44 protein-coding genes and 3 pseudogenes (1 of these 47 running past the window's edge) are annotated in these 57,671 nt (G+C 52.5%); 5 read left to right on the forward strand and 42 right to left on the reverse strand.

Features of this window, described 5'->3' with window-relative positions; all coding sequences use genetic code 11:
• Positions 1 to 704: 704 nt before the first annotated feature.
• The 3 genes and pseudogenes from RCO25_RS26110 to RCO25_RS26120 all read right to left on the reverse strand — a co-directional run bounded on the left by RCO25_RS26110 (position 705) and on the right by RCO25_RS26120 (position 3,230).
• Positions 705 to 1,994 (reverse strand): annotated as a pseudogene (locus tag RCO25_RS26110) (IS110 family RNA-guided transposase).
• 145 nt (positions 1,995 to 2,139) lie between these two features.
• Positions 2,140 to 2,754: a Type 1 glutamine amidotransferase-like domain-containing protein gene (locus RCO25_RS26115; RefSeq protein ID WP_308999011.1), complete on the reverse strand. Its 615-nt coding sequence runs from the start codon at positions 2,752 to 2,754 to the stop codon at positions 2,140 to 2,142.
• A 146-nt stretch (positions 2,755 to 2,900) separates the two neighbouring features.
• Positions 2,901 to 3,230: a tyrosine-type recombinase/integrase gene (locus tag RCO25_RS26120; protein ID WP_308999012.1), complete on the reverse strand. Its 330-nt coding sequence runs from the start codon at positions 3,228 to 3,230 to the stop codon at positions 2,901 to 2,903.
• Positions 3,231 to 3,408: 178 nt separating this feature from the next.
• Between RCO25_RS26120 and spoVB the strand changes: the two genes are divergently transcribed.
• Positions 3,409 to 4,959: a stage V sporulation protein B gene (gene spoVB / locus RCO25_RS26125; RefSeq protein WP_308999013.1), complete on the forward strand. Its 1,551-nt coding sequence runs from the start codon at positions 3,409 to 3,411 to the stop codon at positions 4,957 to 4,959.
• 506 nt (positions 4,960 to 5,465) lie between these two features.
• Here spoVB and RCO25_RS26130 read toward each other — a convergent pair.
• The 17 genes and pseudogenes from RCO25_RS26130 to RCO25_RS26210 all read right to left on the reverse strand — a co-directional run bounded on the left by RCO25_RS26130 (position 5,466) and on the right by RCO25_RS26210 (position 24,373).
• On the reverse strand, positions 5,466 to 6,341 hold the full coding sequence (locus RCO25_RS26130; RefSeq protein ID WP_308999014.1) for a phytanoyl-CoA dioxygenase family protein: 876 nt from the start codon (positions 6,339 to 6,341) through the stop codon (positions 5,466 to 5,468).
• Positions 6,342 to 6,467: 126 nt separating this feature from the next.
• The gene (locus tag RCO25_RS26135; protein ID WP_308999015.1) at positions 6,468 to 7,307 is read right to left on the reverse strand and encodes an AraC family transcriptional regulator; all 840 of its coding nucleotides are present in this window, start codon (positions 7,305 to 7,307) and stop codon (positions 6,468 to 6,470) included.
• 263 nt (positions 7,308 to 7,570) lie between these two features.
• A complete protein-coding gene (locus tag RCO25_RS26140; protein WP_308999016.1) occupies positions 7,571 to 9,193 on the reverse strand; it encodes an ankyrin repeat domain-containing protein in 1,623 nt (540 codons plus the stop codon).
• Positions 9,194 to 9,541: 348 nt separating this feature from the next.
• A complete protein-coding gene (locus tag RCO25_RS26145; protein ID WP_308999017.1) occupies positions 9,542 to 10,342 on the reverse strand; it encodes a D-2-hydroxyacid dehydrogenase in 801 nt (266 codons plus the stop codon).
• A gap of 153 nt (positions 10,343 to 10,495) precedes the next feature.
• A complete protein-coding gene (locus RCO25_RS26150; RefSeq protein ID WP_308999018.1) occupies positions 10,496 to 11,188 on the reverse strand; it encodes a hypothetical protein in 693 nt (230 codons plus the stop codon).
• A gap of 14 nt (positions 11,189 to 11,202) precedes the next feature.
• Positions 11,203 to 11,373: a hypothetical protein gene (locus tag RCO25_RS26155; protein ID WP_308999019.1), complete on the reverse strand. Its 171-nt coding sequence runs from the start codon at positions 11,371 to 11,373 to the stop codon at positions 11,203 to 11,205.
• Positions 11,370 to 12,368 (reverse strand): sialidase family protein, encoded by a 999-nt coding sequence (locus RCO25_RS26160; protein ID WP_308999020.1) that lies wholly within the window; start codon positions 12,366 to 12,368, stop codon positions 11,370 to 11,372. Before RCO25_RS26160 ends, RCO25_RS26155 begins: the two co-directional genes overlap by 4 nt.
• A gap of 225 nt (positions 12,369 to 12,593) precedes the next feature.
• The gene (locus RCO25_RS26165; RefSeq protein WP_308999021.1) at positions 12,594 to 14,105 is read right to left on the reverse strand and encodes a hypothetical protein; all 1,512 of its coding nucleotides are present in this window, start codon (positions 14,103 to 14,105) and stop codon (positions 12,594 to 12,596) included.
• Between the two features lie 43 nt (positions 14,106 to 14,148).
• Positions 14,149 to 15,069: a pectinesterase family protein gene (locus RCO25_RS26170; RefSeq protein ID WP_308999022.1), complete on the reverse strand. Its 921-nt coding sequence runs from the start codon at positions 15,067 to 15,069 to the stop codon at positions 14,149 to 14,151.
• A 32-nt stretch (positions 15,070 to 15,101) separates the two neighbouring features.
• Complete coding sequence (locus RCO25_RS26175; protein WP_308999023.1) at positions 15,102 to 16,448, reverse strand: alpha-L-fucosidase; 1,347 nt, start codon at positions 16,446 to 16,448, stop codon at positions 15,102 to 15,104.
• A gap of 87 nt (positions 16,449 to 16,535) precedes the next feature.
• Positions 16,536 to 16,835: a dihydrodipicolinate synthase family protein gene (locus RCO25_RS26180; RefSeq protein ID WP_308999024.1), complete on the reverse strand. Its 300-nt coding sequence runs from the start codon at positions 16,833 to 16,835 to the stop codon at positions 16,536 to 16,538.
• A gap of 35 nt (positions 16,836 to 16,870) precedes the next feature.
• Entirely contained in the window at positions 16,871 to 18,865 is a 1,995-nt protein-coding gene (locus RCO25_RS26185; protein WP_308999025.1) for an alpha/beta hydrolase family protein, read from the reverse strand.
• A complete protein-coding gene (locus tag RCO25_RS26190; RefSeq protein ID WP_308999026.1) occupies positions 18,858 to 21,974 on the reverse strand; it encodes a glycosyl hydrolase 2 galactose-binding domain-containing protein in 3,117 nt (1,038 codons plus the stop codon). Before RCO25_RS26190 ends, RCO25_RS26185 begins: the two co-directional genes overlap by 8 nt.
• A gap of 34 nt (positions 21,975 to 22,008) precedes the next feature.
• A pseudogene (locus tag RCO25_RS26195) lies at positions 22,009 to 22,816 on the reverse strand (glycosyl hydrolase family 95 catalytic domain-containing protein); the annotation flags it as partial.
• On the reverse strand, positions 22,798 to 23,163 hold the full coding sequence (locus RCO25_RS26200) for a DUF5060 domain-containing protein (protein ID WP_308999056.1): 366 nt from the start codon (positions 23,161 to 23,163) through the stop codon (positions 22,798 to 22,800). The gene RCO25_RS26200 and the pseudogene RCO25_RS26195, both read right to left, overlap by 19 nt.
• Positions 23,164 to 23,595: 432 nt before the next feature.
• The gene (locus RCO25_RS26205; protein ID WP_308999027.1) at positions 23,596 to 23,901 is read right to left on the reverse strand and encodes a hypothetical protein; all 306 of its coding nucleotides are present in this window, start codon (positions 23,899 to 23,901) and stop codon (positions 23,596 to 23,598) included.
• Between the two features lie 25 nt (positions 23,902 to 23,926).
• A complete protein-coding gene (locus tag RCO25_RS26210; RefSeq protein ID WP_308999028.1) occupies positions 23,927 to 24,373 on the reverse strand; it encodes a hypothetical protein in 447 nt (148 codons plus the stop codon).
• A gap of 297 nt (positions 24,374 to 24,670) precedes the next feature.
• Here RCO25_RS26210 and RCO25_RS26215 point away from each other — a divergent pair, with 297 nt between their 5' ends.
• Together RCO25_RS26215 and RCO25_RS26220 are read left to right on the forward strand one after the other, a co-directional pair.
• Positions 24,671 to 25,156, forward strand: coding sequence for a hypothetical protein (locus RCO25_RS26215; RefSeq protein WP_308999029.1), 486 nt, complete (start codon positions 24,671 to 24,673; stop codon positions 25,154 to 25,156).
• Positions 25,157 to 25,469: 313 nt separating this feature from the next.
• Positions 25,470 to 25,571 (forward strand): annotated as a pseudogene (locus RCO25_RS26220) (DinB family protein); the annotation flags it as partial.
• 1,294 nt (positions 25,572 to 26,865) lie between these two features.
• Here the strand turns inward: RCO25_RS26220 and RCO25_RS26225 are convergent.
• Both RCO25_RS26225 and RCO25_RS26230 read right to left on the reverse strand, forming a co-directional pair.
• Positions 26,866 to 29,130, reverse strand: coding sequence for a pectate lyase family protein (locus RCO25_RS26225; RefSeq protein WP_308999030.1), 2,265 nt, complete (start codon positions 29,128 to 29,130; stop codon positions 26,866 to 26,868).
• 43 nt (positions 29,131 to 29,173) lie between these two features.
• Positions 29,174 to 30,487: an ABC transporter substrate-binding protein gene (locus tag RCO25_RS26230; RefSeq protein WP_308999031.1), complete on the reverse strand. Its 1,314-nt coding sequence runs from the start codon at positions 30,485 to 30,487 to the stop codon at positions 29,174 to 29,176.
• Between the two features lie 856 nt (positions 30,488 to 31,343).
• Here RCO25_RS26230 and RCO25_RS26235 point away from each other — a divergent pair.
• A complete protein-coding gene (locus tag RCO25_RS26235; protein WP_308999032.1) occupies positions 31,344 to 31,889 on the forward strand; it encodes an IS4 family transposase in 546 nt (181 codons plus the stop codon).
• A gap of 140 nt (positions 31,890 to 32,029) precedes the next feature.
• Here the strand turns inward: RCO25_RS26235 and RCO25_RS26240 are convergent, their stop codons facing one another.
• The 8 genes from RCO25_RS26240 to RCO25_RS26275 all read right to left on the reverse strand — a co-directional run bounded on the left by RCO25_RS26240 (position 32,030) and on the right by RCO25_RS26275 (position 40,715).
• Complete coding sequence (locus RCO25_RS26240; protein ID WP_308999033.1) at positions 32,030 to 32,245, reverse strand: glycoside hydrolase N-terminal domain-containing protein; 216 nt, start codon at positions 32,243 to 32,245, stop codon at positions 32,030 to 32,032.
• An 86-nt stretch (positions 32,246 to 32,331) separates the two neighbouring features.
• Positions 32,332 to 33,462 (reverse strand): glycoside hydrolase family 88/105 protein, encoded by a 1,131-nt coding sequence (locus RCO25_RS26245; RefSeq protein ID WP_308999034.1) that lies wholly within the window; start codon positions 33,460 to 33,462, stop codon positions 32,332 to 32,334.
• Between the two features lie 68 nt (positions 33,463 to 33,530).
• Positions 33,531 to 33,674 (reverse strand): hypothetical protein, encoded by a 144-nt coding sequence (locus tag RCO25_RS26250; protein ID WP_308999035.1) that lies wholly within the window; start codon positions 33,672 to 33,674, stop codon positions 33,531 to 33,533.
• 18 nt (positions 33,675 to 33,692) lie between these two features.
• Positions 33,693 to 33,902, reverse strand: coding sequence for a hypothetical protein (locus tag RCO25_RS26255; protein WP_308999036.1), 210 nt, complete (start codon positions 33,900 to 33,902; stop codon positions 33,693 to 33,695).
• A 3-nt stretch (positions 33,903 to 33,905) separates the two neighbouring features.
• Positions 33,906 to 34,160, reverse strand: a complete 255-nt coding sequence (locus tag RCO25_RS26260) for a hypothetical protein (RefSeq protein ID WP_308999037.1) — start codon at positions 34,158 to 34,160, stop codon at positions 33,906 to 33,908.
• A gap of 24 nt (positions 34,161 to 34,184) precedes the next feature.
• On the reverse strand, positions 34,185 to 36,893 hold the full coding sequence (locus RCO25_RS26265; protein WP_308999038.1) for a beta-N-acetylhexosaminidase family protein: 2,709 nt from the start codon (positions 36,891 to 36,893) through the stop codon (positions 34,185 to 34,187).
• A gap of 2 nt (positions 36,894 to 36,895) precedes the next feature.
• Entirely contained in the window at positions 36,896 to 39,613 is a 2,718-nt protein-coding gene (locus RCO25_RS26270) for a family 78 glycoside hydrolase catalytic domain (RefSeq protein WP_308999039.1), read from the reverse strand.
• A gap of 31 nt (positions 39,614 to 39,644) precedes the next feature.
• Positions 39,645 to 40,715, reverse strand: a complete 1,071-nt coding sequence (locus tag RCO25_RS26275) for a dienelactone hydrolase family protein (protein WP_308999040.1) — start codon at positions 40,713 to 40,715, stop codon at positions 39,645 to 39,647.
• A gap of 153 nt (positions 40,716 to 40,868) precedes the next feature.
• On the opposite strand from RCO25_RS26275, the gene RCO25_RS26280 reads away from it, so the two are divergent.
• A complete protein-coding gene (locus RCO25_RS26280) occupies positions 40,869 to 41,852 on the forward strand; it encodes a sialidase family protein (protein ID WP_308999041.1) in 984 nt (327 codons plus the stop codon).
• A gap of 28 nt (positions 41,853 to 41,880) precedes the next feature.
• On the opposite strand, the gene RCO25_RS26285 is transcribed toward RCO25_RS26280, so the two are convergent.
• The 12 genes from RCO25_RS26285 to RCO25_RS26340 form a co-directional block, all read right to left on the reverse strand.
• Positions 41,881 to 42,810, reverse strand: coding sequence for a pectinesterase family protein (locus RCO25_RS26285; protein ID WP_308999042.1), 930 nt, complete (start codon positions 42,808 to 42,810; stop codon positions 41,881 to 41,883).
• An 11-nt stretch (positions 42,811 to 42,821) separates the two neighbouring features.
• Positions 42,822 to 44,012, reverse strand: coding sequence for an iron-containing alcohol dehydrogenase (locus RCO25_RS26290; RefSeq protein WP_308999043.1), 1,191 nt, complete (start codon positions 44,010 to 44,012; stop codon positions 42,822 to 42,824).
• Between the two features lie 4 nt (positions 44,013 to 44,016).
• Positions 44,017 to 44,907, reverse strand: a complete 891-nt coding sequence (gene dapA / locus RCO25_RS26295; RefSeq protein ID WP_308999044.1) for a 4-hydroxy-tetrahydrodipicolinate synthase — start codon at positions 44,905 to 44,907, stop codon at positions 44,017 to 44,019.
• The gene (locus RCO25_RS26300) at positions 44,904 to 47,033 is read right to left on the reverse strand and encodes a hypothetical protein (protein WP_308999045.1); all 2,130 of its coding nucleotides are present in this window, start codon (positions 47,031 to 47,033) and stop codon (positions 44,904 to 44,906) included. Before RCO25_RS26300 ends, dapA begins: the two co-directional genes overlap by 4 nt.
• 84 nt (positions 47,034 to 47,117) lie before the next feature.
• Positions 47,118 to 48,602 carry a DUF5605 domain-containing protein gene (locus RCO25_RS26305; protein ID WP_308999046.1) on the reverse strand — a complete coding sequence of 495 codons (1,485 nt, stop codon included), beginning with the start codon at positions 48,600 to 48,602 and terminating at the stop codon, positions 47,118 to 47,120.
• A gap of 14 nt (positions 48,603 to 48,616) precedes the next feature.
• Positions 48,617 to 50,038, reverse strand: a complete 1,422-nt coding sequence (locus tag RCO25_RS26310) for a DUF5060 domain-containing protein (protein WP_308999047.1) — start codon at positions 50,036 to 50,038, stop codon at positions 48,617 to 48,619.
• A gap of 31 nt (positions 50,039 to 50,069) precedes the next feature.
• Positions 50,070 to 51,023, reverse strand: a complete 954-nt coding sequence (locus RCO25_RS26315) for a carbohydrate ABC transporter permease (RefSeq protein ID WP_308999048.1) — start codon at positions 51,021 to 51,023, stop codon at positions 50,070 to 50,072.
• Positions 51,024 to 51,035: 12 nt separating this feature from the next.
• The gene (locus RCO25_RS26320) at positions 51,036 to 51,902 is read right to left on the reverse strand and encodes a carbohydrate ABC transporter permease (RefSeq protein ID WP_308999049.1); all 867 of its coding nucleotides are present in this window, start codon (positions 51,900 to 51,902) and stop codon (positions 51,036 to 51,038) included.
• Positions 51,899 to 54,175, reverse strand: coding sequence for a DUF5696 domain-containing protein (locus RCO25_RS26325; protein ID WP_308999050.1), 2,277 nt, complete (start codon positions 54,173 to 54,175; stop codon positions 51,899 to 51,901). Before RCO25_RS26325 ends, RCO25_RS26320 begins: the two co-directional genes overlap by 4 nt.
• Positions 54,172 to 56,316, reverse strand: a complete 2,145-nt coding sequence (locus tag RCO25_RS26330) for a YIP1 family protein (RefSeq protein WP_308999051.1) — start codon at positions 56,314 to 56,316, stop codon at positions 54,172 to 54,174. The genes RCO25_RS26325 and RCO25_RS26330 overlap by 4 nt, the downstream gene beginning before the upstream one ends.
• A gap of 19 nt (positions 56,317 to 56,335) precedes the next feature.
• Positions 56,336 to 57,229, reverse strand: a complete 894-nt coding sequence (locus tag RCO25_RS26335; RefSeq protein ID WP_308999052.1) for a carbohydrate ABC transporter permease — start codon at positions 57,227 to 57,229, stop codon at positions 56,336 to 56,338.
• A 2-nt stretch (positions 57,230 to 57,231) separates the two neighbouring features.
• On the reverse strand, positions 57,232 to 57,671 hold the final stretch of the coding sequence (locus RCO25_RS26340) for a carbohydrate ABC transporter permease (RefSeq protein ID WP_308999057.1). Its footprint extends 481 nt past the window's final position; the window shows 440 of its 921 coding nt (coding positions 482-921); its start codon lies off the right edge, out of view — the gene reads right to left on this strand; its stop codon occupies positions 57,232 to 57,234.

Genomic DNA, 57,671 nt, shown 5'->3' on the forward strand with positions numbered 1-57,671 from the left:
TCGTTATCACCCGCGATAAGTGCAGCGGACTCACCTAAAGGAAGTAACTCAGGACCATCTTGAATAACATTTTTTTGGGTAACTTTACTCTCTTCTTTTTCTATATTAGCGCAACCTGTTTCGAAATTTCATTTCATATTCCCCTTTTTCTTAGATGCTACATAGGCGTTAGCCGTTCTGTTTGTTCTATTTGTTGCGGTTTACCTGTTTGGAAAATAGAGGGAACTCCCCTAGATGTTAAACTACCCTGTCCTTTAGCTTAATAAAAACAAGGAGCAGCTACCGTAGTAACTGCTCCTTGCTCTGTTCAACTAACGTTACCCGTCCCTCGGTTTTAAGGGTTTATCTCACATATACTCACTCATTCGCAGGATTTCGTCACCTTGGGTCAAGTCCATCTCAGATAGCAACGCAGTTGATGCCGTTTGAGGTGGTGGGCTGGGCATTCGGAAATAGAGGAACACTTAGGAAATATTCCCCAGGCTGTCTCTACTGCACGCATACTCCACATGATCCCTGGAGGTTCACCCTCCCACAACTCAACGGGTCAATGCCCTTACATTCCATCGTTATACCTGTCCAAGGTGTGGAGACCGATAGCGTTTAGCGGATGGGTCTGAGCCCTTTTGGGGAACGAACTCGGTCCTCCGTGCTTTCTTTGTGAAATCCTGCGAATGAGTCAATATACGTGATGGCTACTTAACTTAAGCTGCTTCTGCCCATGCAAGTACCGTTTTCTCTGGCGTAAACTTTTCTCCTCGTTGAACAATACCAACTAGAATTCGTGCCAGCTTTCCTATTAACTTAAATATGGATTGCTGCTTTTTCATCTTCTTTTCTTGCACATTATGCTCATGCAGATGGCGGAACACGGGGTTATTTCAAACGAGCTGAACGGTTGCAAGATAGAGATATTTTCGCAAGGCAGAGTCTCCTCGCTTCGAAAGAACAATTCGTCCTTTTCGCTTTCCAGACGTACTTTCGGCCAAATTCAGGCCAGCCTTCCGCAATACCTGACGTCCATGCGCATACTGCCTTAAATCTCCTGTGCCAGTTAAAATGGCCGCGGTGAAGATCTTCCCGAGACCTTTTATGGTGCGAAACTGCTGCGCCATAGGAATCTCAGAAAGCAGAGCTTCGATGTCCTTTTCAATCAATCTGTTCAAGCATGGTCGTAACTCGTTCATATTCTTCAAGAAGCCGTATTAAATCTGCCTTCGATTCTTCTACAGCGGTTCGATCTCCGACACTGCGTTTAGCATGTGCGATGAGCTGTGCAGCCTTCTCAATCCCCGTAGAACCCCCAGCGCGCTGCATATGGGTTCTCCAAGCCTTGATTACATCCGATACTGCATACGTCTTCAAATCTTGTGGGCAAGGGAATGTCTTGAGGGTCGCCAATGACCGCTTACAGGTCCAGTCTTTGAATACCGATGGATATTCAGGAAAACGGATGTCCAGCCAATGTACAATGCGGTTCTGCAGTCGAACACTGTTCGCGACTCAAAATTCTCGATCACTCATTATGGTCCGTAAACGTTGAAACACAAGCGATTGACGCTTGTACTCATAGTAGAAGCCCCGACTTACTGAATTTGCGATGACAAGTGCATCTTTGGGGTCGTTCTTTGATGGACTGTTATCTCGATTTTCTTTATTACGCTTCGTCGTAGCAGGGTTAACCAAGACCACGTGTAATCCCTTATCTGATAAACAGTTAGCCAGGTTAAACCAGTAATGACCGGTTGGCTCCATGCCGATGATGAGTCTCTTTAATCGATGTTTCTGCTGTAATTCGGTCATCCAGCGGCTTAATTTTTCAAAACCTTCGACAGAATTCTAAAAGAGAGATGCCGTTTTGAAATGACGATTCCTCGGAAATTTGTGGACTGTGCCACGTGAGTTTCTTTGGCCATGTCAATTCCTACGACGAGGTGCGAGGTGGTAATTTGCTCAATCCGTTGATTTTGTGCGTCTGTTTGCTTGAACTTCATAGTAAGAGCGCCTCCTTGATGTGTTGTAGGCAAACCCATCATACCGAGGCGCTCCTTTTTTGACAAAGGCTATTTCTTAGCCTTAACAGGAATGTTTAGTTGAATCACTTTCCAATGAAACAGTGATGTCCTCACTGAGAATAAGTTATGTTAATATTAGTATTGATTGGTCATCATTCAATCTTGAAACTTCACAATTTTCAAGAGTTTCAAACTCCCTTATTCTTTCTTCTATAGTTCTACCAGCATCATCCTTAAACAACTCTTCTCTATCGTAATGAGGAAAAATGAGTTTGTCAGTTAAGTCTAATGCAGTAAAGTCGTTCATATTCAATGTGTTCATCTCAGGGGTGAAGAATTTTACGATTTTAATGTTCGGTCCAAGTAGTAGTGCACCAGCACTTACTCCTACAATAACTACGTTCTGCGCTGCTAATTTTTTAATGATGTCATGGGCTCCACTTTTAATCGTATGGAATAATAAATTGAATGGATTCCCACCGCTTATATATATTACATCTTTCTGAATAAGTAATTCTGGATTCTCGAACTCTAGATCAATAAAATCAACATTCTGAATTCCCATCGCCTTAAAGTCTGCTTTGGCTTTTTGTGCGAACCTGTTATTCTCTTTTTTAGGTGAAGCAGTTGTAATGATACTAGCTTTTAAGTGATTTACTTCTCTATCCAATAAATTCAAAAAAGTGCTTTTAATTGACTCAGTATGAAATCCGCATGATGTTAGTAATAATTTAGTCACAGCAACTCCCCCTTCTACCGGTCGAATTATTTTCGTTATTTTCACTTTCCATACAATACCACATATTGGGACTATCCTGCCCTTTAGTTGAGTAACCGCTGCTATATTCTGAATAAACCACCGTTACTTAATCGGTCAGCAAGCTGCTAAAAGAAACTCCGATATAGCTCGCGTCCCCGCTCTCCACGTAGCTGAGCATATATTTGAGTTGTTGATGCTTTTTCATGACCCAGCATGCCTTGGATGAAATCCAAAGGCGCTCCGTTATCCAGCAGTTGACAAGCATAGGTGTGGCGAAAACGACGCGGGTATACATTAGCTTCAATCTCTCCCCGAAATGCAAGCCGCCTTAATGACCACCTGCGCGGATGTAATGAAGTGAAAAGACTTCGAAGGAATACTTCTAATGGAGGAGCACGGCGACTGAATCTAACGCTAAAAGCCGTTTGTTCAAAACCAGATGGGAAAAGATACATTTATTATGAACTTTATTCTTCTCTCATTGAAAGTTATCTAAGAACATAATCGTAAAGAAAGCCGCGCCGTTGCATAACATTGCTTGTTCATAAATGAGTCTAACACCAGCTCGTTCGCATGCTTTTCCAAAATGTTGAATACATATTTAAGTATTATATAAACAGGAGGAAACAAGCCATGGTGCAACACGGGCAATCGTTCATGAGAGGAACGATAGTCTTGTCTGTCGCTGCTTTCATCAACCGCATTCTCGGCTTTATCAGCGGCATGTATATTGCGCGTGTACTGGGCGCGGAGGGAATCGGCCTATTGATGATGGCGCATCCGCTCGTCCCTCTCGTCATTACGATTACGGAGCTTGGATTGCCAGTGGCAATTTCAAAGCTGGTCGCGGAGGCCCACGCCCGAGGCGAACGATTGAAAGTGAGGCGTATCCTGCACGTATCGCTAGCCGTCACCGGCATCTTGAGCATAGCGCTTACGATCATTTCACTACTAGGATCTGAATGGATCGCATCCATCCTGCTGAGCGATCAACGCGCCTATTATGCGATGCTCGCGATTACGCCGATCGCGCCGATTGTCGCTGTCTCCGCGGTGTTAAAAGGATACTTCCGCGGCATGCAGCAGATGAAGACCATCGCCACCTCCGATGTGCTCGAGCATACGGTGCAAATCGCCTGTGTCCTTGCATTGGTAAACCTATTGCTGCCTTTCGGCATCGCGTATGCGGCTGCAGGCGCAATGGCTGCATCAGTCGTCAGCGAAGCGATCAGCCTCTTATTTCTGGTGGCAAGCTACAAACTGTACGGAGAATCGAAGATGCCAGGCGAGACATGGGCGAGCCACATGAAGCAAGGAAGAAGCACACTTGGAGAGCTGCTTCAGATCGGTCTGCCGACGACCGGGCACGGCGTTATTCATTCGTTATACAGCACCTTTCAACCGCTTCTCATTACATCCAGCCTGGCGCTGGCCGGCATCGGCACAGTGTTAGCCACGAAGCAATTCGGCCTGCTGGCCGGATATGTGTTTCCACTGCTGTTCATGCCAAGCTTTATTACGCAGTCCTTGTCCACCGCTCTCATTCCTGCGATTGGTGAGGCAGCGGCGAACAAGAACAGTCTGCTTATGCATGAGAGGATGAATCAGGCGCTAAGCTTGGGACTTCTGATCGGCGCGCCGGCGACCGTCATCCTATTCGAGTGGGCAACTCCACTTACGACGCTTGTATACAACGCACCGGAAGCAGGATTGCTACTCAAAATATTGGCGCCGTTGTTTTTTTTGCATTATTTCGACGCACCGCTGCACGCGATCCTGCTCGGTCTCGGCCGAGCGAAAGCTACACTGTGGAACTACGTGGCAGCAACGATTTTCAAAGCTGTCTCGATCTTCGTGTTTGGCAGCCAATTCGGCATTATCGGCATTGCGTACGGCATCGGCATCGGAATTGTCATGCAAACACTGTTAAACTTCTTTTCGATCTCAGGGTCGATCGGGTTTTACTGGAGTATTCGTCCTTATATCAAGGTCGGGATCTGTATGATGCTGATGGCGATATGCGGGCACTGGACCTATGACTACCTTACCGTCCAAGGGCTACCGCTGTTATGGAACGTGATAGTTTCAATTGTCTGGTCCTTGCTCATCTATTTCATTACACTCGTATTGACTGGTACCTTGAATTGGAAAAGTACGCTCCAGAGGTTTTCAATTCCAAGGTAAATAATTTTTATTTTCTTACTTCACTAACACTAACGACTAACTCGACACGTTTTGAAATCAATTTGCCGTTTCAAAAATATCACAGATACCATCCCTTTTCCGGCGATGGGTTATCGCATTTAGGCTTACTCCAATACGCATGTCGGGAATGAAGCAACGTTCTTGTCACTCATCGGGAATGTTATCAAGTTCTTGTCATTGCAATTTGACAATAACTTGATAACAAAAAAAAATGCCGCATTAAATGCGGCACATCCAATGATACTATGTTCTTGTCACCCGACAATTACTTTTTTCTACACTGTATTTTATTTCTCTTATATTCATATATTGTTGTAACGTACCCGTATGAAAGATATACACATCATCTTTCTAGTCGATAAGAATGCCGTGGGTGAAACCAAACTTCCGATATCCCTCACCCTTAAGCTGCTTTCCACGTTTGTATGTTCCTCCTCAATCGAGAAAAAACAGTGAATGGGACAAGTGAATATCGAATGTAGGATTCAACATTCGGCTCCGGTCATCTCGTTAGTAAACATCTTTTTATATTCACGGGGTTTAAGTTTAACCGCTGATTCAGGCGCGTAGTGAACTTGGATCGAACGGCGACGCTTCGACGAGAAATTCGGTGGTGTGCCATGATGTAAAAGACCGGAGAATATAAGCACTCCCCCTGGTTTCAATGGAACAGCTACATCCTTTGCAACGGCCACGCTGCGATCGCAGAGTTGCCAATCGCGCTCAGCATAGTGGGGAACAGCGCCTTCCCGATGGGAATACGGAATGACATGCATGCAACCGTTGTCCAATTCAGCCGGATCCAATGCAAACCATGCGCCTATGACGGATTTATCGTATGCCAAGTTTCCGTAAGCCATATCTTGATGCCATGGTTTTTCCGATCCACCGCTTGGCGGTTTCAGAATCCCCTGATCTTGGACAACTATTGCCTGTTCTCCGAACAGCTTACCCATTGCATTCACTACATCCGGATGAAGAGCAATATCCCGCAATCGGGGTTCGTGATCCATAAAACCGTGAATTTTGCGTGCGGCGAACTCGCGCTCTTCGTCGGTATGAAGTTCATTCTCTGGTTTAACAAACTGAATACGAGAGCCTAGCGAGCGACGGAATAAAATGTCCATGATGGCTTCTAAACTCGTTTGAACATCAGACTCCGTCAATGCATTCTCTACCACCAAATATCCTCTTTCCCAAAAAAGGCGGACATGTTTATCCGTTAAATCGGCCCAGGATGGGATGCGGTCGTCCTCGATTTGATCGTAACGATATAGGGTGTTTGCGATTGTTCTAGCCAGACGTTCTTCCTCATCGGTGTCATAAGAATGCAGCGTTCGCTTCGATTTACGCTCTTCCATGTGGAATTTCTCCTCCTTAATACGATGAATGGTTTGTTAATGTCATTATCGTATCATGCAGCAAAGAGCATCGAACATGAAGCAACTCTTTGATTTTTTATCCTTTTTCCGATATCAGCAGGAAGCCTAATTATTTCCGTGCGGCACGGCTGCTACCGATGAACGCCGATATATCGAAGGGGGACCTCCAAAATGACGTTTAAACTGCCGGCTAAATAAAAACACATTGTCGTAACCGATCGCATCTGCGATTTGCGATACATTCATTGTCGTCTCGGTCAAAAGATGCATCGCTCTTTCCATACGTGCTTTCGTGAGAAAAGCCTGCAGTGACATTCCAATCGTCTTTTTAAAGAGCAAACTCAAATATTCCGCCGACAACCCCGCCAATTGCGCTGCCTCCATAACCGTCATTTTCCCTTGAGTGCTGGAACGAATGAGAGAACTAACCCTTGCCACCGTCTGACGCTGCTTTGCTGAGATGCTATCGCCAGTCAGGTTACCTTCCTGACTCCGGAGCAACTCATAAAGCACAAGTCGCATCAAGCTATCAAACTCGCCTGGGGAATAGGCATCTCCAAGCTCTAATGTTTCCAGAATACGATTTAACAACATTTCAAAGCCAAATTGTTCGTGAACGAATGTATGTCTGGCGATCGGAATGCCTTGTTCAACAACCCAATCTTCGGTAAGCTGCTTCGTTTTAAAATGGATAAAGATGACCGTGAGCCGATCTTCCAGGTTTTGATTGGCTTCAGGCCGATCCCCTGGATGAATGAGAAAGCAGCTTCCTTTCGCCAGCTTAAGCTGTTCGTCTCCAATGCGCATTGTTCCTGAACCTGACACCACATACCAGAGATCAAAGTCAGACAAAGGCAGTGGACACCAATTCCAACCGGGTTCACAACGGGCTTTACCGAAATTGTTGCCCGAACGAAAGTTAATATGAAGTAGCGGATCATACACACTGTTAACCTCCTTAGCATGGAAATCATAACGAAATTTTTCCATTAGGATGTAGCGTCTACGGGTAATCGATATCATGTTGTATACGCTGCGAATTTCGGAATAAAAGTTGTATATTCATTTTGCTCCAAGCTGAGCGAGGGCGCACCATGCGCACAAAAATAGGAAATGATCATTCGCTGCTTCACTCCTTGTCCGTATGCACGCCGGCATCCTATCTTATCCGGGTACAGCTTGTACATTTTTCATAGTATACTCCGTTTTTAAAGCATCTCCATCATTGCCACGTGGCCCCTGCGATTGGCCCAAGCTTTAGGCGATGCCCACTCGGGAACACCCGCTGGAGCACGCCGGGCACCATGCTCGAGAAGAAAAGCTGCCATCTCCGCTTGACCGTACTTGGCAGCCCATCCGAGCGGTGTCGTGCAATATACATCATCCACGGTGTCTAATTCAGCGCCGCGATCGATTAACACTTTGGCTAGTTTTGTATTCCCTTGGGCTGCCAATACGTGCAAGTAGCTGACGCCAAGCCAATTGGTCAAGTTAGGATCGGCGCCGTGATCAAGCAGGAGCCTCACCATTTCTTCCCCAGAACGAAATGCATAGCCCATATAGTTATTGACGTACCAGGGAAGATTCAGATCGGCGTTATATTTCAACAGCAGCCGTACGATAGACTTATGTCCAAATCCCGCAGCCAGCGTTAGCGGACCGAAATCATCGCCACTATTCACCGAGGAAGGATCCGCGGCTAGGATCTCGCCGACCAATTCGATTTTACCCAGCCAACAGGCGGCGGCCAGCGTTGCCGTACCTCCGTAAGCATATAGCAAATCCCGCATTTCGGTATACCCTTTACTCATTGCAATCGAGACCGGGTTGCCGGAGGATTCAACGTTGGCATGGACATCGGCACCGTGTTCAAGCAGCAGCTTCGCGCATGACAAATGATTGCCCTGTGCGGCAGCATGCAGAGCTGCTCCGCCCGGCGCGCCTACTTCCGCCAGGTTTGGGTCAGCACCGTGCTCAAGCAGAACTTGTACCGCATGTTCGTATCCGTGTTTTGACGCATAATATAATGCCGATCTTTCGGAAGAATCCTTGACGTTGACCATCTTGGGGTCTTGTGCCAAAATATCGCGTATATACGGAGTGTCTCCGACCGCTGCGGCGGTGTAGATATCATAGCGGGCCCCTTTGGCAATCAGATAACCGAGCAGAAACCATTTGTTCCTAATCGCTTCGGCCGGTAAATCACGGTTGGCGCGGTAGAAGTAATCCCCTTCCATTACCAAGTGAACGGGCCCGCAACCGTCCGCTCTCCGCGCTTCCAAATCGGCGCCTTGCTGAATGAAGTAATCAATAAGCTTCAGCTGCCTGGTTAGAACGGCCCAATGCAGCGGGGTGTTTCCGCGATCATCGCTCGAATTCACCGCATCCGGATGTTCGTCGACCCACCGCTTTATTTCACATTCATTGCGTTCTCTGATAAGCGCAGCGATGGAATCTCCTAATGAATTACTATGTAACGTACGCTCAAGATGATCCTCCAGCATCGCGGCTATGCCGGAATGGCCACGGTCTTTGGCTATTTGCAGTGGAACGTCCTGCCAGCTAACTCCTGTTGCCGTAATATCCGAGCCATGCTCGAGTAATATACGCACGATATCCGCATGACCTTCCCTTACGGCAAAATGAATCGGGGGAAAGTACGCCCAACTGCAGTTAGACAACGACGGATCTTTCTGAAGCAGCTCCCGCACTACTTCCAAATTCCCCGCCGCACATGAAGCCAACATGCTCCATACCTCGTTGCCCGCTCCTCCACTGAACGGGACTTTCTTATCCGTTTTCAGTGTTTCCGGCTGAATAAACTTCTTCATCTATTTATCTGCCTCCTCAATCGTCTCAACGGGGCTTGCACTTCGATGCGAGAAAACTACTTTTTATTGTTTCATTATCAGGAATAAAGAGTCAATGGGGCGATCATCGCATAATAGAATATCAAAGAGTTCGGCGTAACATGCACAAGCGGGATATCGTATACTAATTCGACGAGCAGCGGCACTGATACAGCAGCCTTGTTGATTTGTGCACGGCAAAAAAAACCAGCAGCCAGAGCCAAAGCGGCCTAGCTGCTGTTTTTGGTCCGGGTGAGTTGCCGGGGTCATTTTACGAGTTGGATTTGGAAGCCGGATGACTGCGCACAGTTCAACATGTTTGAACACGCATCAATATTGTTTCACTAAATCGATCCGGTTAATGAATGGCGACCTTCCCCCCAGGTATTCCTGCAAATTACTCAAAAAAATGTCCATCACACGTTCCTCGTAATTGACGGTCAATCCGGAAATGTGCGGAGTGAGGATCACATTCTCCATCTCCCACAGCGGACTTACAGCCGGCAGCGGCTCCTCCTCGAACACATCGAGGCCAGCGCCGGCAATGATCCCCTTCCGCAGTGCCTCTTCCAGCGCATCGGTATCCGTCGTACCACCCCGGCCAATATTGATAAAATAAGCCGAAGGCTTCATTGCGCGAAACTGCGCATGTCCGAACATGTGCCGCGTCTCATCCGTCAGCGGCAGTGTCACGATAACGTAATCGCTTTGCCCGAGCACCTCCATGATACGACCGATATCGTACATACGGTCCACATGAGACGACTCCGCTCCCGTTCTTCTAATGCCCAGCACCTTCATGCCGAAAGCTTTGGCGAGCCTGGCCGTCTCCTCTCCAATTGCGCCAAGGCCGATAATAGCTGCCGTTTTGCCGTGTATTTCCTGAAGAGAACCGGGACTTTGCCACTTTGCGCTCATTTGATTTCGCATTGTAACATGTAATCTCCGGGCAAAAGCCAGCATCATCGCAAAGACCGTTTCCGATACGGGAAACGCATGGACGCCGCTTGCATTGCTCAGCAGTATTCCTTTGCGCGCAAACGTCTCGAGCGGCATTTGATCGACGCCGGCTCCCCAGCATTGCACCCAGCGGAGCGGGGTGTCGTGTCCAAGAACCAGAGATTTCTGCATGGGGTAAATGCGCTCCTAACGTCTCCTTGTCTGTGTTGCATACGATCTCCCATTCCGGGGCAGTATGGCGGATTCGTTGTATGCTATTCTCGGACAATTTGTGAACACATACCATCGTTCTCGCCCGTACAGCTTGTACCTGAGCATCTTCCATCAGTGCGACAGCGCTCCCTTCTTTCTTTCGCTATCATATAACCAATCGAGCGAGCGGGAGCTTTCGCTGAACGGCGATACATCACGCTCCTTTAGCTCCTGGTCAGCAGCGATGACGCCGAGCACCGCAAAGGCGCCTTTGCCCAAGTTTAGCGCGTGACTTCCGGCCTCGTACAGAAACGCGTGAACGTTTACGCTTGGGTAAAAGGAAGCCTTGATCCCTTTGCGCAAAATCGGCGACAAACCTCCCCGGTCATCCGTATGCGTATTCTCGTCCAGTGTCGGCATTTGGAGCCACTGATCGTCAGATGAATTGAAATAGCCGACCAGCAGACGAACCGGCGTATTCGTCTCGAACTCGACGGTTATGCCGCCTTTCGCGGCTTCCGTACGGCTGAACCGGATACCGGTCAGGCCTTCGAGCTCCTCCGCGCAGCTTTGAACATATACCTCGCCGTCCGTGAAGAGCAAGCTGTCCTTCGAAAGCGTATTCGTCTCCATGCCGGGGGACGTCAGCCGGAAACCAGCCTGGCGGTACGGGTCGATCCTTTCTTCCCCGCTTACCTGAGAAGGCAGCTTTCCTGCCTTTAGGTCATTCACGCTGGCTTGAAAGCTCGCGAGCTCCTCTTCGTATACCGGATAATCGTCGAAATTCCGGCTGAACAGCACAATTGCCCCCTGCTGCGCATGCAAGTTGATGCCGCTCTTCAGCTGAATCGGTCCGGTAAGCCAGATGCCCGGAGGAATATTACCGTTGCTCCTCCCTCGGAGGAGCAGGTTTCGATCGCCAGGTTAACCGCTTCGGTATTCATCGTTAAACCGTCACCGATTGCACGCAGCTGATGCGCTTGCGGGCTGAGTCCGTACAATCGGTTCAACACAGGTCCCCCTTCTTATTGAGCAGCTGGATCCGGTAGAAAGCGATCCGCTCCCTTTTCCATGTATAAGTCACATACAGGAAATTCCCCATAGCCACAACCGACGGATAAGAATATTGTTTCTCCCCCTGATCGAGCAGCAGCTCATGATGCCATGTCTGTCCGTTGTCATCGGACAGCCGCAAGACAAGCGGAGTACGCGGGCCCTTGGTGCTGCCTGCCTCCGGACGTACGGGATTGTAAACGAGAGCCAGCAAGCCTCCATCGGTCTTAACGAGATCGAACCCGCTGTTATTGTTGGGAAGGTCCGTCACATAGGCCGGACACCAAGTCCTCCCGCCGTCTTCGGAGTCACTTCGGTAAATCGCTCCTTCCGTGCTTCTGGTCATCATATGGACGTTGCCCGGAGCCGATTCCCACAAGGCAGGCTGAATGATCCCTTTCCCGAGCAGCGCGCTGTGGTCGAGCGGAACCGTTTCGCTGCGGACCCATGTTTCTCCCCCGTCCGTGGACAGGTCCACGAATGCGTCCCAGTCGGGCTCCAAAGACGCCGGCGCCGCAATCGTGCCGTCAGACAGGACGACCGGCTTGTTTTTTACCGGACCTCTTCCCCCGATATCCCCATCTACAAGCTGTTTCGGATACGTCCAGGTCAAACCGCCGTCCGAGGAGGTCATGACCATCGTCGTCCATGAGGAAATGCGTTCACCGATTTTATAATATAACAAGAGAATTCCGTCATCTCTGCGAAACAGGACGGGATTCCAATGCGGCATGCCCTCCCGGTCCGCCAGCTTCTGCGGCTCCGTCCAGACGCCGCCAGCTCTCCGGGAAGCCCAGATCGCGACGTCTCCCGCACCTTCACGGGAACCGCCGAACCAAACCGCAACGACTGTCTCGTCAGGCAGCACGACGAGCGTGGAGGCGTGACAGCTGCGGAAAGGCCGATCTTCTTCAAAAATGTATTCCTTCGTTACTTCGCCATAAGTTATCATCGTATCTGCTCCTTTGCCCGGCTTCTTGGAGTTTGTCGGTTTTCACCCTTTGACTCGCCTTGATTACAGGAGATCGTCATGCTTCTCCCGCTTGATATTCATTATAACGTGAGGAAAATGGAGGGTTTTAGGTGAAATCCGCTATATCTATAGGGATATCCTGCACTGCTGACACACGAACGGGAAAAGCCGGCAGCAAGATGCGGCCGGCTTTTCATGGTGGGTCTAGGTTTGGAACACGCTTGGGAGGTAATGGCCTGCATTCGTTTCGGCGGAGACCAGATGAAGAAGGGCGAGCTGAGCAGGGTCATCGGTCAGCACTTTGCCGCCTGTTTCAAACCGTCCCTTGCGATAACGGGAAGCCAGCAATTCATTCGCCACCTGGTTAGCCATCCCGATAAAGGTATCCCGGCCCGTTGCTTTGTGCAGCTCAAGCATACTGAAAATGATGCGGTGATCGGCAGTCGCCGGACTCAGCAGCCTCTCTCCGGGCTTCCCTCCGTCCGGTTCGCCGATATCTCCGAAATCAAGTCCGGCCGCGATATTCTTGGCCATTGTCCAAAGCAACGGATCTCCTGACAACCGGTACCCCATAGCGTACGTCCAGAAAAACTCCGAACCTGCCGGAATTGCCTTGAAGACCGTTCCTTTCCGGCCGAAATATCCCTTCCTGTCCAGCGTCACGCCCTCCAGGCTCCATCCGTCTGTAAGCATCGGAACGAAGCTGTTGTCTGCGTTGCGGTAAGCCATCCGTCCCCAAGCGGCCATTTCCCCGCAAGCCCACTGCCGGAATTGTCCTCCCCCTTCGCCCAGCGCTTCTCCAATTGCAAGCTGGCACCGCTGAACGGCGGGACGCGGTTTAAACAGTGTGCTCTCGTATACCAGATGGCCTTCCGGAATCAATGGGGCCAGCTGATACTGCGCTCGATCGCCGCGGACCGCCGGGCCGTCGCACCATGCTGAAGCCGATTGGCTGAATTGGTAACCGCTGATTCCGACGCCGCTCCGGCGCGTCTGCACATATCGTTCCGCCAGCCGCATAGCCCATTCGAGCGGAGCGGCTTCACTTGTCAATTTCGCCAGCATCGATGCGCCGTAATACAGGTCGCTGCCCGCATTGACGAACGTAAGGCCGCTGCCCCAGAAAAAAACATCCCCTGCTTCGTAACCGTTTGCCCACAGCGCTCCGCGCGGTGCATCGTAGGGGCCGTGACGGTTGAAGTCCAGATTGGACCAGTCGATAATATGTGCGTTCCATACCGCTTCGATGTAGCGTTTCGTGCCGGTACGATCGGCGCTCCACATAAGGTCGTAATCCGGGTAATGGCATTTGAGCTCGTGCACTTGGGCTTTATCGGATGCGAACACCAAACGCTGCTCTTCCAAATCGTATGATGTATGTCCGCCCCAGTAAATAAGACCGTTCCGGTCCGTTTGCTCCTTTAGCATATACCGGTAGACGTCTTCGGCCGCTTCCCTGTACCTGGATTGTCCGGTTAAGGCGGTCAAGGCAGCAAGCGTTCGAAGCCAGTTTTGCTGGCTGGCCGGACTGGACAGCATCGACGTCTGGCCGACATGATCATAATCGTGGCACACTGGTTCCCCGCCATCCGCATCCAGGGCATTGACGAACAACGGCGTCTTTCCGGTACGGTCTGCCGCATGTTTCAGCACATAATCCGTATGATTGATCGCCGCCTCCATCAGTTCACCCGCGCGTCCGCTTGCAATCGACATGCGCTGCCTCCTCCTCCTTCGCTCCGCGTTTGTTGGCGTTTCGTTATACGTTTTCGGTCACAGCCATCGCCGGATCCCAGCCGTCGCTTCCCCGCAGCGCGGCAGCCTTTATGCTTCCGGCTTCCGGCTTTCCGAGCCGTTTGGCCCACGGAACCCGCTCTGTCAGCCGCGCGCCGGGCCCTTTGCTGCCATACTCTGCAAACGTGGCGGTTCTCTCACGTTCCGGATCTCGCCAATTGTCCCATCCCTCAGGCCGGATATGGTTATCCATCCACGAATCGATGAACACAACCTTGGCATAAGGCTTCCACGGCCTTCCAAGAGAAACGGTATGCTCGGGCGCGGCACCTGTCAATCTGCAGTTGAGAAACACGTAACCATAAAGCTGGTCCTCCATCGTGGAAGCCGCCGTTACATAGCCGTTATGTCTTCGGATACTGTGCAGCTCGCAACCCTCGAACACGGCCGTGGCCGAACCGAATATGAAATCCACGGTGCCTTCGATGAAGCAGTTCTCGTAATACTGCCGTCCTTGGCCCGGCGTATACAACGTGTCCTGATTTCCGCGAATGCACACGTCGCGGATAACGGCTCTGTCTCCGGAGACGGCAAGCGCGACCGCTTGCCCTTTATACAACCCCGCTTGATTGGAAAACGTAAGCCGTTCCGCGTAGAAATCTTCGGCGTAAACAAACGTGCTCGCGGAATTCTCGTTGCCCAGTTTTTTACCGTCCGGTCCGAGCATATTGGCATAATTAGAAGAAACGAGCACGGTGCCCTCCCGGCTTTCGCCAATGAAGCTGATCGCCTTCCGGCTGTCCGGAACGATGATCTTCTCTTCATAGATCCCTTTGCGGATTTCAATGACGGTCCGTTCATCCGAATGCTCAGGAGCCGCCATTACGGCCTCCTGCACGGTTCGGAAATCCCCGTCCCCGCGCCAATCCACGACAATCCTTGCCAATTTGTTCATCTCCTTCCATTACAGACTCAGAACTACGACTTCAAGAACAATTCAATGACCGGAACGATTACGCCCGGCTTCTTCACCGGAATTGACAGTGTGAGCGTCGATTCGTCTCTGCCTTCGCGGAACGCCCCATTAATCATGCTGCTTTCCACGACGCCTTCCTTGAACCTGATTTCCGAAGCGTCATTAAGCAGCTGGGCGTATTCCACCTTGCCGGCAAATCCTTTCAAGTGGATGCTTTTGTACGGCCAGCTGTATACGTGTAAGTACATCCGGTTCGTCGAAGGATTGTAGGTCAGTCGGCAGTCCTGCGGACACTCGAAAAATCCGGGCGCCTCGGTGCAGCCGTAAATGGAACGGTTGTGGAGCTTCATCCATTTCCCGATGCCCTTCAACCGATCGATCGCACGCTCATCGATTTCCCCGCGTGCGTTTGGTCCGATGTTCAGCAGCAAATTGCCACCTTTGCTGACTGCGTCAATCAGCATTTTGACCAACATTTCCACGCTTTTCCACGATTCTTCATCACGGTAATAGCCCCACGATCCGCTAAGCGTATGGCACGTTTCCCATACGACCCGCTTACCGTTCAACTTCACCCATTCCTTCGGCATATACTGCTCGGGCGTCGTGATATCCCCGCCGGTTTGAAGCCGGTCGTTGAGCAAAATTTGCGGCTGCAGCGATCGGATCATGCGGACGAGCTCCTCACTGCCCCAATCCTCCTTGCCTTTACCAGTCAGTCCGGCCTCTTCGGGAAACGAGAAGTCGTAAAACAGCAGATCGATACTACCTAACCTGGTCAGTAGCTCTTTAGTCTGCGCATGCAGATAGGCCTGATACTGCGCCAAATCCCGTCGCCTGCTATCTTCGATAAACAGCGGATCGAAACGAAGCGGATGCTTCGGATCGACGGTATAATGAGGATGATGCCAATCGATCAGCGAATGGTATAATCCGATACGCATGTCCCTTTCACGGAACGCATTGACCATCGGCGAGAGCAGATCCCGTCCGGCCGGTGTATTCGTCGCTTTATATTCGGTGTGAGCGCTGTCCCATAAACAGAAGCCCTCGTGATGCTTGGTCGTCGCGACAATATATTTCATGCCGGCTTCCGATGCGAGCTCCGCCCACATATGCGGGTCGTACAGATCGGGATCGAACCTTTTGAAATACTTTCTATATTTCTCCGGGCTCATCCGTTCACGGGACTGCATCCATTCATGTCTTGCCCCCATGGAATAAAGCCCCCAGTGGATAAACAAACCAAAACGGTCATGAGTAAACCAGGAGCTGTCGCCCGTCGTCTGCAAAACTTCCAAATCGTTGCCCGTTACCGTCATCGTTGCGGTCTCTCCCAACTCCTTCATTGTTAACTCCTCCTTCCGGCGAACTGATCGTTCGGCTCCCCGTGTATATAGCCAAGCACCCGGTAATAGCGAAGCACGCAGTCAAGCTCATCCGAGGCTTCCGCAGGCAGCGGGCCGATCGGCGACCGGCATGGACCCGCTTCCAGTCCCATGCGGTTCATTGCTTCCTTGTTTACCCTTCGCCTCTGCAACGGCGATTTCCATGATCCGAATTTTTTCCTCCTGCGTGAGAGAGAAAAACTCCCCGTTTGTTCCAAGGCATAAGAGACCGTGTACGCCGGCGGTCAAATAACGGCGGATGAAATGGCGAAGCACCCGCTCGTTAACTTCCTGTTTATCCGTAAAAGGGGTCATGAGTACAGGGATAACGCCTTGAAGCAGTGTCATGCAATACTCTCCTTTCGTTTCATTCCCTAAAGTTGTCAGTTATGCGGGTTCATGTCCGGAATCGTCGGCCCGCTTATTAGACGTCCCTCTTCAGTAAGCCACCGATCTATATCCGGTAGATCGAACAACCGCAGCATGCCGGGTACGATAAAGCTGAGCGAGTCCTCCGGATCATAATCCGGATTCCGGATCCACTCCGCCATGCTGTGGTAAGTACGTTCCATCCAGACGCCCCTGATTTGAGGATCGAGCAGTGCGGCCAATCCGGCGTATACGGCATACCGCCCGAAACCATGCAGCTCTATGTTCTCTCCGTCCAAGAAAGCGGATCCTCTTGCGACTTCCGCCGCTCGAAGAACATCATAGACGCGCACCGCGGCCATACTGTCTCCAAGCCACATTAACTCATCCGTATGCTTGTCGAGCACCCCGAACATCTTATACGGATCGTCGCCCGGCACATCAAGATGCGGCAGCAGCGGCCCGACACCGGTCGGATTGAGAACCATCACCGTTCTGCCCGACTCGCATACCTCTCTTATCCATGAGGCATGCGGCTCGAGGCTGTTTGTCCCCCGGTCCCAAATCGCGATCGTTACCGGCCGTTTGCGGTCACCCTGCAGTCCGCCTGTGAATAGCAGAGCATGATTAAGCATCCCTCGCTGACTCCACCAGACGATGCGGCTAACCTGTATCCCGTCCGCCTCCCCTCCGCCCGCATACCGCGGATTCGGGTCGGCCGGTTGTCGGCCAGCCTGTACAGCGGCTCTCAGCCAGTCGATAGACCGGCTTCTGCGCTTGCTTTCCGGCATGGTCAGTCTGGCTGCCTCGAACTGAGAAAGCCGCTGCGCATTTTCATCGTAGACGGTTTTCGAAAGCTCCAGCTCCCCGATAACCTGGCCGCTACGGGTACATAGCAGCTGCTGTGGCGGGAGCAGCTCGATCCGTTCATCCGGCGGAACTTCGGAGGCGCCCAGCAGATGGGTGGAGAAAAAGCGGGCGGCCGCTCGGATCAGAGGTACGGTAAAACGGTGTGCGTCCTCGTCCACGGCCAACCCGATCCGTTCTCCGTGTCCGAACAATTTCCAGAACCTGCGGTTAACGGCAACCGTATGCCGGGGTCCTTCGATTGGAACGGAATCATACGTCGTGGCAAGCACGAGAACCGGCCTGGGAGCCATTGCGAGCACGATATCTTCATGGTCAAAGCCGAGTGCCGAGAAGCCGGGCCATTTCTGCTCGGCGTCCTGTGTTTTGCCGGTAAGCAGAAAATAGGGCCGATTCATAATGAAACCACCCGGGGCGGCCGCCGCAATGCGACGGTCGTACATCATCACAAGCGAGGTCTGCATGCCTCCCCCAGAATGTCCGGTTACCCCAATCCGGTCCGGATCGACCTCCGGCCGGGTACATAAATAATCGATCGCCCGTACGGCGTCATGAAGCATATAGCGCGCCAGGCTGTCGCCAAGCGGAAGGCATTGGCGGCCAACATTCTCATGATCTCTCACGCTGGTCATTCCAGCCTGCTTCGATTCCGGGTCATATCGGTTGAACCGCTCCCCCTGTCCGGTCGGATCGACCGACATCACGACAAGCCCCGAATGGACGAAGTAATGACAGGCGGTTTGGTATTCATCGCAATGCTTCGCCTTCTCGCGGTGGCCGCAGAGCAGCAGCACCGCACCCCGGGGCTCCCCAATTCCGTCGGGAATATAAACATTTGCAGTCACATAAACGGATGGTCTCGATTCGAAGATTACCTTATCGATTCGAAAGCCGTTTCCGCGGACGGTTCCGGTAATGAGTGGGTTAAGCGGCGTTTCCCTCTCGGGCATGCCGCCGATGCATCGCTCGATTCCTTCGCGGATAGCCCTTTGACGACGTTCCAAGTCAGCGATCCCCTGAATAGATTCCCGTTCCCTCTCCCCTTCGAAAGAGGCTTTCATCGCTCTTTCGTACGTCCATCGCGGCAGCATGCTTTTCACATCAAAACCGGAAATCGGCAGGTTTTCCCATTTACTAAACAATCCGATTCAACTCCTCGCAGCCATCCTTGACCGCAGCCGCAACTGCGGCGCCGTCCGGGTGCCGGGCGGGATGGTTAAGCAAAGCGTGCAAGAATTTATCCAGCGACGGATTATAGCCTGCCCGTCCGTCCAGAGGCAGTCCGACAAAGCGGAGAACGCCGTTTCCGAAACGTTTAACGGCTACAACGGGAAGCGTTCCTTTCTCCTTTGCAGAGCGCCTGTAATAATAGCTGAAAACTTGCGCCTCAAGCCCATCACCTTCCAGATAACAGTCGGCTATCCCTTCTATACGGTCTTTGCCCGCATCATAGAAATAGGAGAAATCATCCTCCTGCAGCCCATCCAGCTCTGGCCTGCCGTATTGAACCGCTAAAACATATCTGCTTTTCATTTTGAACGTTCTGACCGGCGAGCCCGCGATGTCCCAAATATCCGGCTCGCCGTCGTTACTCCGGAGCAGCACAACCGCAGCCCCTTCCTTCACCCGTTCCAATATGAGCGTTTTATGGGCCTCGAACAGCATGCTTGAGGAAACGACAAGCGGTCCGCCGCGGGCTGTCCAGCGTTCGGGGTCAAACGGTTCTGCGGACAAATGGAGACAGGTGCAAAGCCGCTCTGCCTCTTCTCCGAGACAAGAGACTGAAGGCGCCGCCTCGTCTTCTGGTGAAGCGACAGCAGCGAACGCTTCGAATGTGAACCGTTCCCTGTTCAATGTTTCCCCTTGTTCGTTCAAAAGACATGCATCAATGTGCAGCTTCCCTCTGCCTGCTGTCGGCTCCGGTACGTCGATCCGGATCGTGCCCGCGTACTGCGATGACGTATGCGGAACGCCGCAGGTCGGCAATTCATAATGACCGTAATCGCGGATATCGTCTCTCAGGGTCGCTATTATGTGGCATCCTTCCAGCATTTGCGTCGAATCGTTCAGCAGCCAGGCATCCACCTCCAGCTGTTCGCCTGCGTATACCTTCCATCTGTCGCTCCGCAAATGAACGCGCACAGGTTCCAGACAGGCTTGATAAACGAAATAGGCGGGTTTGGGTATCCGGTCCACGCCGACAAGCGCCTTCATCCATCCGGCCGGCCAGGCGTCGATCAGCAAATGGATAGCGGTGGAAACGATATAATCGGCTCTTCTTCTCCATGCATCGGTCATCCATTTTGTCGCCATGCTTTGATGCTGTTGGCTGACGCGGATCCACTCTGTGATCGTTTGCTGCTCCGCAAACCAATCGCCGTGCAAGGTGTATGTTTGTGCTTTGACAATTTCGGCTGGCGACCACGGCTCATGCAGGCCTGCCGGAAGCCATTCCGGCGGGTAACGCTTCATCATGACATCGAGATTATCCAGCCCTTCGGTCCCGTATTCGCCGCATCCCGCCTTCCACCCCTCTTTTATCGGAGGCAGGAAGCCTTTGTGCATTTTTCCGACGGTCATGATATTGTCCGTGTACCACATGTTATAGCAGTGAAAATCAGGAAGCCCCTCGCGTGTCGGCGGATTGTAATCCCCGTCTGTGTTCTTCACGACGCGGTCCGGATTTTCGATATAAATCGCCTGTCTGGCTGCGACGAAGAACGCTTCCAACTCGTCCCGGTGCAGGAAGCGATGCCCTTTCCTTCTTTTCTCCGTTCGCGAGGGCTCGTTAATGAGCGATACCATAATGGAGGACGGATGGCCGCGGATCAGTCTCTCCATCTCCGCTGTCTGCCTGACCGCTTCGCAAAACTGGTTGCGGCGGATAAATCCGAACGTCGGCAAATCGCACTGATGCATCATCCCGAGCATGTCGAAATAGTCGTAAATTTCTTCTTGAACCGGCCGCTGTGTAATGCGGTAAAAGTTCATATTTGCCATTTTGGCGATTAGAATATCGTCAATTAATTGCTCGGTATTATTTTGCATGACGCACTGCTGCAAATGACCCATCTCGTTGGCGCCCCGCAAGATGACCGGATGGTTGTTCAAATACAGCGTTCCTTTCGGCACCGTTTGCTCATCCTGATGAAACTTCCGCATGCCGAAATGGCGATCCCGGACGTCCGGACACTGGCCGACTGATTCGAGCCGGACACTGGCCACGTACAGGAAGGGCGATTCCGTCTCCCACAGCTTGTAGGACGGAAGCTCGATCCGGTACCGGAAATAATTTAATCCCGGTCCTGCGTACGCCGTAGAGAAGCGGAAGGGGCCATATGCGTCACCGGCGAAATTTTTCGGCATGATGTCGATCTGAAGCTCCGCATCTTCGATCAGCGTATCCGTCGTATTCACCGCATCAATCCATATCTCCACACTCTCCCCGTCGATATCGGGCCTGACGAATAGATCGTGAATGTAGAGCGGCGGCCGCTCTTCCAAAAAGACGGCGCCGTAAATACCCGCGCCGGGAGGGCAGTGGTGCCAGCCGCTTTCCGGATCGTCCCAGCCCGGACCGGTTGCCGCATAAATTTTGTCTCCATCGAGCAGGGAGCCTCCCACACCCATCATCGGATAGTCGTTCTGCACCTCGACGATAAGTGTATTTTCCGCCTGCAGCAGCTCCGTCACATCGAAATCGAAGGGCGAGAAGAAGCCTTCATGTCCGCCCAGGCATTTGCCGTTCAAGTAAACGGAGGCTTTATAATCGACGGCTTTAAATTGGATAAAGATCCGGTTCCCGGAATCATTCCGCCAGTATTCGAATTCGGTCCGATAATAACCGGTCCATCTGCCCTCTTCATCGGTCGGTCCCCGGAAATCCGGAATCGATACCTTTTCCCACTCACCGCTTCCTTCCAGCACGTGCTGAAACCGTTTGTCTTCCTCCGTCCGGTAACGGAACATGAAATCGGTCAAATGTTGTTTGCTGCGAATATTGCCGGAATCCGGCGCCAGGTTTCGCAGAAAAGGGGCGTAACGGCTGCGAAGCTCCTGCAGCTGTACGTGAAATCGGGACAAGCTTTCTTCATAGGTTGCTTCCTTCGGCTTATCCGCCATTTCCTTGCCCGCTGTAAAATAAACGGTCTCATACGCTATCGGCGGAATTTCGTGAATGGAATGATCGTAAGCTGGATGTTCGCGGAAAGCGATTTCGGCGAACTGGTCGTGTTGGTTATGCCGGTCCAATTTCTCGTCCTCCTTTTTCTGTTGTTTCTTATTTTCAGCTGCCCAAAAGGGTTTGAACGGCGCTGCTGTTACTTTCCGGCTCGAGGAAATAGGTATTTCCCGCTACAGCTTCGAATTCCGTAACTGGTCCGTCCGCACAGCTTACGACCGCCAGTCTGTCCGCAGCAATATGAAGCGGTTTGCGGGGACGCGCACAAACGATCCGGTATATCCTGCTTCTTGACGCATGAATGCGGCAGCCGGTAAGCTTGCCTTCCGCCCATTCGAGATCAACGGTATATCCCCCGCGCGCCCGAAGACCTTGAACGCTGCCTTGCTTCCAGGCATCTGGCAGCGCCGGGAGTACATTCAAAATCCCGCGGTGCGACTGCAGCAGCATTTCGGCAATGCCTGCCGTCCCGCCGAAATTCCCGTCAATTTGAAACGGGGGATGATTATCGAATAAATTCGGTAGCGTACATTTCGCCCGGATATAAACCGAACAGATGGGAGATGTGACGGTGACCCGCCTTCGCTTCGTCCCAATCCTCCAACCATTCCAGCAGATGTCCTCGTTTCCCGATCTGCGGCTTCGGCAGCCGGCCGCGAGCATCCTCGCATTGACGGCACAGCGCCTCATCCGTCGGAACCTGATTCATCTCCGTATTCACGTTTAACGTATATTTAGACTCCCAGGAGGGTGTATAACTTTCATTCCAAATCCCCTGCAAATTCGTTGGATTGCAGCCGGGCCTTGAGCTTGACATCAATAGATAACGGCCGAACTGGAAATACAGGGCCGCGAGCGAAGGATCCGTTTTTCCTTCTTTGAACCGCTCCAGCCTTACATTCGTCGGAACGGAATGCGCACGGAAGGCTTCCTGATCCGAACCTTATTAAAAGGAGAGGACCCCAGCGTTTGCAGGGTCAGTTCTTCATTTCGCTCATCGCCGTGATGGGTCCAATGGTAGCAGGTGGTGCCAAAAGGCATATACGCCGTGCCGTCTTCATAGGTGAAATGATAGCCGTCCTTCACCCTTACCGGTCCGTGATTGCCAAGTGATGGCTGCGTACAGATAAACTCGCCGTGACGTCCGTCCAGCTCGGGACTGCTGCTTGACGTCATATAGCGCCAGACGCCGATTTCGTCAGGCATGAACCGGATGCGGAAAACGCCGTTTCCGTCATAGAAACCTTCCTGCTCGACAATTCGGTTTTATACTGAAAGCGGGCGGTTAGATGAACCTCTTGATACGGATTTCCTTCGGACGGCCCGTTTAGGCCGAGCTCAAAAACCCCCCCATTTTTCCATATTTGTAAGTCGTTTCAGCAATTCCGCCAAATCAATGAGCACTCCCTTTCGGTTGTAGACGCGCGTTTATGTCGATAAGAAGCAGATCTTGCGCGCTATTGTCAATTCTGTTGTGTGATCCGATGGTTTCATTATAATGCTTTCGAATTCGCCGATAATAGGTGATGGGCACTTATTCTATAGGTGATTCGTGCTTTCGCTGGGCCTGCTGCCAGCGTCATTTCCGATAGAGAAATAGGGCGCCGGAAGCGCCCCATTGTGCGGGATTACGTAAATACGATACGGATGGATGACCAACATAGGTGATATCAATCAACCAGAGCTTTTGGATTATTGGTATTGGGTACCTTCGCCGCCGGCTTCGATAGCCGCTTTTGTTTCCGCTAGCTGCTTGTTGATCATTTCGTTGACGACCCGAAGCGCCGTTGCGCTGTCTTTGGACTTCTCGAAAATATTCGGCTGGAATACCTGCTGCACCGGGGGGGTGATGAACGTAAGACCCGGCTTGCGCGGCGCCGGCATTGCGCTTTTCAAAGCGAATATGCCCGCGGTATGCTTGTCTTTCAGCTGCGGGACGTTCTGAGCGAATGCCTGCTGCACCTTCGAATCGTTCAGCGGGATCCCCTTCGTCTTCATTCGGATCCAGCACAGGCTCCGAAAGCTAATTGTAATACATATATTTGCGCAAATAAGCCATGACGGTGGCCTCGGAGACGATGGCTGTGGAAGGTGTTCTCAGGTAGCGGAAGAACAGACTCGGAACACGAGAAGAGTAGCGCAGAGCGATCAGTTGGAGCAGGCCCATGGCGATGCAACTGCACATCACGTAGCCTTCGATGGCCTTGACTGTCAACCGGATCTGGTGTTGTTCTTTCTCATCGGTGACGCGATCCAGCGGATGGACCTCCCCCTTCTTCAGATAGCGCTTCAGCTTCGGCATGGACTTGCTCCAGAACTGGTAACTGAATCCGCCGATGGCCTGCTTCATTTCCCGGAAAGTACATTCGATCTTGAAACGATACCCGTACAAGCGGATGATGTCCGTCGCTGCAAGTGTCCGGTCGGTGCTTACCAAAATGGACAGCTGACCGTTATACTTGACCAGCACAAAGCGCAACTCCTGGTACCTTTCCCCATAGCAACTCCAGGCATATGTACTGCACCGTTTCTTCCTTGCCTGGGTAATACCAGCGTAGCTGACACTATACTGGTACTGGGCCTATTTGATTGTTCCAATGCTGTTCCCACCCTATCTGACCACGCTCAAAATCTCACTGATTTCAATAGTCATTTACATGACGTTCTTGTTTACGATAGATATGATCATTGAACCTCTAGAAATTTTGAGATATTTCACAAATTATCTCGGATCCCTTTGACGATAAGAGCCCACGGTTTCTTCTGGGTGACAATCGTATTTGCAATGATTGATAAGTACCATCAGAAGAATGCTACCGTCATTGGCATCAACAGAAATGGGTGGAAACCGTCGGATTTGCCGCAAATCCCCGATATAAAAAAGCAAATCAAAATGAGTGAAGCGATTTCAGGCATCATCTTTACTGTGTTGTTTACTGTGCTATGTGTATACCCAATTGATCTGCTTGGCATAGGGAGATTCCATGACGAAGAACGAATAACAATTCCATTTTTGAATGCAGATGTTTTCCGCGACTATTTGCCGATGATTTGGATTATTGCTGCACTTGGTATCTTAAAAGAAAGCATCAAAATCATCATGCGGCAAAGAACAGGTAAAATGCTAGCGCTTCACACCGTAGTATCTATTGCTTCCACAAGTCTGTCGGCGGAGAAGGATATGACACAGTTGTATCGATATGGAACGGAGTATCTGATTGGCTCATTAATATCATTGCATTGTTCGCATTAATCGACATCGTATCCGAAACATACAAATGGTACCGCGCAAAAACTTCTGAATGAAAGAATTCTTACTATATGGTTAATTGAATTTCTATAGGCGGAATTATTGAAACAATCCAAACTATGTTTGAACATTAAATTGGGCTAATCTAAGCATTCTTGAAATCTTGCAAAATGTACGGGATTGAACCGGTAGCTCATATTTTGTATCCAAATTATGAAATATTACATGTGCAAGGTTAGGAATTTGTACAGTGTTATACTTCGTCAAATACCTCTTTCACGGCAAACGACCGGACTTGAAATTTTCACTCGATCGGAGCCACATGGTCCACCACCGGGCGCAGCTCGGAGTATACTTGCGGTTTCTCGATATTCCGGTGCCGGGCATCTACGGTCCCTCGGCCGACGATGAAGCCAATGAACTAAGTTTCTCTATCCGAATCACGCCAAAACAGTCGCAGGGCACCGGCATGACCGCGGTACTCTGCGACTGTTTTATTGTTGTCGAACTTCTTCCTGAATCTGCATGAACGAAATCATCCGAGTCAGCAATTTACATTGACATTTTGGAAGTATATCTTTGCTTCTAAGGGGAGGTTTTAATCTTCTAACCTGCATGAGCTAGCGTGTCCGTTAGTGCAGTCTTTACCACTTCTTACTTTCCACTATTGTTTGTGTATTTCCTTCGTTTACTCCACTCACGATGACATGTTGCTTCAAAATCCATGCCAAGTCGATACGCATTTTAAAAACCTTTTCCTCCGAGCGGCCTAACTTTTATAGCACTACCCCCTGCGATTAAATGGCGGCAGCGACAGATAAGCTCAAGCACTTTTTCGTGATCCAAAAATCGTCATGATTGTCCTCGGCCTCATGTAGGGGTACCGCCAACAAAACGCGGATTTCGTACGCTAAGGACTCAAAACCTTTAAAACCTTGAAAACCGTTGTTTGTGTACGCTAAGAGAAGTCCGCAAAAACAACATAGTGGTCGTGGAAATTCCCAAAAACATGCTTTGATGACCGCTAATGTGGCTGGAGATAGGTTAAACATGTCCACTAATGCTTAGCGTATGTTTTCGTCAATTATCTATACTAGCAAATTCTATACTATTCATAGTACGCAATGTAGGGAAAACCATCGAAAATTGTACTTTGTTGACGAGATAACTTAACTCTGTAAACAATGTATTCAACGAAGTGGTGTCTTTACAATGAGCAGGCATCGGATAACCTTGCAAGGTAAACCGTGCCCTAGGGGCATCGGCACACGTGTTTAGAATCTGATGCCGCAAGGCTCATTGTCAAGACGAATACGTTGTTTACATATCAACATTGAATGAACCGTTGAAAATTAAGGATTTTACTGTTGCGAGTTAAGATAATTGACGAATGTTGGCGGTACCCCATACATAGTTTATCTTATGTATTGAAAAAACCGCTGCCTCAAATTAACTGGACAGCGGTTCTTACGTTTTTAAAATTTTAAATTTCAAAAACCTAAACAACATATTGATTAGGATCGGTAAACTTAAAATGGCTAGAAAAAGAATCTTGTCATCTCGGACGCGCAACAACGTTAATGCTTTCTCCCCCCGCAACCATACGAACGATCTGTTCCGTGCGAGCTCGCTCTTCAATTTCATTTTGAATTTCTAAATCTTTAATAGGAACAAGTCGGAAGTTGAGTTGCTCGTTCAAACCCTCCAATGAATCACTTGTCAGACTGCCCTTTTATTCTAAAAGAGCGACTTAATGAAGCGTCGCTTACATTTCCTGCAGCATCGGTTGCCGTTGCGGTGACGGTATACGTTCCGTTGTTCAATCTTGTTGATTCGACACTGAATGAACTGTTCGAGTCAACCGTTGCCGTCAACGTTGTCGAATTTTTTTTCGATCCTGATGAAGTACCTGTCAATGTTATTGTCACGATGCTGCTCGGTTCTGCCGTCCCACTTATGCTCGGAGTACGCGTGCGAATTACCGCTGACTCTGCCGGAGCTATAATAACTGGTGCTCCTGGCGCTGTAATGTCCTTTTCCTCGTTGACCGTTAGACCCGCGTACCGAGTGACAAGAAAAGGAATATCCTCGGCATCATCCAGATCGTAGGTGTAGGGCGGATTGGTAAAAGGCGCCACGCTGTCGTAGCCATCTGGTGTAACGGCGCCCGTATCCATATTTCCGCTTGTGTTGTCATAAATATTGCCCGTAGCCGTGATGTACGCCGGACGACGGTCGGGGTACATAAACTGGTGTGGATTTCTCACGTCCCTGAAGTAGTTGTTTTCCACGAGCATCGACGCGAAGACGCCTACGCCAATGGCGTAATTGTTGTCACTGGCTGTGTAGTAGTTGTTGTAGGCGTGCGCCTGTCCGAACAGGACACGAGGCATCCGCTGATCGACATTGTTTGCGAACCAGTTGTGATGGTACGTAACCTTGTTCTTGCCTGTGTCGGTATCTTCATGTTCCGCACCTCCACCGTTCAAGCTGACCATACGGTGAGGATTATCCGGATCGGTGTAAAAGAACTTGTTCCATGAAACGGTGATGTAGTTGGAGCCATGGGTGAGGTCCAATAAGCCGTCACTGGCATCCCAGATGTTCAGGTGATCGAACCAAAGATGATGAGAATTTCTCACAGCGATCGCGTCGGCAGGGCCGAAAATGGGCCAGATGCCTTGGAAGTTCAAGTTGCGAATGATGATGTTGCTGCTATCGTCTATGGTGATGCCGCCGCGGATGGTCGAGTACTTGTTCTCCCCCATTATCGTCTTGTTGCTGCCTATGCTGATAGGCTCAACCCCGGATGTGATTGTTCCGGAAATAACGATGACTCTTGGGACGTCGTCGCCAGCCAGTTGTTCCAGTTCTTCTAGTGTTGTCACCGTCTGAGCTTCGGCATCGCCGCCGCCTGTCGTCCCGCCCTGTCCTTCAGCCTCTACGGAGGCCCACCCGTAAAGTTCCATGGAAGGTTCCGTATGGGGCCTTAAACTAATATGAAGCGTCAGGGTTGCCTCATCCCAGGTGACATCCAGGCCCATGGCTTCGGATATTTCCCGAATAGGAAGCATCATATTACCATCCAGAACAAAAGGACGAACCTCCGGGTTGATTTCCAAACCGTTCACGATCAACTGGATCGACTGCTGTTTGAGCTTTGCTTGGCCCGGCATGGAATTAATCAGAACGGCATTCTTTTCCTCATTCCAAACAACATCAGCGCCAAGTTCTTCAGCTATGATATTTACAGGTACCATGACTTGGCCGTCCGCTCTAACCTGCGGAACTTCCGACTCCGCCTCTTCTCCATAGACAACAATGGTTACGGGAATCATATCAATGTCTGGAAGAGGTTCTTCATTTCCGGGGTCTACGGGATCAATAGGAATCGGACCGTCAAGCGACTTGATTTCAATGTAGTTGATCTTAATGTTTTCCGTGACGGTATCTTTCGGATCGAGGGTCAGTTTGCCATCATTCACATCCACTTCTACAGTTTTGGAAATATAAGTTTGTCCATTCGGTTTTACGTGCTCCCAACGGCCGTCAACTTGTTTGTTTTCGAAGATGACGGTCTCTTCAGCCAAAAGTACCAATTTTCCTTTGATTTGGTCCGGATATCGAATATCGCCAATGCTGACCGTCACTTCATACTTACCGTTCGGAACAGCCATTTCCCAAATAATCCCTTGACCAAATTGGTTTAAGGTTGCTAGTTTAAGATCCGGTTCAATTAAGCTGTAATCTCTGGCGGCTCCAACAATGCCTGGGGTCCATCCATACGTATAGCCATTCCCGCGGTCGCCGTACTCATCCCCGCGGTCGGGCAGATAACCTTCTGCCGTTTGAGACCCTTTGGTCTGGAAGTCGATCTTGACGGTGTTGACTTCAGCTGCTGCGCTCGTGGCAAACATGATAATCATTGCAAGAGAGAGTGCCGATACGAGAAATGAAATGGTGAGTGACTTCTTCAATAAATACCCTCCTTTTAAAAAATAAGATTGGTGAATTCTTGGTTTAATTAGATTTTTCCATTTCCTGATCAATCACTTGTTGGCCCATTTCTTGTACCTCTCTTAAGAACGTATTTATATCTTTTTGCCCTGTTACAAGTTCATTTACTTTATCATTCATTAAATCAACTATATGATCTTCTAATGGATGTAATTGACGCATCGGAGCATTTTCGTTCACATACACTGAACCGAAGTTTTTATCATCGTCTGGATGGTTTTCAAATGCAACATCTTTAACCTGCTGTGATTTCAGTGGAGATATCTTCCCTCTTCTTGAGACTTCCATTTGGTATTCTTCAGACGTTAAATATTTTAAGATTTGCATTGCCGCATCTTTATTTTCAGAAATGGAAGTAATACCGGCATAGTTGGCGTAAGGTTGAGTACCTTTACCTGGAAGATCTTTGAAGACCGGCATCGAAACCATGTCCCAGTTCAGTGGAATTTGTTGTTCCGAGACCGCAATCCATTCGGTTAAAAATACATACATTGCTGTAACGTTATTTTCTCCTCTAAAGTGATCATGACTTGGGAAATTTTCTCTAGCCATTTCCTGCACACCAGAATTTCTACTCAATTCAGTGAAGATATTAAGAATCTTTTTCCAATTATCGTTATCTACCGTCACCTTATTCGTTTCCGGATCAACGAAACCCTGAGATAAGGAATTCATGCGGAAGTAGTGCTTCGGAGACATCCAAAGACCCATATACTGGGTTCCGTTTTCATTCCGATCCAATTGATGGGCGAGTTCCAACGTTTCCTCCCATGTCATACCATCTCTCGGATATGGAACCCCAAATTTGTCGAATAAATCCCGGTTATAAAACAAAACAAGAGAATCGTTAAAAATCGGTAAGCCGTATAATTTGCCATCAAACGTGGCTGATTCAATAAACCCTGGGGCAAATGAATCCAAGTTAATTCCATGTTTTTTAGCTAGTTCCGTCATATCATAAGTCAATTTCATCGGTTCGTATGCATTCAAAAATGCACCTGCTCTTGCGAAATAAATATCAAACTTCGTTTGAGCGGCTACTAGTTGTTCTAATGAAAGTCCTCTATTCGAAATATGGTTAATCGTGTAATTAGGGAACTTTTTCTTTACATAACTTCCTATAACTGCTTCAAATTCTTCATCAGAAAATATTGTAGAAAATGTGACTTCAGCATTTTCCGGTACCTGAAGTTCTTCTAACGGTTCATTACCGTTGGACGGTGTAACATTTCCTTCAGTATTACCTGTTGTACAAGCTGCAACTAAACTTGTAATAAAAATTAAAACCAATAGTAGTACCATACTTCTTTTCAACATTTCGATGTCCCTCCCTTAGTGAAGCAGTCACAGTTTGAAATATTTTTTTACAGATAATTCAAGCTTGATGCAAGGTTAAGAACTGAGTAAAACTTAACATTAATTATGTAGCAAAAATTCCCCCTACGACTAAACGAGGATTAATGTTTCGGATATTCCTATAACTTGCATCCATACCACCTCCTCTCAAAGTATGTTCCGATCTCTTGCTGCCTTCCATTGGAATAGACCCCGACGTATATCAAGGTGTTTCTGAGCTAGCTTGAGAGCCATAATTTTCTTTTCTTCAATTGTAAGCGCTGTCTATGCTGCTGAAAAAAAAGGACCCCTTTTCCCATTTCAAATGAATAGCATGAAGTGATTCATGCTGTTGACAACTCTTATTATAAAGACAAATTCGCTGCCTTTCTTAGGGCGAAAGCGCTTTTATATGGGGGAATCTAATGCAATTTTCAAGCGTAAACGGCTTTCGCCGTCCTCTGGCGGTAAAAGCTCGTTTCACGATGAAATAGAAGTCATTTTATACGATCAAACTTATAAATTCAGGCGTGTTGATTAACCAGTAACAGGAAATCTTGAAAAAGACTTTCCCATTTACGAACTTAGAGCAAACATTACTAACCGAAGAAGAAGTGAAGAAAGTCGTGCAAACCATTGGATATCACGACAACGCAAGAACATTCAATGTGTTTACCTTACTTCAATTTTTAACGAATGCCGCGGCAGGCGAGTGGGAAGGTTATCGGGCCGGTGTAGATAAAGCAGCAGATTGCGGGTTGTCGACTGTCAACTATTCCACCTTCTCCAAGAAAGCGGCTGACTTTCCTAATGAATTGTTCAAGCGTCAGCGGCCAACATGCCTACAAAAGTCATTGAATCCGTCGCTACCAAACATGACGGGCCGATCGGTGAAAAGCTTGCCAATCCTGACTTTATCATGGTAGAGGACCGCGCTTACGGGAAGATTGAGCGTTTCGATACCTATGTGCAACAAAGCCAATATTTCGTGATCCGCATCAAAGAAAACATGACTTTGGTGAGACCACATTCTTTGCAACGCCAAGCCGTAGAAGGCTCCAATGTCACGAGGGACCTCACATGCCGATTGGACAGCAAACAATGTCGATCCGAAAAACGACATCGTGTTGTGTTTTTTCAAGATGACCATGGCCATGAGATTCGTGTGGTTACGAATTTGCTCCACTTATCGGCTGAACAAATCGCAGCGATCTATAAAGCGCGTTGGGGCATAGAAGTGTTTTTTCGATGGATTAAACAACATCTGAATGTACCTACCTTATTTGGTACAACAGAAAATGCAGTATATGGCCAATTATTTGCCGCTTTAATTGCCTTTGTCCTTCTCCAATGGTTGCATAGCTTACAAAATCATCCATCATAAAGTGCAAATCGCTAGCGCTCGTTTCATTCACTCGCTTATTTCTTCTGGATAGGCTGTCTTCCGAAATCTCTCGCCCCTCGGGGTAGCGGAAAGAGCCTCTTCCGCCAGTCTATGCGCTTCATTGAGCTTGCCTTCAAACACTAATTTTTGTACTTTAGGAAATACTCAAGCGCATCTGGATTGACGCGATTTCTCGGTCCGCTATACCAAACGGAGCCCTCATTGAATTGGATCAATTCCTGCTCTACAAAACCGAACACCATGCCGCCCAGCCGTCCGTTCCCTACAGGCAACGCTTCATTCCAGTCTATAGCAGGTTCTTCAAAGCTCATCAAAGTTTCGGATAAGAGCTTCACGCGTTGTTCTCCTTTTTGTTTGACATAACCGAAAGTAACAAGAAGCAAGCCCTCTAATGCAGAAGCTTGCTTCTTGTTAAATCACGCTATATTCTGTTCATTTCATTCAGAAACTCATATTCCGCACAAGCTTGCAGAAATGCGCCAAGCCCTTTTTGGTCATTGGTAATGATAGGCTCGCTGATGTAGTAAGCATAGCTGCCGTCGCGCTTGGACAGACCGCCGAGCCCGGCAACCTGACAGGTTTTGTTTAGATTGACGAGACCCTCGCGGGTTTCCAGCATAAACTCTTCGATCAGTCCGCGATAGGCTCGATCCAGCGCGTCCCGCCACTCGTTTTCTGGCAAGCAACCGATGCGAATACCTCTGGCAATGGCACAGACTACCATACTGGAAGAGGATGCCTCCAAGTAGTTCCCCTTCTTGTGTGTTGCATCCACCACCTGATACCAGACACCTGATTGCGGATCCTGATACGCCCTCAAAGCTGTCAACGTGTCGCTTAAGATTCGTTTCAGCTCATTATAGTCCCTGTGTACGGGCGGTAGCAGCTCCAGGACATCCGCAAGCGCCATCACAAACCATCCCAGCGACCGTCCCCAGAAGTTCTCGGACAATCCCGTCTTAGGGTCGCACCATGGCTGAACACGCTTCTCGTCCCAAGCATGGAAGAGCAGTCCAGTCTCAGGATCTTTGGCGTGGCGCTCGCAAATGATGAATTGCCGGGTGACGTCGCTCAGATCGCCGTCTTGCTCGTAAGTAAGCAAATACTGCAAATAGAACGGCGCTCCCATATATAGACCGTCGAGCCATATCTGATAAGGATAGATCTGTTTGTGCCAAAAGGCGCCTTCGGAGGTACGGGGATGCCCTCTTAGCTGGTCTCTCAGCAATTGCGCAGCAAGCCAATATTTCTCCTTGCCCGTCTCCTTGTGTAGAACGAACATTAGCTTGCCGTTGTTCAGATGATCGAGGTTGTATTCATCCTGGCGGTAGCCCCGGACGGAGCCGTCTTCTTGCACAAAAAAGTCCATATTGGATTCAATATACGCCAGATAACGCCGATTCCCCGTAACGGTCCACAATCGCTCGAAACCTTTGAGGATGACGCCGTAATCATAAGACCATCTACCTTGGTAGCCTTGGTCTTCGTAAAGCTTGGGCGTCCGCTTCATGATTGATAGGGCTGTCTTCTCAGCCCAAAGCATTGAATTCATGTGTCCCCTCCGTCATACAGCCGCTCCGTCCCCTATTCCGGTTCGCGAAGCGGCATATTGTTGTTAAATTATCCGTTGACAGCTTTGTAGGCTTCTTCAAACTCCGCAATCATTTGATCGCCGCCCGCTTTTCTCCACGAGCTGACCGCTTGTTTGAACTGATCGAGGTTGATTTGACCGAGTATATATTTGTAAGTGGCGTCAGTAATCAACTTCTGCAGCTCGGAGCCTTACGACGAAAAGGTTGGTGATTCCAGGCCGACCATCGGATTCAGGACGATAAATGTATTATTTTCCAAAATTGACTCAGCTGCTTTAGCCGTCAGTTCATTATCTTCACGAATCTCATACCCGTGATCCTTCGGCCGCGATGCACGCAGCGGCTGGACATCCTGCTGGAACAGATCCGTGTTGGTTAATGTAGCAATTGAGCCATCCAACGTTTAGTGTACGCCTTCGATGCCGTACGTCATCAATGCATATATTTCATCCGACAAGAGATCGTTGACGAATTGGAGGATACGTTTGAGTTCTGTCTCGTCCTTGATTTCCGATTTCGGGAAGGCCAGCATGCCGCCAACGCCGTTGGATGTCGTCCAGATTGCCCGGTCGGCTTCATTGCCAGTCGAAGTAATATCATGACCATAACGAGTTCCATTTGATCTTGTATGCCCTCTGCCACATATTTGATGACGCATCAATATTGTTTCAATAAATCGATCTCATATATATAACCAATCGAGCGAGCGGGAGCTTTCGCTGAACGGCGATACGTCCCGCTCCTTCAGCGCCTGCTCGGCAGCGACGACGCCGAGCACCGCGAAGGCGCCTTTGCCCAGGTTTAGCGTGTTACTTCCGCCCTTGAACATGAACGCATGAACGTTAACGCTCGGGTAAAAGGAGGGTTTGATCCCTTTTCGCAAAATAGGAGATAATCCGCCTTGATCATCCGCATGCGTATTCTCGTCCAGTGTCGGCACCTGAAGCCACTGCTCGTCGGAGGAATTGAAATAGCCGACCAGCAGACGAACCGGCGTATCCGTCTCGAACTTGACGGTCATCCCGCCCTTCGCCGCTTCCGCGCGGCTGAACCGAATGCCGGTCAAGCCTTCGAGCTCCTCCGCGCAGCTTTGCACGTAGACCTCGCCGTCTGTGAAGAGCAAGCTGTCCTTCGAAAGCGTATACGTCTCCATGCCGGGGGACGTCAGCCGGAAGGCGGCTTGCCGGTACGGCTCGATCTTCACTTCCCCGCTTACCTGCGAGGGCAGCTTTCCTGTCTTCAGGTCGTTCACTCTGGCTTGAAAACTCGCGAGCTCCTCTTCGTATACCGGTAGGCAGTCCGTCCAATGCTTGTATTTCCGGCCGTCGGGAACCGGAATTTTACGATGCGGCGTCAGCATGCTGTTCGCGTACAGATAGGTTTTCTCGGTCAGCCCGGTCAGCTTACGGTACCATTCAACGCTTTCCTGCAGATAAGGAACGGCATCCTCCAATAGATCCGTGTGTTCCAGGTAGCTGCCGTTCACCGTGAGTTTGTACGATAACACTTGGATGGCGGCCCGCACCTTGGCGCCGTAGAAACGCACCATATACCGGATCGCTTCCACATCGCTTGCAATCCGATCGAATTCTTCCCTATTGCGTACAATATGCAAGCTTGCGCGCCGGATTGCCGTCCATGCCTGCTCTGCAAACAGCTCGACCGATTCGACGACATCGATCGGCGTCTCCCCGATATGGGGCTCGTCCGCCAGCTCTCTCTGGACATACAATTCCAGCCGCTCGCCCTGCGGCGCGTGATCCTCCCATAGCGCCCTATAGGGCGAATAGCGGTCCGGATTGGTCAATTGGCTCATTTTCATGCCGAGAGACAAGGTCTGCCGGTTGCCCTCCGTAATACCGAAGCGGCGAAGAAGTTGCGGCGAGCATTCGCCGAAGGCGTCATACGCTTCAAGCAGCGCTGCGCCCGCTTCCCGGGACCCAAACCGCGCAGCAAGCTCTTCGATCCAATAGTGGCGTTCCGTCTCCGGATCACGGTCGGGGTTCCAGGCATAACGCGCCCATGCGGCATACCAGATCCAATCGCGCTGCGCCTGCTTCAATCTCGGCGTCGTCTTGTCTCCGCTGTAAGGCCAATCCCAGAAAAACAGCGGATAGACGTGCAGGCCGTTCGCCCTCTGCCGATGCTTCGCCGCCTGCATGCTTTTCTGAATGAAGGCCGGCGAGCCGTAGCGGAACGGTTCCAAATTGGCGAGAACGTGGACGTTGACGATATGAACCGACTGCATCTCGCTCAGGTTGTTATGCGTCTGCTTCCAGCCGCCTCTCGGCGTCCAGGTCGTAAGCGACTCGCCGTTGTACTTAGCCTCGGTAAATAAATTCGGGTAAAGCGGAATCGCCTTCTCGATAATCGGCTCGGCCTTGACCGCGTGAGCGCGGAGGATGATCGGCGGACGTTCCTTTACATTCAGATCCCGAAGACCTTCGTTAACGCCCGCCAGAATAGTCTCCGTGAACCATTCGGCGCCGTAGACGCTGCCCTGCAGCGCCTCGCCCAGGCATAGCATGAGTCCGACGCTAGGGTAGGACCTCACGAATTCCGCTACTGCCTTTCGCGTGTAATCGGCGGTGATCGGAAGCGGCTTCGGCTGATGTAGCTCCAGGCCGTGCTTTTCAGCGAACGGCAGCGGAATATGAATATTGTAGAAATTCAGCACGACCCAGATGCCTCGTTTGTCCGCTTCTTCCGTCAGCCAGCCGAACGTCTCGACGTTGAGTTTATATTCCTCTTCCGTAATTTCCAGCGCTTCCGGATAATCCTTCAGCTTCACTAATGAGGAGAAAGGATGACCCGACCAAATGTACACGACATTGCTTCGCTGCGCGCAGAGCATATCCAGATATTCGAGCCACAGCGCTTTATCGTAAAACCAAGGGAAGCGATCCGGCGTAATCGGGTATTCGTAAGTGCGGCGGGGAGGTTCGATTTCCGTCTTTTGCAGGCCGAGCACCGGACCGCGAAGCACGAAGTCCGGCGTTTCGCCATGCGCAAGCAAATCCGGGATCCGCCCCGCACGGCGAACCCGTTCGGCCAGCTCCTGGGCTCCGTACAATGCGCCGGTATCGTTCCCTCCCGAAACGACGATAAGGTTCCCCGGCAGCGTGGCGATATAGAAGCCTTCTTTGCCCGGCTCCTTCGCATGATAGATAAGAACCTCTTGACGCTCAAGCGAGCGGATAAACTCCGACTCCTCCCGGTTGCCGATATAGATTTTGGGCTCCGGCCGATTCCGGTAAGTCAGGGAGCTCCACGCCCCCTCCGCAACCTCCGCCAAGCAGCCGCATTCCTCCAAAGCTTCCGTAAGCAGCTTCAAGCCGTGAACCAGCCGGGGCGATGCGCTCTCCTGAATACCCAAACAGATTTTCTTCATCCTTATACCTCCGCTTCCTTCTTCATATTTAACATAGAGCTGCTAGCGGCTCCGAATGTACTTGTAAAACGGTACTTGCCCGAGCCGAGACGGTAAATGGATCGATACTCCTCCTGTGTCAAAAGCGCACAGCCTGCAGCAGGGTTCCCTCTGTCCTCGCCATCCGAAATTACACCTGCCCCCGGCACGTACACCGTCGCACTCGCGTTCGCGGGCACCTCGACTTCAAGCTCCAGGCGATTGTCGTTTTCCAGCTTCCATTCGACGGAGATCGTCCCGTAAAGCGATTCGTACTCGGCCTTCACCCGGTTCAGCCGTCCTCCGGGTCTCGGACGGATAATGGCATGGCGGAAACCGGGATCCGCCGGATCGGCTTCTATTCCGGCCATATAGCGGAACATCCATTCTCCTACCGAACCGAGCGAATAATGGTTGAAGGAATTCATAGAAGGCGTTTGAAAGCCCTTCTCCTCCGTCCAGCCGTCCCATCTTTCCCAGATCGTCGTGGCTCCGTGCTTAATGGAATACATCCACGACGGGAACGCTTCCTGCGTGAGCAGCTCATAAGCGATGTCCAATTCACCGCTTTCCGTAAGGGCTGGAAGCAGATAACCCACACCAAGAAAGCCGGTCGACAGGCGGTTGCCGCGTGCCTTGATATTTTCCGTCAGGCGGCTTGTCGCCTTTAGCCTCAATTTCTCCGTTAGCAGGCCGAACTGCAGTGCCAGTACATACACAGTCTGTGTATCGCCGCGAATGAACCCGTCGCCCGAGACGAATTCAGAACGGAATGCCTCCGCGATTTCTTCGAACAGCGTGCCGTAACGGCTGCGATCTTCCGTCCTGCCTAACACGCCGGCGATGTCCGCCAGCAGCTTCGTGCTGTAGCCAAAATACGCGGTGGCCAATACTTCGTTTGGGGTGTCGGCGTCGATCGACAGCCAATCGCCATAGTTTGCATAATCGGGACGGATGAGATCGCTGCTGTTAGCCTTCAAGTAGCTCACCCAACGTTTCATCGCCTCGTAGTTTTCCTCGAGAATGCGCGTGTCGCCGTACATCAGATAAAGCGTCCACGGAATAATGACGCCGGCATCGCCCCAGCCCGCGTTATCTGGCGCGAACCAGTTAAGCCTCGTGTTCCACATTTTATGACGGATCCATCCGGCGTCGGGCGCGACGTCCGTAAAGGCGCCGGAAGGCAGCTGCGCATCGACGATATCCCTCATATATTTGGTGAAAAATCTGGATACATCCATATTATACGAGGCTGTCCGGGCGAAGATTTGCGCGTCTCCCGTCCAGCCCAGCCTTTCGTCACGCTGCGGGCAATCCGTAGGGACGGACAGAAAGTTGCCTCGTTGACCCCATACGATATTGGAATACAGCTTGTTGACCATCGGATCGGACGTCACCAGGCTGCCGTTCACCGGCATGCCGGAATGAACGACCTTTCCTGTGATCGTCGTAAGATCCGCCTCGCCGGGATAGTCAATCAGCTCGACGTAGCGAAAGCCGTGGAAGGTGAACAGCGGCTCGTACCGTTCGGTGCCAATGCCCTTAAGAATGTAATGATCCTGCTGAACGGCCACCCGCAAATTGTCCAGATACAGCGAGCCGTCAGGATTCAGCATTTCGGCATGGCTTAAAGTAATCCGCGTTCCAGCTTCGCCCTGCACCGTCACCTCCGACCAGCCGACCATGTTTTGCCCCATATCGTAGATAAAGGTTCCCGCCCCGGTCTTCCTTACGCTGATCGGCTCGATCGTCATGGCGATCGTTACCGGAGGTTCCAATCCCGCGCTGAGCAGGCCGTTATAGCCTGACCTCAGGTCCGGCATCTCCCATTCGGAATCGTCGAACCCTGGTTCGTCCCAGCCGCTCCGCTCGAGTCTGGCATCATAGGTCTCGCCTTTGATCATATCCGAATACCGGATCGGTCCAGCCCCCGTTCTCCAGGACCCGTCCGTCACGATACGTTCGCTGCCGCCGTCCGCGTATTCAATAACCGCCTGCAGCAGGAAAAAAGGACGTTCGCCGTAAACATGCCGTCCGAGAAAACCGACCGTCCCCGCATACCAGCCGTCGCCGAGGATCACGCCGAATGCATTGTCGCCTGCCCTCAGCATATCCGTGATGTCATAGGCATACACTTGCACGCGCTTGTCATAATCGGTCCAGCCCGGCGCGAAATGATCGCTGACCGTGTTTCCGTTTACCGACAGCCGGTACAAGCCGAGCGCAGTGGCATATATCGTTGCACGGCGTATCTTCTTCGCAAGGAAAAACGACTTGCGCATGTATGGCGTCGGTTGAAAGTCCAGCTCTTGCTGCGATTTTCTGCCGATCCAGCTTGCCTTCCATTCTCCGCGGGATAGCAGTCCCATCGTCCAGTATGCCGGCTCGCTCCATTCCGACAGGCGGTTCCTGTCATCCCATACGCGGACCTTCCAGTAATAGCGTTCTCCGGATCGAAGCGCGCTGCCGTCATAGGAAATATGCGTCGAACGGTCTGACGTTACAACGCCGCTATCCCACATATCACCCTGATCCAGAGCTAGTTTCTCCTCAGACGAGGCGACAAGAATACGGTAAGCCTGCTGTTTTACCGCGCGGTCGTCCGCAGCCAGCCGCCAGAACAAACGGGGGCTGGGAAGATCTAGTCCTAGAGGGTTGTGCGCGTATTCGGTTTTACACGCAATAACTCGTAAGGTAGTCATGACAGTGGTTCCTCCTATTGATTTCTCTAATTTAAAGCTTCGTCGCGTCCGATTCCCATGCGGAGAGAAGCCATGGATAAGCGACCCGTCCGCTAACCTCGTGGACACCGGGGAAAATATCGTATTGCAGCCTGCGTTCCGCCCCTTCATCACGGTAGATGTCCCGCACAATCCCGACGGCTTCCCTAACGGTTGCGGCAGGGAATATCGGGTCGTTCTCGCCCGATTCGATGAAGAGATGACGCGGCGTAATGAGCCCGATCAAATCGGGTAGCTCGGCGTAGTCAAGTACTCCGGGAATGAAATTATCGATACAGTGGTTAATCGATAGAATGCTCCCTTTGTATGTGTTGGTAAATCCGCACAGGACGGCAGCACTGATCCGCTCGTCGAGAGCCGCCGCGTACGCTGCGACCACGCCGCCGCCGGAGAAGCCCATACAGCCCAATTTATCGGGATCCGCCTCTGCCCGCATCGCGAGGTAATCGAGCGTCCTGATCGCTTCGAAGACGCGCAGCCCCGCAATGGACATGCCAAACATGAGCAATTGCCCCGTTAAGGAAGCGCATGAGCTTCTTTCTTTGCCGGGGACGGTATCGCGGAGCAGCTTGCGATCGCCAAGGCCGATCATTTCCGGCGCCGCGACGATATGGCCTCTCCGTGCAAGCTCCAATGCGAAGCTGTTGTGCCCGCCCTTCGTCTCACGCATCGTCCCGTCGGGGGCAAGTCCCACGACCTCGCGGCTTCCGTAGCCGTGTCCGTGCAGCGCAAGCATGCCGGGAAGCTTGCCGGGAGGATTCCCGGGCAGCTCCCCTGACCGGCTGTGCTTGTTCAGAACCTTAGGAATGAGAACGTAAACCGGCATACGAAGTCCGGTCGCCGTTCCGATCTCGACGCGCTCCCGGACATAATCGTCATACTCGATCCGTTCCAGAAGGATCGGATCGAGCGGCGCACGCATTTCCTCGAACGAGCCAAGCGTTGCCCTCAGCCGATCCTTCAGCATCTCTTTCCGCTCCTCATGTCCAAGCCCGGCATGCTTCTTTCTTGTCGCTGCGGACCGTTCATACAGCATTTCCATAAAAGTGTCGGGATTCCACATCTCGCAAACTCCTCTCCCAAATAAGCGCTATCGCAGGCACTGCGTACCGGAATGCCCAATTGAAACGGGTCATTCCCCGTCATACGCTTGTTATGTAACGGCTTCCCCTAGGGGTCAGTCATCGTAAATCATTTTCGGAGGTGTTTTTGTTTCATGATGTTATCGGTAAAAACAAAAGAATTTATATTTGAAGACAATCGCCCTTTCGCGAGCTGCCATGCGTCAACGCTTGTTGTCCTGGCCGGCGGCGACTTGCTGGCCGCCTGGTTCGGAGGCTCCCGCGAGGGTGCACCCGACGTGGCGATCTGGACGGCGCGCAGAGCGGCTGGCCAATGGTCCGCTCCGGTCAAAGTCGCGGACGAGGAAGGTCTCCCGCATTGGAATCCCGTCCTATATCTCAGGCCTGACGGCAGACTGCTGCTCTTCTACAAGGCCGGGGCCCGAGTTGCCGAATGGAACACCCGCATCATCCATTCTGACGATTACGGCCATTCCTGGTCCGAGCCCAAGGAGCTTGTGACCGGCGACATCGGGGGACGGGGCCCTGTCAAGAACAAGCCGATCGCGCTTCGGAACGGCACGCTTCTCGCACCGAATTCGCTTGAGCCCGCCTGGGACGCTTTTATCGATATTTCCTGCGATCAAGGCGATACGTGGGCACAGACGGCAACCGTTCCGCTCGATCACAGCAAGCTGAAGTTAAAGGGCATCATTCAGCCGACGCTCTGGGAGTCGGAGGACGGCTCTGTCCACCTGCTGGCCCGGAGCACCGAAGGCGCCATGTACCGCAGCGATTCGCAGGACGGCGGCCTCACCTGGTGCGAGGCTTATCCGACCGACATGCCGAACAACAACAGCGGCTTCGATCTTGCGCAGCTCCCAGACGGATCGCTTGCTATGGCCTATAATCCGACTCGGCCTCGCGAGGGCGACCCGAAGGGGAAAGGCCCCCGAAGCCCGCTCGTCCTCCGGATATCCCGCGACGACGGCGCGACATGGGGCGAGGAGCTTCCGCTCGATTCGGGCATCAGCCAATATTCGTATCCCGCTGTCGTCGCTCATGGAAACGACATTAATATAAGCTATACCTGGAGAAGGGAGCGAATCGCTTTCTGCCATATCGTGAAGAAAGTGTAGTCAGCGAACGATCCCTGTATCAACCAGCTTATATGGCTGCGGCGCGCGCCTCTTCCGGATTCCAGCCGTCGCGGCCTTCAAGTACGCCTCGTGCCGTCAATGCGGAAGCCTCTTCTTCCGACAGATACCTGGCCCATCCGACTCGGACCGCTTTCTCCGCTCCCGGTCCCGTGCTTCCGTATTCCGCGTACCGCGACGTCTTCTCCTTTGCCGGATCTCGCCAGTTATCCCATCCTTCCGGACGGATATGGCTTCCCATCCAAGTATGGACGAAAATCGCGCTTCCGTACGGCCGCCACGGCCGCCCTAGACTGACGGTCGCGGGAGGCGCTGCACCCGTAAGCCTGCAGTTCAGAAAGACGTAACCGTAAGGCTGGGATTCCCCTGTAGAAGATGCCGTCACATAGCCGTTATGACGATTGAGACTATGGAGCTCGCAATCCTTGAACACAGCTGTCGCGGACCCGAACACGAAGTCGACGGTCCCCTCGATATAACAGCCATCGTAAAATTGCCTGCCGTTTCCCGGCGTATACAGCGTATCCTGATGGCCGAGAATCGCGACGTTCCGGAAGACGGCCCGGTCTCCCTCCGCATGCAGCGCAAGCGCCTGACCTCTAGGCTCCTGCCTGCTGGCCGAATTGGCGAAGGTCAGATTCTCGGCATAAAAATCATCCGCCAATATCGTGAAGGACGGCGTATCGTACGTTGTCATTTTCTCGCCGTCCGGCTTGACTGTCGAAACGGAATCGTCGAATACGATGACGGCCCCGTCACGACTTTCTCCCATCATGCACAAATTGGTTTTGCTTGGCGAAACGGTTACTTTCTCCTTGTAATGCCCGTTTCTCACCATAATCAAAGTTCGTTCGGAAGCATAATCCGGCGCGGCCGCGACCGCTTCCGTAACGGTCCGGCAATCGCCGTTCCCGTTTTGGTCCACCACAATCGTTCGCATATTAGCACCTCCTATATTCCTTCAACGGGCAGAAGCTTGCGGTAAATCCGCTCAAGCTCGCCGAGGGTAAATGATTTTGGATTATTATCCATGAGTCGAGTCACATGGGACGCGCTTTCGGCCAAAGATGGAAGATCGGGCTCCGTAATTCCGTATTCCGCCAGATTTTGCGGAATGCCAACCCGCCGCGTCCATTCTGCAAGCTGTTCGAGCGCCCATTCCGCTTCGGTTCCGGCATCGTTCGAGCAATCGCCGATGGAGCCTGTTCCTTGCCGCATCGCCTCTGCGGCGAGCGAGAGGCGGCTTGCGACGGCGTCGAGCTGCGCCTCCATGACATGCGGCAGCAGCATCGCGTTCGCGACGCCGTGCGCGATGCCGAAACGGCCGCCGAGCGGGTAGGCCAACGCATGCACGGCGGCCGTTCCCGAAGCCGCAAGTGCCATGCCCCCGTAAGCGGAGCCGTACAGCATCGCCGAACGCGCAGCGATCGAGCTTCCGTTCTCGTAAGCTTCAATAATACTTCCGCTAATAAGCCTTATCGCTTCAAGCGCGAACATGTCGCTGATCGGATTCGCTTTCCTGCCGATGAAAGACTCCAGCGCATGGGTGAAGGCGTCCATTCCCGTCGCAGCCGTCACGGCCTTCGGAAGCGTAAGCGTAAGCTCGGGGTCCAGTACCGCAAGCTTCGGGTACAACCTGCGGCTAACGATTCCGATTTTCAATTGCCGCTCCGGAAGCGTAACGATGGCATTCGGGGTAACCTCCGATCCAGTGCCTGACGTTGTTGGAATGAGCACGGTCGGAATGCCGTCGTTTTCGATGTTGTCGGTGCCCAGCATGCTCTCCAGCGGCCGATTGTTCGTCGCCAGCGCCGCCAGCAGCTTCGTCGCGTCCAGCACGCTTCCGCCGCCGAGTCCGATATAGACGTCGAACGTTTCTCCTCCGATTTTTGCATGCATCGATTCAATATCGCCCGCCGCAGGTTCGGGGCGTATGTCGTCCTCCAGGATGTCCGCGACGATCCCAGTGCTGGCGAGCTGCTTTCGCAGCTCTTCCGCCCAGCCGTTCCTCCTGATGCTCGGGCTTGTAACGAGAAGCGCGCGCCTGACCGATCCGAGCTGCGACCGAATTTGCCCGGCGACAGAGCGGAATGAGCCCGCACCCGCAAGGATCGAACCAGCGGTTTGAAATAATGTAATCAAGAGGCTACCCCTCCTTCAGGATGCCAGCCGCGCGCAGGCCTGCCGCAATGGTATTCATCGCCGCTTCGCTGACAGGCTGGACCGGCAAACGAGGCGAGCCGACTTCGATTCTCAGCTGCCGCATCATTTCCTTGAGCCCTGCAGGCACCGTTCCGAGCTGCATCAGCTTGCGAACCGCCGCGATGTCGGCTTGCGACTTTGCGGCTTTCTCCAACCGCCCTTCCCGCCAATGCCTGTAAATCGAGACAACCGTTTCCGGTGCGACGTTGGCGGAGGCCGCAATCGCGCCTGCGCCCCCCGCAAGCAGGGTCGACAAAATAAACGAATCCGTACCGGCGAGAACTGCGAAGTCGGGACCCGATTGTTGAATAAGCTGAAGCACATGCTCGTAGTTGCCGCTTGAATCCTTCACGCCGACGATATTGGAAATGCGGGACAACGACGCCACGGTGTCCGCCTCCAGCATGATGCCCGTGCGCGCAGGAATATTATAGAGAACGATCGGCAAAGCGGTCGAGCCCGCCGTCGCTTCAAAGTGCCGGTAAAGCTCCTTTTGGTTCAATGGAACGAAGTAAGGCGTAATGACGGATAAGACGTCGGCGCCCGCTTCCTCCAGTCTGCGAGACAACCGGACAGTCTCGGCCGTCGTAATCGCGCCGGATCCGGCATAGAGCGGAACGGCTCCGCCGATCTCGTCGGCCGCGATTCGGACAAGCTCCGTCTTCTCGTTTTCCGTCAACGCGAAAAATTCACCATTCGTCCCGAGGACGAAAATGCCGTGCGCCCCTGCCTGAAGCAAGCGCCGAATCATTTGGCGGACGACGGTTTCGTTAAGGCGCCCCTCTTCGTCGAAAGGCGTCACCATGGCTGGTATAATGCCGTGAGGTCTGATCATGTTCGTTTAACTCCTTCACAATAATGTGGGATTTTTCCCTTATCCGATGCCTCGCGAAAGCGAAGGGCATGATGCAGCACTTCAGAAATGATCCAAGACGGGTTCCAAGTGTTGGAACGGCCTCTTCCCTGGAAGTTGGACTGGAAGAAGCCTTCCGCCTGTTCTCCCACGACGGTAAAGCCCCACTCGCCCGGCTCGGTGCATATGCCTTGGCCAAGCGCGCCGAAGATCGTCCGCGCCAGACGCACGTACATCTCGTTGCCGGTGAGGAGACCAAATTGCCACAACTCGAAAGTAGGGAAAAAGACGTCGAGATGATGGTTCTGCACGCTCACCCCGGGCCAACCGACCGCCTGAAAGCCATGCTCTCTGAATGCCGTGCCGCGATCATAGGCAGGGTTCCACATATAGACGTAGGTGAGCTGCCAATCTCCAGCTATCTCCGCCCATTTGCGGAATTTGGCCTCGCCGGTAAGACGGAAGAGCTCGTAAGCCGCGAGGAAGAAAAACATGCCTGCTTCCTTGTCCTCGCATCTTGCGTCAAGCGTAGACCGTGCGAAAGGCCGCTCGAACGTTTCCGCATGCAGAACGTAATAGCGCTCCATGCAGGCGCGGGAGGCATCAAGGTACGTCTGCGCGCCCGTTACCTGCCAGGCTTTAATTAACGCGATCAGGCACGGAATGCCGGCGGCCGTAATTTCCGTGTCCGCCGCGATTCCGTCCAGCCGCCATGATGCCGGAAAAATGCCTGCCGGCAATATTGCCCCCAGCAGGAAAGCCGCGGACTGCTCCAGCGCCGCTGTCCATGACGAAGGCACTTGCTCCCCCCTGCTGCGGAACAGCAAAATGATATCGGCCAGGTCGCTGACGGTTTCGCCGAAGGCGCGGCTCGAGATGACGGGCTCCTGCTGCCAGCGGAAATTGTCCCAGCGGCCGTCCGACAAATGGTACGCTCCGTTCCGGAGTCCGGGCACCGAAGTGCCGCTCTCGGCGAGGTAAAATTCAACAGCTTTCCTGCAGCGCTCGATACGCTCGCGCATTTGTCCGTCGAAGCCGAGGAAAGCGTCGCACCAGGCCAGCTTCAAGCATTGTCCTGTCCATCCGTACATGTAGTGAAGCCCGTGCTTCGATACGAGCCCGAATGAATTTCGGTCGTTGAACTTGACATAGCCGGCTGCCCGGTCCGTCTCCCTCCACCGGTCATCCATGGCAGCCGTCTTCAGCCGGATCAGCTCCTCCAGCGTATGAGGCTCGGCTCCATGCGGATCGTACAGCTTAACGGCGCGGTGAACGGCTTGCGAGAAGGCGCGGCCGGGCGCTTGCTGCGGCCCCCATTCCAGCACATAACTCTTCTCGAGCGCGAAGCCCGGCGCAAAATCCGTATAGCCGCCGGAGTATGGCTCGATTTTGCTTTTGCTGACGTATACGATGTCCTTCTCGCCGTTGAACATCAGAACGCCGCTCATCGCCGCAATGGCGACGCATCCTTCCCGTTTGTAGGCGCCGAGCGAGCCGTAATGGACGGTGCCGTCCGGCAGCTCGATATAGGAAGGAAGAGAGTACATCGTCAAGAACCGACGCCCTTCGGAGCCCTTCTCCGTCCACTCGACGTTCACGCATGGAATCGGGAGCCTGTGCTCCTCGCAAATAAAGCCATTGCTTTCTCCAACGCCGAGATGCGGCACGAGTCTAGCGGGGTCGGCCGACGGGTTGTTGTTGTAGATCATATGCGGAATCGTCACGTTATCCGTGCCGTTCGCGGCCAGCTCCCATTCGAGGCCGACCGCGGCGTCGCGTATCGTCCGGCCCGTGCGGTTCTCCCAGACGGCGCCGGCCCGAAGCATCCCTTCCGAATCGAACGCCAGCTCCAGAGTCAGGAACAGGTCGCCGCCGTCCGCCTCGATTCGCAGCGTGCCGCCTTGCCTCTCGATTTGCACGGCATTGAACCGGAGCCGCTCTTCGCACCATGGGCGTCCCTCGGAGTATACCGCCATGCGCCCCAGCGAATTTTTGAAATAAGACTCGGCTTCTCCTTCGCGGGACAATTGGATATAGACATCGTTGTCGGACTGCCAAACGTTAACGTTTCGATTCTCAGCCGGACTCGTTATACGGTATGCGTTCATTTCCAGCGGTCTCCTTCCGTTTTCCGTTCCATCGCCTTCCGGTTCCGGACAGTCGCCCTGCCGGACGGTTCGGTCTTCTCTATGCTAAGCCGTCACTTGTTCCTTATCCGGTTCGTCCAGCGGCGTGCTTTCTCCGATTTTTCGCACCCGGAGCGCGCCGTGGAGCTCGCCGGGCAGCTTGATTTGAAACCGCTGCTGGTAGGTTTGGTCCAACCGTTCGACCGTCATGTTCCATGTATCGATGAGATCCACCGCAAATTCGCCCTCTTGCATGGCGAAGGCTCGCGACGTAAAGCGATGAGGCCCGTAATACTGCAAATAATATTCGCCCTTCTGTACCAGGGTCGAAGCATCGTGGCTAAATCTGCTGTAAGTCAGACAGCTTGGAGCATCCTCCAGCAGACCGCGGAGAAAAGCGATCCGCGCCCCGCTCTCGCCGAGCAGCTCGCCGCCATGAACCGACCAGCTGGTTCCATCCGCACGGCGAAGCGTTTCCCCATGGGCCGCAAAGCCTCCGCGCGATAGGCCCTCCCAGATCCGGTACAACATATCTTCAGCGGTGAGCGCGTCCATCGGATTCGATCCCGTCCCCTCGCGGCCGCAATCGTCTATGACGATCGGCTTCTCGTACTGCAGCGTGAAGTCCGAAGCAATCATCACGTCCTCCTGGCGGAGACTGACATGCGTCAGCCACGGAACGCCCCAATCGAACGCGGAAGGAATGCCGTGGATCGTGGTCAGATGATGACCGTAATCGCATTCGCGAAGCGTACGGAAATAGGTTCGCCAATCGGCGTCCTGCCGCTGCCCGCAGCCGTCGCCCAAATCCGCCATTGTCCACCAGACGTTGCGGTAGGCGGACAAGCGGGAGACTGCGTATCGGATGTATCGCTCTTCCTGCTCCGGCGTCAGCCGAATGGCTCCTTCCCGCTCCAGACCTGCGGGAAATAGGATTAGCTCGGCTTCCACGCCGATACGGGAAAGGCTCTCCAAGCACTCCTCCAGCCTGGCGAAATAAGCCGGCTCGAAGCGATCGCCGTCCGGCTGTCCGTCCGGGCTGGCGGCGAACGGGGAAATAGCCGGCTCGCCGGTCGCCGCATGCCCGGCTTCCGGAATAACGCTCATACGCGCTTTATTAAAGGGCAATGCTTCCAGCGACCGGATCGTCCGTGCGCGGCTCGAGCCGTCCTGCACATGCCATGCGGCAAGCAGCGTTCCGAACGGCGTGTAAGGCTTGCCGTCCGCATAGGCGAAATGTGTTGCGCCGAACACCCTCACCGGCCCGTGATTACCGTCTCCCGCCGGCAAGCACCGGAATTGTCCGGCATAACCGCCGGACGGTGCAGACGCCCCCTCGACGCAGAACGACCAGTCGCCCTCCTCGTCCGGCATGAACCGGATTAACAGCCGTCCGTCGCCGTCATAGAAGCCTTCGGCTTCGAAATGGCGCTCCCCATTGCTGAATTCGGCCCGGAGTCCCGAATCCGCATATAGCCGATCGTCCTCGTTCCCCTTCATCCTTAGCTCGAATATTCCATATCGCTCTACTGCATCTTGGTATTGAATCACTTCGTTCTCTCCTCTCAAACTGCTTTCACGCGCAAAGCGGTGTAAGGTTTAGCCGGCAGAGCCAGATCGCTCTGTCCCGCGAAAGTGCCGTCAAGCGGCGTGACCGACATGTCCCAAATATCGATAAGCTCGATCCGGTATACCCGGTCGGGGGACATCGGGATCTTGTAGGACGTAAGGCGGTATTTGCCCAGATACAGAAGCGCATAGGAGCCTTCCTGGCGCGCCGCCATCCAATCCTCCGGACCTTCCTCCATCAGCCGGCGCAGAAACCGGATCCGCTCCGGGCTTTCTCCGTACATACGGCCTCCAGTCGAAATCCAGGCTTTGGTCGGCTTATTATCGAAGCATTCGCCGTGGGCGATAAAGCCGCCTCTCGTAAGCCCCTCCCAATAACGATGCATCAGCTCGAGTCCCGAGATGTTCCCCCACCGCTTGGCGACGTTGCCCTCGTAGGAAATTTCGTCGACAACGATCGGCTTGCGAACGGCAGCCCGCCATTCGGTGGTCAGGACGGAATCCCAATGCTGGATGCTCTGGTGGGTAAGCCATGACTTGGAGAAATCGTACAAAGAAGATATCTCGTACATTTTCGTGCCATTATGAATCGAACGAAGCCGCTGATACGGATCCTTCCGCTGCACGTATAGCAGCAGCCGGTCCCAATCCTCAATCGTCTTCATTTTGTTGAAATCATATTCGTTGGAAAGCGACCACCAGACGTTGCGGAATGCGCCCAAACGGGCGATAACGTAACGCAAGTAGTAGAAATCCTGCTCGCGCGACATATTGTTGAAGCCCCAGCCCCCTGACTTATCGTAGGGATGGAACAGAATCAGGTCGGCTTCCATTCCGAGTTTCATCAAATCGGCGATCCGCTCCTCCAGATGGGCGAAGAACGCCGGATTGAAGCGGGTCATGTCCGCATCCTCCGGGCAGGTCCCTGCGAACGCGACCATTTCCGGGCGCATGTCCTTCGTAGGGAACAGGCACATCCTGACCTTGTTGAACGGAGATTTCTCCAGCTCCTCCAGCGTCTGCAGCTCGTGCGCCTTGTTCCCCGTATGAGTCCAGTGATAGCATGTCGTGCCAAACGGCATATAGTTCGTACCGTCCTCGTAAGCGAACAAATATCCGTCCTTGACCCTTACGGGCCCGTGATTTCCCGGTGACGGCTCCGTACAAACAAAGTTTCCCGTCGCGCCGTCCAGCTCCGGCACGGCACTCTTCGTGACATAGCGCCACGTTCCTTCCCGATCCGGCATAAACCGGATCCGATAGATACCGTCCCTGTCATAGAAGCCTTCGACCTCTACCCTGTCGTTGCGATATTCGAAGGTCGCCGATAAGGCGACCTCCTCAAATGGATTGCCTGCCGCAGGACCGGATAAGGCAACCTCGAATATTCCCCAGCGTTCCACTTCTTGCATTCCCATTAGCCTGCTTGCACTCCCTTCATTATCATTGTTATTCCACTAGCCCGGTCCGCTCGACGCCTTCGACAAACCAGCGCTGCGTAAAGAGATACAGCAACAGCGGCGGCATGACCGCGAGAAACGATTTCGCCATGTCGAGCGATTGAGCGAACAGCTTCCCTTCCTCCGTTGCGATGTCTCCCGTCGCCTTTACAAGCGCGATCGAAAGAGGAACGTCCTGCATTTTGAACAGGAACATCATCGGAAAATAACTGTCGTTCCAGTTCCAGACGAAAGAGAACAGGAAGACGACGACAATGGCCGGCGTTGCGATCGGAAGCATGACCTTGAAGAAAACCCGGTACAGACTTGCGCCGTCGATCTTCGCCGCTTCCTCCAGCTCTTTCGGAAGTATGGAGAAAAACTGGCGGTAAATGATGACATAAAGCGCGCCCTTCAGGCCGTGCCCGAACAAAGCCGGAATAATCATCGGGAAGTACGTATCGATCCAGCCTATTTCCCGGTACATGATAATCAGCGGCAGCACCGTTACCTGCGGCGGAATAACAAAGGCGAAGATCAGGCACACGAACCAGAAGCGCTTGAAAGGAAACTTCACCCTGGCGAACGCGTATCCGGCCATCGCGCAGGCGACGAGCTGAAAGAGCGACGCCCCGATGGACAGTCCGAAGCTGACGCCAAAAGAGGTCGGATAGTTCAGCAGCTTCCAAGCCTCTTTCAGATGCCCCCAATAAATCGCCGTCGGTATCCAGTTCACTGTCGGATCCAATAAATCGTCGAGACCTTTTACCATGTTGGATATCATATAAAAAATAGGATTGAGATACAGATAAGCCGTTTCAATCAGTACAATGTAAATGAAAACGCGAAACAGCAGTCCTTTATCGGCTTCCCGTCCAAACAGCAGCAACCGGAGACGCTCGACCAGTCGGGACAGGCCCAAACGTTGCTGCCGCTGCCGGAGGATATTCAATACTTTCTCCATCCTTCTCTCCTCCTACCTCGTTTGCGTCGTGGCGCGGACAGCCCTTCCGAGCAGCAGCATCACCAAACCCAGGAACAGCAGTATGATGATGAAATAGACCCAGATCAAGGCGCTAGTCGGACCGTATTGCGTCGGATTGACGCTCGCAATGATCGGATTTCCGGGATAGGTGAACAGATCCACGACCGTGTATATCGTATTTAGCAGCACGAACGGCATCATGGCCGGCAACGTAATTTTCCAGAACATCTCCCACGGATTTGCGCCGTCGATGCGCGCCGCCTCGTAAACGGACGATGAAATCGTCTGGCGGCCCGCAAGGAACAGAAGAATCTGCACGCCGGAATACCATAAAATAAGGACGAACGAGTTCAGGACGCTGACGATCGGCGCCGCCCACGAAGCCGGCAAATATTGCGTGAGCGCCGTCGAGATGGAGAACTGCTCCAGAAACCCGAGCTGCCCCCTCCCTTGGCCCAAGAAGCGTTCGATGATATTGCCGGAGGAGAAGATGACCGGCAGGAAGAACACCGCTCTGAACAAGCCCCTCCCCGGAAACTTTTGATTCAGCATGATCGAAATCATGAAAGAGAAGATGACGATGATCGGAATCATGAACAGAACCTGCCTCAGAAACGGCAGAAGCTGATCATAGAAGACGCCGCCGTCCTCGAACAAAATGTTGTAGTAGTACTTAATGCCGACATATTCGTGCAGGATGCCGCTCCCGGTAATGCGCACGTTATGAAAGCTCATATAGAGAGAGTAGAAGAGAGGGAACGATACGAACAAGAGAAACCCGATAATCCAGGGCAATATGAGAAATATGCCTTCGTATCGCTGCGACATCCGGTTTTTCATACGGATCCAGCCGTTCATTGCGCCTCTCCCCCTTTCACCACTACAAAATCTTGCGCGGGAATCCGTCTTCCCTCGACCGTTACCTCGGTATCGTTATAGTTCACGATAATCCTCTTCCCATTGGAGTAAACCGACTCCTTCACCTTCGGAGCGACCGTCCGGTTGTAAGTCATGAATTGGCCCTGAACATCTCCAAGCGCTTCGTTAAAGCGCTTATACTCCTCGATGATCTCGGCTTCCCACTCCTCGTAATTCAAGCTGTATTGCCAGATTGTGTACGCCCTCTTCATCTTCTCCGTCTTGGCGTGCATGACGCCAAAAGTCGGAGCCGCCCCGTATTCGATGCTGCGCAGAAAATCTTTGCGGTACTCGTCTCTCGCATTGCCCCAGTTCATCGTATACGGCACAAGGCCGTGCAGCGCCATCTGGGCGAAAGGCACCGCTTCGTCCAGGAACAGGTCGTACGAATAGTCGCCCGCCAGCTGCCTGACGGCGTCTGCGCCCTGCAGCGCATAGGCGTTGCCTCCCGTAACCGTTACCGCAGGAAGCTTCGATTGGACGGTGTTCAGCAGCTCGCTTTGCAGCGACGCGGCCTCTTCCCGGCTTGTGCGGTATCTGCGGTTGTAATCGCTGAACAACATGTAGCCGGTTCCCGAAAGCTGAAGTCCGTCGACGCCCAGCGATGAGAAGCTCTTCAAAGCGTCATCCATCTTGTCCAACGATACCTTGGGGCTCACGATCGCAATCTCGTCGTTCGACTGCAGGCGCGGGAACTTCATGATGGAGCCCGCCTGGTCCTGCATCGCCTGCCGCTTCGGATCGAAATCGTCGCCGTCGGTGTTCAGCGTGAAATCCGTCTGCAGAAGGACGGTATCACCCTTCGACTTCGCGTATTCGGCAAAGCTACGCATGCCGTCGTTGCCGCCAAGCCGCTTGTCGACCTTCGTGCCGAAGCCGATCCGGCTCGCGCTTCCGGTCTGCCAGCCTTGGTAGGTGACGACCAGGCGGGGGATGCCCTGCGCATGCAGCCGATCCAGAATCGACTTCGCTTCGTCTGTCGTCGTCCCGGTAATATAACGGTTACGGAGAAAGCCCTTCTCCGAATCTGCGCCGATCAGGTCAAGGTACAGCGGAAGCTCCGAAGGGCCTGCCTCCTGCTTCTGCAGGCCCTTCTCTTTCATTAAATAATTGCGGTATTTCGCGGCCATGCCGGAATAATCGCTCTCTGATTCGGGCAGGACGTAATAGCGGATCTTGCGGTCCCCTCCGAATTTGATTTTGCTGTACGTAAAAAACCCGGACAGCTTGTCATACGTCGTCGGCTGAAAGTACTGAAGGCGGTAATTATGCTCAACGGTTGCCCAGGCGTACCTGCTGTAAACGCCTGCGGGCGCCGCATACATGTAACCGTATTCCTCTCCTTCATCCACAACGGCCAGGAAAGCGCTGCTTCCCGATTTAATACCGTAGACAGGCATCGTAATCGGCTTCCGGTTCGTATAGACCGAATTGAACGCGCTGTCTATGCCATAGATCGGTTCGCGGTACACGCTTCGGTCGTTCGAGATATTTTCCTTGAATTTGTAGATCGCGCCCGAACCGTCCGGCAGAAGTAAATACCCCTCCTGCCCGCGGGGCTGTTCGGCGCCCAGAAACGGGTATACCTTCAAATTAATCAGCGAATCCTTGCCTTCGATAAGCTCCGCGTCAATTACCTTGGTTTCAACGTAATCGTTCCTCAGGCGCACTTCGATCGGAATCGCCATCTGAATGGATGGCATCGCGAAAGTAACGGCGAAGCCGTCCTCGATCGGCTTCCAACTCATGATGCCGCCGTTCAGCGATAGCAAACTGCTTACTTTCACTTCCGTCTTCAAGGCGATCTCGAACGTCTCCAGCATGATCGGCGACAGGAGATGGCTCCTCCAAGTACCGGAAATGGTCTCCAACGGCCAGTCCTCAGGGTTTGGATAGGAGCGCAGCTCATGCCCGTCCCGTTTGTCCCGGATTTTGAAATGTCCGGTATTCTTATCTGCATAAAGCACAAGCGTTTCGCTTTCGGCCACCTGCTCGAAATCGGCTTCGTTCGGCAGCTCCCCATTCGTGCTTACGGCTGGCTTAATGTCTTCGGGAATGACAGCCTGCTGTGCCTGAACCTGCTCCGCCCGGCCCTCGTCCGAGCTTGCGGAGTGGGTCCACAAGTAAATGCCGACCAACGCCGCTGTCGCCGCCATCGCAGCCCAAGGAAGCAGCTTGCGCAGCTTGATGTAAGTTTTGCTTGCTTCCGTCAACGCGCCGACACCTCCTGTAGGATCGAATAGATAAAGCTGCGCAGCTCGGTGCTAAGACCGAACAGAATAAAGCACAGCACGCCGATAATAATCATCGTACCGGCCGTATACAGCAAATTGATCACGGTCTCGCCCACCGTGTAGTTTTGAAGCGACTGCACTTTCCAGACGAGCAGAAGAAAAATCCAGACGAGCATGCCCTGATGCAGAAAACTGTAAATCGACGCTTCGCTGAGCGACATGCCATTGGAAATTAGCGTGAGCGGCAGGCCGACAACGATAAACGGCGTAAGCGCATAGGCGCTGCCGATAAACACGTCCATGAAACGACCCTCGCCCCGCATAATGCTGCTGACCAAATAGTTGGATATGACCCAGCCGATCCAGACCAGGAAAAACTGGAGAAATACGGTCATTCCGCTGAGCGGCTTGATCGCCTCCAGATTGAAGGTGAAGCTCGTGTACGAACGCGACACCGCATAAGAAATATAAGCCAGACCCAGGATGACGAATGCGCTCACGTAGCTGCCCTTATTCTCGTAACGGAGTGCGGAGAAGCCGTCGATCGGATGCCTCAGCACGTAAAGCGAATGCCGCAGTTGGCCCAGGAAGCGGGAGCGCGGCCGGAGCCGGATCGGCGGATTCAGCAGAATCGGATAACGTTTTGCCGCCATTTTATAAACGAAATACAGGACAGCTGCCGCAATAATCACGTTCATGAAGAAACCGAAATTGTTCTGGAACCACTGCAGACGGATTTGCCAGAACGCGTTCGAGAAGCCCTCCTGAATGCCCGCATCGCGGAACAGCTTCTTCGCTTCCGCGTAATCCCCACGGGCGTAGGCAGACTGGGCAAGCCCGACCATAGCGGGCGTATAGTACGCGTTGAGATGAAGCACCTCGCGCCAAAGCGGCTCGGCTTCCTTGTACCTGCCGTCAACGGTAAGGTTATTCGCCTTATAGACGAGGGCGCCGAACTCGGTTTGACGGTACGACTGAATCAGATTCGCGTTATCGTCCAGAATAAACAGCTCGTTGCGCGAATTGATGTCGATGGCCGCCGGGCTTTTTACGATGCCGAGCTGCGTCGTATTCGGACTCGCGTCGCCGGACCAGAAGAACAGCAGGTTGCCGAACGCATCGTATTGGCTGATCATCTTCGAATCTCCGTCGACAACGGAGAAGTTGCCGCTGGCGTCGATGGCGATATCCTTCAGATTCACCATCTGTCCGGTCTGGCGGAACCGGTATTCACCGAACTTTTTGTTGCCATCTCCCAAGGTGCTGCTGGAGCCGAGGAAATACTTTCCGGAATTGTTCAGCTTCTTCACCTGATCTTCGTTCAACTTCTCTCCGAAAGAAACCGTGTAAGTAAACCCGCGCTCGTCGATGTTCACGTTGTTGATGGCCGGAGGCAGCTTGCTGAGCTGCTTCTCGTACATCTCTTTCGAATAGAACATTCGTTTAATCGAGTCAAGGAAGGTGAAAGGCACCTTGTTGGCTGCAAAGAAGCGGACAAAGCCGCCTTCGGGATCGAGCTGCAGCAGCCCGTTATAGCTGCCGAGCGATACGATATACAAAAATCCGCGCTTATCGACCGCGACCTTGATCGGCTCGAAGCGGTAATCCTCCGGGATGAACCTCGATTCCGGAAGCGAATACTCCTTCAGCAGCTTGCCCTGCCGGTCAAGCATCACGACCCTGGCGTTGCCTGTATCGGCGACATAAATATGGCCTTTCTCGTCGACATGCAGCCCATGCGGATTCGACAGCGGCGTTCCTTCGACCGCCGGCAGGATCCGGTCGAATTCGCCGTTCGGTTGGAACAGGACGATCCTGTTGTTCCCCGAATCGGCGACATAGATCCGGTCCTGATTGTCGATGAACAGATCGCGGGGCTGCGCGAGCGGTGACTGCATTTGTTTGGAAGGATCCTTCGGATCTGGGACGAATATATCCCTGCCCAGCACCTGCTCCGGCGCAAAAGCAGCCTGCGTCCATACAAGCGAGCCGGTACCGGATTTGTAATTGGTTGAATAAGGATAATCGGCGGATACAACCGCCGGAAAGACGATCCATACGAGGCACACGGCCAGCAAGCCCCGCAGGAGACGGATTATTTTCGATTGTGCCGGCTTCATAGTTTCTCCTCCCGCGGTTTCATTTAATGCCGGAATGGGCCATTGTTGCAATGACCTTGCTCTGGAATACGAGAAAAACAATTAGGTTCGGAATGAACATGAACAGTGCTGCGGCTGCGGCCGCGCCCTGCCTTGCCACGCTGTTAGCCATGTTCGTCGTCAGCGTAGAGATAAAGAATGGAAACGTCTTCATCTCCTCGTCCTGCATGAACAGAGTTGACGTCTCGACATTGCCCCAAGCATTCTGGAACGAGATGATGCCGATCGTAGCAACCGCCGGAAGAATGACCGGGACGACAATCCGCAGGAACACCATAAATTCCTTTGCTCCGTCCAGTCGAGCCGATTCGAGCAACTCGTTCGGAATTTGGTCGATGAATTGCTTCATTAAGAAGACGCTGACCGGTATGGCTACCATGGGCAGAATATGACCCCAGTAAGTGTTCATGATGCCCAAATGGCTGACGACGAGATAACGCGGTATCGTGACCGTCTCCGGTGCGAACAGAAGCGTAAGCATAATGGTCGCGAATACGAGCTTATATCCAGGAAACTTATGCTTCGAAAGTGGATAGGCGCATAACGCGCTTACGCCCGTCACCGTGATGACGCTCAGCACCGCTACGGACAAGCTGTTGAAAATGTAGCGCGTAACAGGAATAACCGAATCCGACGAAATATAGAACAGCTCGACGAAATTTTGCAAAGACGGGCTTCGGGCCCAAATCGTCGGGGGGTAAATGAACAATTCCTCGTACGGTTTTAGCGCGTGATTGAAAATATAAACAAGCGGCAGGAGCATAAACGCGCTGAACAGAATGAGCAGAAATACGACCACTTTCTCGAAACGGCTTAACCGGAACAGCTTGGAACTTCTCTTGAAAACAGGTTTGCGGATCAGCGGCATTGCCATCTCTATTCATCCCCCTTCGAACCGAACAAACCCCAGCAAAACTTATTGGATAAATACATGAGCAGCAGCAGGAACACGGACAAAGCGGATGCGTAGCCCAGCTCGAAGCGGATAAAGCCGTAATCGTCAATCTGGTTCATGATGAGATGGCCGGCATACTGCGGCGTCGGGTTCATTCCCGACAGCTCCGTGCCGATGCTGCCCGCCTTAAATGTCCCGACGATGGCCATGACCGCGCCGAACAGCATCTGAGGCTTCATGGACGGAACGGTAATGTACCAGATTTCCTCGAGCCTGGATTTGATGCCGTCGAGTCTCCCCGCTTCGTACAGCTCGGGGTTGACGTTCAAGATGCCCGCCATCATCGCCAGAAATCCTATCCCCATGCTGGACCAGAGCGTAACGATGATCATGGACGTCATCAGATGCTCCTTGCTCGTCA

The sequence above is a fragment of the Paenibacillus sp. LHD-38 genome (assembly GCF_031157315.1).
Classification (GTDB): Bacteria; Bacillota; Bacilli; order Paenibacillales; family Paenibacillaceae; genus Pristimantibacillus.

Excerpts from the sequence above, each read along its gene's own strand:
- spoVB (WP_308999013.1), top strand. The coding sequence starts at position 3,409 with ATGGTGCAACACGGGCAATCGTTCATGAGAGGAACGATAGTCTTGTCT.
- RCO25_RS26140 (WP_308999016.1), bottom strand. The coding sequence starts at position 9,193 with ATGAAGAAGTTTATTCAGCCGGAAACACTGAAAACGGATAAGAAAGTC.
- RCO25_RS26235 (WP_308999032.1), top strand. The coding sequence starts at position 31,344 with ATGCCTACAAAAGTCATTGAATCCGTCGCTACCAAACATGACGGGCCG.
- RCO25_RS26120 (WP_308999012.1), bottom strand. The coding sequence starts at position 3,230 with ATGTATCTTTTCCCATCTGGTTTTGAACAAACGGCTTTTAGCGTTAGA.
- RCO25_RS26275 (WP_308999040.1), bottom strand. The coding sequence starts at position 40,715 with ATGTGGAATCCCGACACTTTTATGGAAATGCTGTATGAACGGTCCGCA.
- RCO25_RS26180 (WP_308999024.1), bottom strand. The coding sequence starts at position 16,835 with ATGACACTGCTTCAAGGCGTTATCCCTGTACTCATGACCCCTTTTACG.
- dapA (WP_308999044.1), bottom strand. The coding sequence starts at position 44,907 with ATGATCAGACCTCACGGCATTATACCAGCCATGGTGACGCCTTTCGAC.
- RCO25_RS26205 (WP_308999027.1), bottom strand. The coding sequence starts at position 23,901 with ATGAAGACGAAGGGGATCCCGCTGAACGATTCGAAGGTGCAGCAGGCA.
- RCO25_RS26265 (WP_308999038.1), bottom strand. The coding sequence starts at position 36,893 with ATGAAGAAAATCTGTTTGGGTATTCAGGAGAGCGCATCGCCCCGGCTG.
- RCO25_RS26245 (WP_308999034.1), bottom strand. The coding sequence starts at position 33,462 with ATGAATTCAATGCTTTGGGCTGAGAAGACAGCCCTATCAATCATGAAG.
- RCO25_RS26145 (WP_308999017.1), bottom strand. The coding sequence starts at position 10,342 with ATGCAGAAATCTCTGGTTCTTGGACACGACACCCCGCTCCGCTGGGTG.
- RCO25_RS26320 (WP_308999049.1), bottom strand. The coding sequence starts at position 51,902 with ATGAACGGCTGGATCCGTATGAAAAACCGGATGTCGCAGCGATACGAA.
- RCO25_RS26260 (WP_308999037.1), bottom strand. The coding sequence starts at position 34,160 with ATGCGTCATCAAATATGTGGCAGAGGGCATACAAGATCAAATGGAACT.
- RCO25_RS26270 (WP_308999039.1), bottom strand. The coding sequence starts at position 39,613 with ATGACTACCTTACGAGTTATTGCGTGTAAAACCGAATACGCGCACAAC.
- RCO25_RS26330 (WP_308999051.1), bottom strand. The coding sequence starts at position 56,316 with ATGAAGCCGGCACAATCGAAAATAATCCGTCTCCTGCGGGGCTTGCTG.
- RCO25_RS26165 (WP_308999021.1), bottom strand. The coding sequence starts at position 14,105 with ATGTCGATTGCAAGCGGACGCGCGGGTGAACTGATGGAGGCGGCGATC.
- RCO25_RS26175 (WP_308999023.1), bottom strand. The coding sequence starts at position 16,448 with ATGAAGGAGTTGGGAGAGACCGCAACGATGACGGTAACGGGCAACGAT.
- RCO25_RS26160 (WP_308999020.1), bottom strand. The coding sequence starts at position 12,368 with ATGATAACTTATGGCGAAGTAACGAAGGAATACATTTTTGAAGAAGAT.
- RCO25_RS26335 (WP_308999052.1), bottom strand. The coding sequence starts at position 57,229 with ATGGCAATGCCGCTGATCCGCAAACCTGTTTTCAAGAGAAGTTCCAAG.
- RCO25_RS26300 (WP_308999045.1), bottom strand. The coding sequence starts at position 47,033 with ATGAACGCATACCGTATAACGAGTCCGGCTGAGAATCGAAACGTTAAC.
- RCO25_RS26310 (WP_308999047.1), bottom strand. The coding sequence starts at position 50,038 with ATGGGAATGCAAGAAGTGGAACGCTGGGGAATATTCGAGGTTGCCTTA.
- RCO25_RS26130 (WP_308999014.1), bottom strand. The coding sequence starts at position 6,341 with ATGGAAGAGCGTAAATCGAAGCGAACGCTGCATTCTTATGACACCGAT.
- RCO25_RS26315 (WP_308999048.1), bottom strand. The coding sequence starts at position 51,023 with ATGGAGAAAGTATTGAATATCCTCCGGCAGCGGCAGCAACGTTTGGGC.
- RCO25_RS26280 (WP_308999041.1), top strand. The coding sequence starts at position 40,869 with ATGATGTTATCGGTAAAAACAAAAGAATTTATATTTGAAGACAATCGC.
- RCO25_RS26230 (WP_308999031.1), bottom strand. The coding sequence starts at position 30,487 with ATGTTGAAAAGAAGTATGGTACTACTATTGGTTTTAATTTTTATTACA.
- RCO25_RS26285 (WP_308999042.1), bottom strand. The coding sequence starts at position 42,810 with ATGCGAACGATTGTGGTGGACCAAAACGGGAACGGCGATTGCCGGACC.